Source organism: Halopiger goleimassiliensis (genome assembly GCF_000455345.1).
GTDB classification, from domain to species: Archaea; Halobacteriota; Halobacteria; order Halobacteriales; family Natrialbaceae; genus Halopiger_A; species Halopiger_A goleimassiliensis.
Window position 1 is genome coordinate 1839675 of the sequence record NZ_HG315690.1, and the last position, 54540, is coordinate 1894214.

60 protein-coding genes and 1 tRNA gene (2 of these 61 running past the window's edge) are annotated in these 54540 nt (G+C 65.7%); 27 read left to right on the forward strand and 34 right to left on the reverse strand.

Annotation, left to right across the window (positions count from 1 at the left end; genetic code table 11):
• Positions 1-1601, forward strand: the 3' portion of a protein-coding gene (locus TX79_RS08970) for a cbb3-type cytochrome c oxidase subunit I (RefSeq protein WP_154660491.1). It extends 256 nt beyond the left edge of the window; only the last 1601 of its 1857 coding nucleotides appear in the window; its start codon lies off the left edge, out of view; its stop codon occupies positions 1599-1601.
• A 24-nt stretch (positions 1602-1625) separates the two neighbouring features.
• On the opposite strand, the gene TX79_RS08975 is transcribed toward TX79_RS08970, so the two are convergent.
• From TX79_RS08975 to TX79_RS08980, 3 genes are all read right to left on the reverse strand, one after another.
• Positions 1626-2168, reverse strand: coding sequence for a DUF6789 family protein (locus TX79_RS08975; RefSeq protein WP_049927113.1), 543 nt, complete (start codon positions 2166-2168; stop codon positions 1626-1628).
• Between the two features lie 98 nt (positions 2169-2266).
• A complete protein-coding gene (locus tag TX79_RS19990; protein ID WP_268257981.1) occupies positions 2267-2389 on the reverse strand; it encodes a hypothetical protein in 123 nt (40 codons plus the stop codon).
• 4 nt (positions 2390-2393) lie between these two features.
• Entirely contained in the window at positions 2394-2813 is a 420-nt protein-coding gene (locus TX79_RS08980; RefSeq protein WP_049927114.1) for a DUF7541 family protein, read from the reverse strand.
• A 143-nt stretch (positions 2814-2956) separates the two neighbouring features.
• Between TX79_RS08980 and TX79_RS08985 the strand changes: the two genes are divergently transcribed.
• Together TX79_RS08985 and TX79_RS08990 are read left to right on the forward strand one after the other, a co-directional pair.
• Positions 2957-3850, forward strand: a complete 894-nt coding sequence (locus TX79_RS08985) for a cytochrome c oxidase subunit 3 (protein ID WP_049928335.1) — start codon at positions 2957-2959, stop codon at positions 3848-3850.
• A gap of 109 nt (positions 3851-3959) precedes the next feature.
• Entirely contained in the window at positions 3960-6521 is a 2562-nt protein-coding gene (locus TX79_RS08990; RefSeq protein ID WP_049927115.1) for a heavy metal translocating P-type ATPase, read from the forward strand.
• Between the two features lie 251 nt (positions 6522-6772).
• On the opposite strand, the gene TX79_RS08995 is transcribed toward TX79_RS08990, so the two are convergent.
• Positions 6773-6846, reverse strand: a tRNA-Lys gene (locus tag TX79_RS08995).
• A 170-nt stretch (positions 6847-7016) separates the two neighbouring features.
• On the opposite strand from TX79_RS08995, the gene TX79_RS09000 reads away from it, so the two are divergent.
• The gene (locus tag TX79_RS09000) at positions 7017-8465 is read left to right on the forward strand and encodes a DHH family phosphoesterase (protein ID WP_049927116.1); all 1449 of its coding nucleotides are present in this window, start codon (positions 7017-7019) and stop codon (positions 8463-8465) included.
• Between the two features lie 54 nt (positions 8466-8519).
• Here the strand turns inward: TX79_RS09000 and TX79_RS09005 are convergent, their stop codons facing one another.
• The 11 genes from TX79_RS09005 to TX79_RS09055 all read right to left on the reverse strand — a co-directional run bounded on the left by TX79_RS09005 (position 8520) and on the right by TX79_RS09055 (position 19285).
• Positions 8520-9176, reverse strand: a complete 657-nt coding sequence (locus tag TX79_RS09005; RefSeq protein WP_049927117.1) for a trimeric intracellular cation channel family protein — start codon at positions 9174-9176, stop codon at positions 8520-8522.
• A 157-nt stretch (positions 9177-9333) separates the two neighbouring features.
• The gene (locus tag TX79_RS09010; protein ID WP_049927118.1) at positions 9334-9627 is read right to left on the reverse strand and encodes a PRC-barrel domain-containing protein; all 294 of its coding nucleotides are present in this window, start codon (positions 9625-9627) and stop codon (positions 9334-9336) included.
• A gap of 107 nt (positions 9628-9734) precedes the next feature.
• Positions 9735-10877 (reverse strand): phosphotransacetylase family protein, encoded by a 1143-nt coding sequence (locus TX79_RS09015; protein ID WP_049927119.1) that lies wholly within the window; start codon positions 10875-10877, stop codon positions 9735-9737.
• The gene (locus TX79_RS09020) at positions 10874-12970 is read right to left on the reverse strand and encodes an acetate--CoA ligase family protein (RefSeq protein ID WP_049927120.1); all 2097 of its coding nucleotides are present in this window, start codon (positions 12968-12970) and stop codon (positions 10874-10876) included. The genes TX79_RS09015 and TX79_RS09020 overlap by 4 nt, the downstream gene beginning before the upstream one ends.
• Positions 12971-13066: 96 nt before the next feature.
• A complete protein-coding gene (locus TX79_RS09025; protein WP_049927121.1) occupies positions 13067-14080 on the reverse strand; it encodes a metal ABC transporter permease in 1014 nt (337 codons plus the stop codon).
• 31 nt (positions 14081-14111) lie between these two features.
• Positions 14112-14849: a metal ABC transporter ATP-binding protein gene (locus TX79_RS09030; protein ID WP_049927122.1), complete on the reverse strand. Its 738-nt coding sequence runs from the start codon at positions 14847-14849 to the stop codon at positions 14112-14114.
• Positions 14846-15946, reverse strand: a complete 1101-nt coding sequence (locus TX79_RS09035) for a metal ABC transporter substrate-binding protein (protein WP_049927123.1) — start codon at positions 15944-15946, stop codon at positions 14846-14848. The genes TX79_RS09030 and TX79_RS09035 overlap by 4 nt, the downstream gene beginning before the upstream one ends.
• A gap of 109 nt (positions 15947-16055) precedes the next feature.
• Positions 16056-16532 (reverse strand): YbaK/EbsC family protein, encoded by a 477-nt coding sequence (locus TX79_RS09040; protein ID WP_049927124.1) that lies wholly within the window; start codon positions 16530-16532, stop codon positions 16056-16058.
• Between the two features lie 34 nt (positions 16533-16566).
• Positions 16567-16989: a hypothetical protein gene (locus tag TX79_RS09045; RefSeq protein WP_049927125.1), complete on the reverse strand. Its 423-nt coding sequence runs from the start codon at positions 16987-16989 to the stop codon at positions 16567-16569.
• 49 nt (positions 16990-17038) lie between these two features.
• Complete coding sequence (locus TX79_RS09050) at positions 17039-18196, reverse strand: YihY/virulence factor BrkB family protein (protein ID WP_049927126.1); 1158 nt, start codon at positions 18194-18196, stop codon at positions 17039-17041.
• A gap of 90 nt (positions 18197-18286) precedes the next feature.
• Complete coding sequence (locus TX79_RS09055; RefSeq protein WP_049927128.1) at positions 18287-19285, reverse strand: carbohydrate kinase family protein; 999 nt, start codon at positions 19283-19285, stop codon at positions 18287-18289.
• Between the two features lie 119 nt (positions 19286-19404).
• Here TX79_RS09055 and TX79_RS09060 point away from each other — a divergent pair, with 119 nt between their 5' ends.
• A complete protein-coding gene (locus tag TX79_RS09060) occupies positions 19405-20529 on the forward strand; it encodes a hypothetical protein (protein WP_154660492.1) in 1125 nt (374 codons plus the stop codon).
• A gap of 18 nt (positions 20530-20547) precedes the next feature.
• Here the strand turns inward: TX79_RS09060 and TX79_RS09065 are convergent, their stop codons facing one another.
• On the reverse strand, positions 20548-22017 hold the full coding sequence (locus TX79_RS09065; protein WP_049927130.1) for an aldehyde dehydrogenase family protein: 1470 nt from the start codon (positions 22015-22017) through the stop codon (positions 20548-20550).
• A 185-nt stretch (positions 22018-22202) separates the two neighbouring features.
• Between TX79_RS09065 and dpsA the strand changes: the two genes are divergently transcribed.
• From dpsA to TX79_RS09085, 4 genes are all read left to right on the forward strand, one after another.
• A complete protein-coding gene (gene dpsA / locus TX79_RS09070) occupies positions 22203-22748 on the forward strand; it encodes a DNA starvation/stationary phase protection protein DpsA (protein WP_049927131.1) in 546 nt (181 codons plus the stop codon).
• Positions 22749-22924: 176 nt separating this feature from the next.
• Complete coding sequence (locus TX79_RS09075) at positions 22925-23143, forward strand: hypothetical protein (RefSeq protein ID WP_049927132.1); 219 nt, start codon at positions 22925-22927, stop codon at positions 23141-23143.
• A gap of 201 nt (positions 23144-23344) precedes the next feature.
• Positions 23345-23602: an antitoxin VapB family protein gene (locus TX79_RS09080; RefSeq protein WP_049927133.1), complete on the forward strand. Its 258-nt coding sequence runs from the start codon at positions 23345-23347 to the stop codon at positions 23600-23602.
• Positions 23599-23991 (forward strand): type II toxin-antitoxin system VapC family toxin, encoded by a 393-nt coding sequence (locus TX79_RS09085; protein WP_049927134.1) that lies wholly within the window; start codon positions 23599-23601, stop codon positions 23989-23991. The genes TX79_RS09080 and TX79_RS09085 overlap by 4 nt, the downstream gene beginning before the upstream one ends.
• A gap of 20 nt (positions 23992-24011) precedes the next feature.
• Here TX79_RS09085 and TX79_RS09090 read toward each other — a convergent pair whose 3' ends face one another.
• Together TX79_RS09090 and TX79_RS09095 are read right to left on the reverse strand one after the other, a co-directional pair.
• Positions 24012-24335 (reverse strand): chorismate mutase, encoded by a 324-nt coding sequence (locus TX79_RS09090; protein WP_049927135.1) that lies wholly within the window; start codon positions 24333-24335, stop codon positions 24012-24014.
• Positions 24332-25204, reverse strand: a complete 873-nt coding sequence (locus tag TX79_RS09095; protein ID WP_049927137.1) for a shikimate kinase — start codon at positions 25202-25204, stop codon at positions 24332-24334. The genes TX79_RS09090 and TX79_RS09095 overlap by 4 nt, the downstream gene beginning before the upstream one ends.
• Before the next feature lie 175 nt (positions 25205-25379).
• On the opposite strand from TX79_RS09095, the gene TX79_RS09100 reads away from it, so the two are divergent.
• On the forward strand, positions 25380-25871 hold the full coding sequence (locus TX79_RS09100) for a DUF5796 family protein (protein ID WP_049927138.1): 492 nt from the start codon (positions 25380-25382) through the stop codon (positions 25869-25871).
• Between the two features lie 2 nt (positions 25872-25873).
• Positions 25874-26119 (forward strand): DUF7508 domain-containing protein, encoded by a 246-nt coding sequence (locus TX79_RS09105; RefSeq protein ID WP_049927140.1) that lies wholly within the window; start codon positions 25874-25876, stop codon positions 26117-26119.
• 51 nt (positions 26120-26170) lie between these two features.
• On the opposite strand, the gene TX79_RS19995 is transcribed toward TX79_RS09105, so the two are convergent.
• Positions 26171-26305, reverse strand: coding sequence for a DUF7128 family protein (locus TX79_RS19995; protein WP_049927141.1), 135 nt, complete (start codon positions 26303-26305; stop codon positions 26171-26173).
• 101 nt (positions 26306-26406) lie between these two features.
• Positions 26407-27315, reverse strand: a complete 909-nt coding sequence (locus TX79_RS09115; protein ID WP_049927142.1) for a ribonucleotide-diphosphate reductase subunit beta — start codon at positions 27313-27315, stop codon at positions 26407-26409.
• 83 nt (positions 27316-27398) lie between these two features.
• Here TX79_RS09115 and TX79_RS09120 point away from each other — a divergent pair, with 83 nt between their 5' ends.
• Together TX79_RS09120 and TX79_RS09125 are read left to right on the forward strand one after the other, a co-directional pair.
• Entirely contained in the window at positions 27399-28034 is a 636-nt protein-coding gene (locus TX79_RS09120) for a helix-turn-helix domain-containing protein (RefSeq protein ID WP_049927143.1), read from the forward strand.
• Positions 28035-28104: 70 nt separating this feature from the next.
• Positions 28105-30294, forward strand: coding sequence for a CDC48 family AAA ATPase (locus tag TX79_RS09125; protein WP_049927144.1), 2190 nt, complete (start codon positions 28105-28107; stop codon positions 30292-30294).
• Positions 30295-30345: 51 nt separating this feature from the next.
• Here TX79_RS09125 and TX79_RS20135 read toward each other — a convergent pair whose 3' ends face one another.
• Together TX79_RS20135 and TX79_RS09135 are read right to left on the reverse strand one after the other, a co-directional pair.
• Complete coding sequence (locus TX79_RS20135; protein ID WP_449271620.1) at positions 30346-30753, reverse strand: hypothetical protein; 408 nt, start codon at positions 30751-30753, stop codon at positions 30346-30348.
• Between the two features lie 248 nt (positions 30754-31001).
• Entirely contained in the window at positions 31002-32144 is a 1143-nt protein-coding gene (locus TX79_RS09135) for a thiolase family protein (RefSeq protein ID WP_049927145.1), read from the reverse strand.
• Between the two features lie 198 nt (positions 32145-32342).
• Between TX79_RS09135 and TX79_RS09140 the strand changes: the two genes are divergently transcribed.
• From TX79_RS09140 to TX79_RS09170, 7 genes are all read left to right on the forward strand, one after another.
• The gene (locus TX79_RS09140) at positions 32343-32651 is read left to right on the forward strand and encodes a 50S ribosomal protein L21e (protein ID WP_049927146.1); all 309 of its coding nucleotides are present in this window, start codon (positions 32343-32345) and stop codon (positions 32649-32651) included.
• A 6-nt stretch (positions 32652-32657) separates the two neighbouring features.
• Complete coding sequence (locus tag TX79_RS09145; RefSeq protein WP_049927147.1) at positions 32658-33014, forward strand: RNA polymerase Rpb4 family protein; 357 nt, start codon at positions 32658-32660, stop codon at positions 33012-33014.
• A 131-nt stretch (positions 33015-33145) separates the two neighbouring features.
• On the forward strand, positions 33146-33742 hold the full coding sequence (locus tag TX79_RS09150; protein WP_049927148.1) for a DUF655 domain-containing protein: 597 nt from the start codon (positions 33146-33148) through the stop codon (positions 33740-33742).
• 75 nt (positions 33743-33817) lie between these two features.
• On the forward strand, positions 33818-34228 hold the full coding sequence (locus TX79_RS09155) for a GNAT family N-acetyltransferase (RefSeq protein WP_049927149.1): 411 nt from the start codon (positions 33818-33820) through the stop codon (positions 34226-34228).
• An 87-nt stretch (positions 34229-34315) separates the two neighbouring features.
• Positions 34316-34660, forward strand: a complete 345-nt coding sequence (locus TX79_RS09160; RefSeq protein WP_049928337.1) for a glutaredoxin family protein — start codon at positions 34316-34318, stop codon at positions 34658-34660.
• A 153-nt stretch (positions 34661-34813) separates the two neighbouring features.
• A complete protein-coding gene (locus TX79_RS09165) occupies positions 34814-35395 on the forward strand; it encodes a DUF7110 family protein (protein WP_049927150.1) in 582 nt (193 codons plus the stop codon).
• Between the two features lie 422 nt (positions 35396-35817).
• Positions 35818-36948, forward strand: a complete 1131-nt coding sequence (locus TX79_RS09170; RefSeq protein ID WP_195892480.1) for an ABC transporter substrate-binding protein — start codon at positions 35818-35820, stop codon at positions 36946-36948.
• 199 nt (positions 36949-37147) lie between these two features.
• On the opposite strand, the gene TX79_RS09175 is transcribed toward TX79_RS09170, so the two are convergent.
• The 4 genes from TX79_RS09175 to TX79_RS09190 are packed head-to-tail and all read right to left on the reverse strand — an operon-like array spanning position 37148 to position 42121.
• Positions 37148-37852 carry an ABC transporter ATP-binding protein gene (locus tag TX79_RS09175; RefSeq protein ID WP_049927152.1) on the reverse strand — a complete coding sequence of 235 codons (705 nt, stop codon included), beginning with the start codon at positions 37850-37852 and terminating at the stop codon, positions 37148-37150.
• A 3-nt stretch (positions 37853-37855) separates the two neighbouring features.
• Positions 37856-38938 (reverse strand): ABC transporter ATP-binding protein, encoded by a 1083-nt coding sequence (locus tag TX79_RS09180; protein WP_049927153.1) that lies wholly within the window; start codon positions 38936-38938, stop codon positions 37856-37858.
• Positions 38935-40650, reverse strand: a complete 1716-nt coding sequence (locus TX79_RS09185; protein ID WP_049927154.1) for an ABC transporter permease subunit — start codon at positions 40648-40650, stop codon at positions 38935-38937. The genes TX79_RS09180 and TX79_RS09185 overlap by 4 nt, the downstream gene beginning before the upstream one ends.
• A 4-nt stretch (positions 40651-40654) precedes the next feature.
• Entirely contained in the window at positions 40655-42121 is a 1467-nt protein-coding gene (locus tag TX79_RS09190; protein WP_230198560.1) for a branched-chain amino acid ABC transporter permease, read from the reverse strand.
• Positions 42122-42759: 638 nt separating this feature from the next.
• On the opposite strand from TX79_RS09190, the gene TX79_RS09195 reads away from it, so the two are divergent.
• From TX79_RS09195 to TX79_RS09215, 5 genes are all read left to right on the forward strand, one after another.
• On the forward strand, positions 42760-43920 hold the full coding sequence (locus tag TX79_RS09195) for a hypothetical protein (protein ID WP_230198561.1): 1161 nt from the start codon (positions 42760-42762) through the stop codon (positions 43918-43920).
• A gap of 104 nt (positions 43921-44024) precedes the next feature.
• Complete coding sequence (locus TX79_RS09200; protein WP_049927156.1) at positions 44025-44384, forward strand: winged helix-turn-helix domain-containing protein; 360 nt, start codon at positions 44025-44027, stop codon at positions 44382-44384.
• 1 nt (position 44385) lies between these two features.
• Positions 44386-44703, forward strand: coding sequence for a DUF7521 family protein (locus tag TX79_RS09205; RefSeq protein WP_049927157.1), 318 nt, complete (start codon positions 44386-44388; stop codon positions 44701-44703).
• A 237-nt stretch (positions 44704-44940) separates the two neighbouring features.
• Entirely contained in the window at positions 44941-45558 is a 618-nt protein-coding gene (locus TX79_RS19855) for a hypothetical protein (protein WP_230198563.1), read from the forward strand.
• Between the two features lie 25 nt (positions 45559-45583).
• The gene (locus TX79_RS09215; protein ID WP_049927159.1) at positions 45584-46315 is read left to right on the forward strand and encodes a GNAT family N-acetyltransferase; all 732 of its coding nucleotides are present in this window, start codon (positions 45584-45586) and stop codon (positions 46313-46315) included.
• Positions 46316-46333: 18 nt separating this feature from the next.
• Here TX79_RS09215 and TX79_RS09220 read toward each other — a convergent pair whose 3' ends face one another.
• Entirely contained in the window at positions 46334-47098 is a 765-nt protein-coding gene (locus TX79_RS09220; RefSeq protein ID WP_049928339.1) for a PHP domain-containing protein, read from the reverse strand.
• 108 nt (positions 47099-47206) lie between these two features.
• Between TX79_RS09220 and TX79_RS09225 the strand changes: the two genes are divergently transcribed.
• Positions 47207-47494 carry a DUF7565 family protein gene (locus tag TX79_RS09225; protein ID WP_049927160.1) on the forward strand — a complete coding sequence of 96 codons (288 nt, stop codon included), beginning with the start codon at positions 47207-47209 and terminating at the stop codon, positions 47492-47494.
• Positions 47495-47760: 266 nt separating this feature from the next.
• On the opposite strand, the gene TX79_RS09230 is transcribed toward TX79_RS09225, so the two are convergent.
• Positions 47761-48198: a transcription elongation factor Spt5 gene (locus TX79_RS09230; protein ID WP_049927161.1), complete on the reverse strand. Its 438-nt coding sequence runs from the start codon at positions 48196-48198 to the stop codon at positions 47761-47763.
• The gene (locus TX79_RS09235) at positions 48198-48383 is read right to left on the reverse strand and encodes a protein translocase SEC61 complex subunit gamma (RefSeq protein ID WP_049927162.1); all 186 of its coding nucleotides are present in this window, start codon (positions 48381-48383) and stop codon (positions 48198-48200) included. Before TX79_RS09235 ends, TX79_RS09230 begins: the two co-directional genes overlap by 1 nt.
• A 149-nt stretch (positions 48384-48532) precedes the next feature.
• On the opposite strand from TX79_RS09235, the gene TX79_RS09240 reads away from it, so the two are divergent.
• Positions 48533-48778 (forward strand): hypothetical protein, encoded by a 246-nt coding sequence (locus TX79_RS09240; protein WP_049927163.1) that lies wholly within the window; start codon positions 48533-48535, stop codon positions 48776-48778.
• A 101-nt stretch (positions 48779-48879) separates the two neighbouring features.
• On the opposite strand, the gene TX79_RS09245 is transcribed toward TX79_RS09240, so the two are convergent.
• The 5 genes from TX79_RS09245 to TX79_RS09265 form a co-directional block, all read right to left on the reverse strand.
• Positions 48880-49836, reverse strand: coding sequence for a TIGR03557 family F420-dependent LLM class oxidoreductase (locus TX79_RS09245; RefSeq protein ID WP_049927164.1), 957 nt, complete (start codon positions 49834-49836; stop codon positions 48880-48882).
• 86 nt (positions 49837-49922) lie between these two features.
• A complete protein-coding gene (locus TX79_RS09250; protein WP_049928340.1) occupies positions 49923-51035 on the reverse strand; it encodes a S1C family serine protease in 1113 nt (370 codons plus the stop codon).
• 179 nt (positions 51036-51214) lie between these two features.
• Positions 51215-52453 (reverse strand): mandelate racemase/muconate lactonizing enzyme family protein, encoded by a 1239-nt coding sequence (locus tag TX79_RS09255; RefSeq protein WP_049927165.1) that lies wholly within the window; start codon positions 52451-52453, stop codon positions 51215-51217.
• 98 nt (positions 52454-52551) lie between these two features.
• On the reverse strand, positions 52552-53619 hold the full coding sequence (locus tag TX79_RS09260; protein ID WP_049927166.1) for a glucose 1-dehydrogenase: 1068 nt from the start codon (positions 53617-53619) through the stop codon (positions 52552-52554).
• A gap of 403 nt (positions 53620-54022) precedes the next feature.
• Positions 54023-54540, reverse strand: partial view of a bifunctional 4-hydroxy-2-oxoglutarate aldolase/2-dehydro-3-deoxy-phosphogluconate aldolase gene (locus TX79_RS09265; protein ID WP_049927167.1) — the 3' portion only. The gene runs 136 nt beyond the window's last position; the window shows 518 of its 654 coding nt (coding positions 137-654); its start codon lies beyond the right edge, outside the window; it ends in the stop codon at positions 54023-54025.

Sequence of the window (54540 nt, forward strand, 5' to 3'; positions counted from 1 at the left end):
TGATGATCCGGACCGAACTGCTGGTCCCCGAGAGCGCCGTCTGGAACGTCGAGACGTACAACGCCGTGTTCACCACGCACGGGTTCACGATGCTGTTTTTCTTCGTGACCCCGGTGTTCACGGGCATCGCCAACTACGTGTTGCCGCTGTTGCTCGGTGCCGACGACCTCGCCTTTCCGCGGATCAACGCGATCGCGTTCTGGCTCCTTCCGCCCTCGCTCGTCATGGTCCGTGGCGGGCTGATCACGGACGTCATCGGGACGGTCGTCGGCGTGTTCCCCGTCGACGTGACCTTCTTCGAGGCGCTCGAGCCGGTTGCGATGGGGTGGACGATGTACACGCCGCTGTCGGTCGAGATGGCGAACCCGCAGATCAGCGTCGCCCTCCTCGGCCTGCACTTAAGCGGGATCGCGACGACGATGGCGGCGATCAACTTCATCGTCACGATCTTCACGGAACGCCCCGACGATCTGGGCTGGGATAAGTTGGACATCTTCTCGTGGAACATCCTGGTCACGAGCGGGTTGATCCTGCTGGCGTTCCCGCTGCTGGGCAGCACGCTCATCATGCTGTTGCTCGATCGTAACTTCGGAACGACCTTCTTCGCGATCGAGGGCGGCGGGCCGATGCTCTGGCAGCACCTGTTCTGGTTCTTCGGCCACCCCGAGGTCTACATCCTCGTACTGCCGGCGTTCGGGCTGATGAGCCTCATCCTGCCGAAGTTCTGCGGGCGGCGGCTGTTCGGCTTTCGGTTTATCGTCTACTCGACGATCGCGATCGGGATCCTCTCCTTTGGCGTCTGGGCCCACCACATGTTCGCGACCGGGATGGACCCCCGGCTGCGCGCCAGTTTCATGGCCGTCTCGCTGGCGATCGCGATTCCCAGCGCCATCAAGGAGTTCAACTGGATCGCGACGATGTGGAACGGCCGCCTTCGGCTCGACGCGCCACTGATCTGTATCATCGGCGGTATGAGTACGTTCGTCGTCGGCGGCATCACGGGCGTCTTCCTCGCGTCGGTGCCCGTCGACCTCGTGCTCCACGACACCCACTACGTCGTCGGCCACTTCCACCTGATCGTCGTCGGCATCATTCCGCTCGCGATGGTCGCCGCCAGCTACTACTGGTTCCCGCTGATCACCGGCCGGATGTACAACCGGCGACTCGCGCGGGTCCAGACGATTCTGCTGGTCGTCGGCACATTCGTCACGTTCATCCCGCTGTTGATACTCGGCTATCGGGGAATGCCCCGCCGGTACGGGATCTACCCCGCGGAGTTCATCACGCTCAACCAGGTCGCCTCGCTCGGGGCCTTTCTGCTGGGCGTGAGCGTCCTCCTCTGGGTCGTGAACGTGGTCCAGTCGGCCCGCGTCGGCCCGGTCGTCCGCGACGCCGACGTCTGGAACCTCAAGGAGACCGGCCAGTTCACCCGCGAGTGGCAGTGGTTCGAGGAGCGCCTCGAGGAGCGGCGGGCCGAGCCCGCGACCGGCGAATCGGGATCGGGGTCGGAGTCCACTCGAGCGACCGACGACGATGGAGCCGAGGAAGGGACCGACGAGCGCGACACCCTCGAGGACTCCGACGACATCGACGAGACGTGAGAACGGTGCCGGTCGGGGGTCCGCTCACACCGAGTGTTGCGGAACGTATGCGAGTCGCTCCATCACCTGCCCGAGTGCGTAGCCGTAGACCCAGTGCGCCAGAAGCGACAGCCCCAGAAAGAGCGCGCCGGCGTACTCGCCCGGCCAGAAGGCGATGATAAAGCCCGTCCACATGACCGTCGCGAACGTGACGCCGCGGGCGGCCCGGGGCTCCCTGGGCGGCAGAAACGCACCCGCGACGACGAACAGCAGCGGCAGGGCGATTGCCCCACCGACGACGAACACGACGACGCCCAGCAGGAGGTTCGGCTCGAGGCCGAGTACCCGGCCGAGTTCGGCAACGTCGACGAGCGCATCCGCCTCGAAGAGGTCGAAAAACGCCGGCGGCACGAAGAGGATCGGAACCATCGCGAGCAGGCCGACGGCCCCGCCGGCGAACGCCGAGAGCACGACCCGCAGGGTGATGTCGAGTTCGGCACCGAGGTCGTCCTGGTCCAGCGGCGCACCCGAGACCGCCTGCGCTTGCTCCGCGGTCGCGTCCGATCCCGTCTCGTCGCGCTCGCTCATCGTCGTTCGTCGGGCCGTACGACGAACCGGCTAATAACTGTCGGGCAGGCCGTCGCCGCTCGAGGTAACGCACCCCCGACGACGCCCGGCGATTCGTTTTAGTTCGGCGGCGTTGGTGGGCAGATATGGCCCGAAAGGAGTTGCTCGCCCTGCTGCTGGCTGCCGTCTCGATCGGCGTCTTTCTCATCGGCTTCGTCGTCGTCCTGGTCTGACCGACCCATCGGGTCAGTGCTCGAGGCTCCGCTCGCCGGTCCGGCCGCGACTCGAGACGACGGGTCCGCCGAATCCGGCGACGACCAACAGCGCGCCCGCTCCCAGGACCACGGCTGCCCGCACGGCGATACCGTCGGTTGCCGCGGCGTCGACGAGCGCGGCCGGCGTGACGGCGGGCGAGACGGCGATCCAGACCGCCGCGCTGGCGAGGGAGACGACTGCGCCGATGAGCCGCAGCGGTCGCCACGGCGTCGCCGCGTAGCCGGCCTCGTGGAGCATTCCCGCGAAACTCGCACCGACGGCGAGGACGCCGGCGACGGCGATCACCACCAGCCCGAACAGGATGCCGGCCTCGGCGGCGACGATCCCGAACGCGGCGACCAGGGGCCACGCGCTCGAGCGGCGCGGCTCGGGGTCGGACTCGGCGTCCATACCTCGGGCCTCCACGCGAAGGGGTAAGAAGCTGCTGTCGGCCGTCGGGATAGGCCGGACGAACCGGCGCGACTGAATCGACGCCCCACAGCGAGCGATTCGCCGGGGCGGTGTTTTTGTCCGAATACGTCGTCGACGGGAGTATGGGGTCCGCCGTCGACGGCGACTCGAGCGCGCAGGCCGCAGGCGAGGACGGGGACGGCGACGGAGACGGCCACTCGTCGCCCGCACCGCGGGACTGGCCGCGCGGGTTCGGTGAGGCAAGTTGGTGGCCGCTGGTCACTGCCGTCGGCATCGCCGGCCTGTACTTCGGCGGCGCGTTCGCGCTTCTCTCACGAGGGGAGGAGCCGCTCGTCGGGCAGTGGCTTCCGCCGCTCGTGCTCGTCGGCGGCGTCGTAATCTTCCTCGGCGGATTGTACGGCTGGACGTACCACGGCTTCGTCAGCGCGTACTGGGACCGGACAACGGGAGGCGCGGACGTGCGGGCCGGAATCGATCTGCGCTGGGGAATGGTGCTCTTCCTCGCGACCGACGTCATGACCTTCAGCGCGGGCTTCGTCTACTACTTCTTCGTCCGGACGGGCGAGTGGCCGCCCGGCGAACTCCCCGAGTTGCTCTCGTCGCTCGTCCTCGTCAACACCGCCGTCCTGATCGCGAGCAGCGTGACGTTGCACGTCGCACACGAGGGGATCCGTGACGGGCATCGACGGCGGTTTCTCGGCCTGCTCGGCGTGACGGTGCTGCTCGGGCTCGTCTTCGTCGGCGGCCAACTCCTCGAGTACTACGAACTCCTGGTCGTGGAGGGAACCGGCGTCACCGACGTCTTCGGGAGCGCGTTTTTCGCCCTGACGGGCCTGCACGGCCTTCACGTCGCGCTGGGCGTGGTGGTACTCGGGGTCGTGTTCGTCCGCGCGCTCGCGGGCCAGTTCGACGCCGACCGACACGTCGCCGTCTCGACGGCGTCGATGTACTGGCACTTCGTCGACCTCGTGTGGGTCGTCCTGGTCGTGATCCTGTACGTCGGGTCGGTGGCGTAGTGAGCCGACGACCGGAGCTACTGTGTAGCCAGTATCCGGAACGCGAGCCGGCTGTCGGGAGCCGGAGTTTCTATACCCCCCGCGTGGTAGGCGAGCCAACTCCCTCGCAATGACGGACTGTACGCTCTGTGGGTTACCCGTCGGAAACCGACCGATCCGCGACGACGCGGTCGAGGGGACGTTCTGCTGTCGTGGCTGTCTCGAGGTCCACCGCGCCGTCGAGCGCGAGAGCGACGGGAACGGAGCCGCGGACGGGACCGTGCCGCTCCCGGACGCGATCGAGGCGCTCGAGGACGACCGGTCGACGGACGACACCAGTGGCGACGAAGCGGGCGAAGCCGACCACCTCGAGACCGCCTTTTTCGCCCTCGAGGGGATGCACTGTACGACCTGCGAGCGATTTCTCGAGACGGTCGCGACCGAGACGGAGGGAATCCACGGCGCGCGGGCGAGCTACGCCACCGAGATGATCCGGCTGCGGTACGATCCTACAGCGATCGACAGAGACGACCTTCGGGCGGCGATCAGCGGCTTCGGCTACAGTGCGCGCGAACCCGGAGACGACGCGAACCACGCGGGACGTCGCTTCGATTTCGGCCAGTACCGGATGATCGTCGCCGTCCTGCTCGCGATGCCCGTCATGGCACCGTACCTGCTGTTCGTCTACCCGACCTACCTCGGGATCTACCCGGAGTCGTTCCTCTACGGCTCGACGATCCGGACGATGGTGTTCGTCCCGCTGGTCCTCTGGAGCAGCCTCATCGTGCTCGGACTCGGGTACCCGATCTTCCGTAGCGGCTACGTCAGCCTCGCCGTCGGACGACCGAACGTCGACGTACTCGTCTCGATCGCCGTACTCGCCGCCTCCGTCTACTCGCTTGCGGCCTTCGCGGTCGGCTCCCGGCACCTCTACTTCGACGTCGCGGTGATGGTCCTGGTCATCGTCACCGTCGGCAACCGCCTCGAGACGACCGTCAAGCGACGGGCGATCGACACCCACGCGGAGCTGGCCGCGCCCCGCGAGACGACCGTCCAGTTGGTTGCGGAGGACGGCTCGCTCGAGGAGGGTTCGCGCGAGGACTGCGACCCGGGGGATCGGATAGTGGTCAGCGCCGGCGATCGGATCCCCTTCGACGGGACGGTCCGCGAGGGGTCGGGAACGGTCGACGAGTCGTTCCTGACCGGCGAGTCGGTCCCGCGGCCGGCGACGGTCGGCGATCGAGTCGCCGGCGGCACCGTTCTGGCCGACGGCACGCTAACCGTCGAGATCGACGCGGACTCGAGTACCCAGGATCGGCTCGTCGAACTGCTGTGGGAGGTCCAGAGCACCGAGAGCGGTGCCCAGCGGCTCGTCAACGCCTTCGCAGTGGCGTTCGTGCCGCTGGTCGTCGCGCTCGCCGGAGCGGCCGCCGGATGCTGGCTGCTGGCCGGCGAGTCGGCGGGTGCGGCGCTGCTGATCGGCCTCTCCGTGCTGGTGGTCTCGTGTCCGTGCTCGCTGGGGATCGCGACGCCGCTGGCGCTTGCCACGGGACGCGAGCGCGCGGCCGAGCACGGCGCGGCCGTCGTCTCGGCGAACGTCTTAGAGCGGATCACTGACGCCGAAAACGTCGTCTTCGACAAGACCGGGACGCTGACCACCGGCGAGATGACCGTCGAAACCGTCGTCGCGGACGACCCGGAACGGGTGCTCGAGTACGCGGCGGCCGTCGAATCGCGGTCGAACCACCCGGTCGCGACGGCGATCGTCGACGCGGCACCGGCGGGCGGCGTCCAGGAGGGGGTCCGCGAGGTCGACGACCTCGAGCGCGAGGCGCGAGCCGTGTCGGCGACCGTCGACGGACGGCGAGTGCGGGTGGGACACCCGGAATCGTTCGGTGCCCCCACGGAATCGACGGACGACTCCGCGAGCGACGCTCGAGCGTGGTCGTTCCCCGACCGCCATGCGGCGGCCGTCGACTCCGCACGGGAGCGGGGGTGTCGGCCGATCGCCGTCGGCTGGGACGGTGCCGTCCGTGGCGTCGTCGCGATCCGAGACCGGCCGCGGGAAAACTGGGAGCGCGTCGTCGCCGAGGTGGCGGCCGCGGACGACACGCGGCGGGTGGTCGTCCTCACCGGCGACGACGAACGTGCGACCGGCTGGTTGCAAGCGCATCCCGACGTCGACGACGTCTTCGCCGGCGTGCGCCCCGAATCGAAGGCGGCCATCGTCCGCCGACTCCGCGAGGACGGCCCGACGACGGTGATCGGTGACGGCACCAACGACGCGCCGGCGCTGGCCCGGGCCGACATGGGCATCGCCCTCGAGAGCGGCACCGACCTCGCGATGAACGCGGCCGACGTCGTCGTTCGGGACGACGACCTCGAGTCGATCCCCGCGGTGTTCGAGGTGTCGCGGACGACGCGCCGGCGGATTCGGCAGAACCTCGCGTGGGCGGCCGGCTACAATCTCGTGGCGATTCCGCTGGCGATGGCCGGTGCGATCAACCCGCTCATCGCCGCCGCGATGATGGGCGCGAGCAGTCTCGTCGTGGTACTCAACTCGGGACGGGGATCCGTTCGCGGTGGCCTCGGGGCGGCGAGCGACCGGACGCGGCGATGGGGGCCGACGGGGACCGGCGACGCTCGAGACGCTCAGCCCGCCGACCGAACGAGAGACGAGACGACCGGGTAGCTCCGCGGAGCGGTTCCTGGGGTTGCGAGTCGACCACTCGAGTCGTTGCGGGACGGCGGCCGCCTCCCGTTCGAATCCCTCTAATCGCTTTGCTCGTCACGAAACCGTTCGTCGGAAAAGCGGGCCGGGCGCGATTTGAACCACGCCGAGACGTACCTGCTCGTTCGCTCCGCTCACTGCGCGGGCTGCGACTCGTCTACTTCAAATCGCTGTAGCCGCATTGCTCGTCACGGCATTGGTCGGACCAAAAGCGGGCCGGGCGCGATTTGAACACGCGACCGTCTGATTAAGAGTCAGACGCTCTGCCGGACTGAGCTACCGGCCCTGTGCCTCCGACTTTTCGTCGGTCGGTAAAATACGTTTCCCCTCGACGGCGCTGTGACAGCGACGGTCACACCCCGCGTTTCCCCCGTCCAACGCGGCGCTGGCCCTGACAGTACCACGACGTAACAATCTTCGGGAGGGTTAAGTGTGGTCGGTCCGACCACACACCCAATGAGTACGGGGGTTACGATCTCGTCGATTTCTGACTATGCTATCTTGGGCTGCGGGAGCGTCGGCTACGCGGTCGCCGAGGAACTCGTCGAGCAGGGCAAGGACGTGCTGATCATCGACCGCGACGAGAGCCGCGTCGAGTCCCTGCGCGATCAGGACCTGGACGCTCGAACTGCCGACATCCGCGAAGCCGAGGCCGCCGAACTCGTCGCCGACCGCAACGTCGTCCTCATCCTCGCCTCTGACGTCGAATCCAACAAGCGAGCCCTCGAGCACATCCGCGACCGGAACGGCGACCAGTTCGTCGTCGCCCGCGCGAGCGACCCCGTCTCGGGCGACGAACTCGAGGAACTGGGTGCAGACGTAGTCATCAACCCCTCGTCGGTGATCGCCGACTCCGCCCTGCGGGCGCTCGAGTCGGGCGAACTCGAGTACAACGCGGGCAAACTCGCCGAGTTGCTCGAGGAGACGACATCGCGGCTGGCGATCGTCACCCAGGACAGTCCGGATCCGGACTCGATCGCGTCGGCAGCGGCGATGCAGGCGATCGCCGACCACCTCGACGTCGAATCGGACATCGTCTACCTGGGCGACGTCGGCCACCAGGAGAACCGCGCGTTCGTCAACCTGCTGGGGATCGACCTCGTGCAGTGGGACGAGATCGAGGATTACGACGTGTACGACACGGTCGCGCTGGTCGATCACGCGACCTCACCGGAGATGGACCTCCCGGTCGACGTGGTGATCGACCACCACGAACCGGACGGGGAGTACGACCCCGAGTTCGTCGACATCCGGCCGAACATGTCCTCGACGTCGACGATCATGACGAAGTACATCCAGGAGTTCGACATGAACGTCTCCGAGGAGGTCGCCACGGCCCTGCTGTACGGCATCCGCGCGGAGACCCTGGATTTCAAACGCGACACGACCCCCGCCGATCTCACCGCCGCGGCGTACCTCTACCCGTTCGCCAACCACGACACCTTGGAGCAGGTGGAGTCGCCGTCGATGTCCCCCGAGACGCTGGACGTCCTCGCGGAGGCCATCGCCAACCGCGACGTCCAGGGGAGCCACCTCGTCTCCAACGCCGGCTTCGTCCGCGACCGCGAGGCGCTGACCCAGGCCGCGAGCCACCTCCTCAATCTCGAGGGCGTCACCACCACCGCCGTCTTCGGCATCGCCGACGAAACCATCTTCCTCGCCGGGCGCTCGAAGGACATCCGCATCAACATCGGCAAAGTGTTAGACGACGCCTACGGCGAGATGGGCGAGACCGCCGGCCACTCCACCCAGGCCAGCGCGGAGATTCCGCTCGGCATCTTCACCGGCATCGAAATCTCGGAGGACAACCGGGACACGCTGCTCGAGTTGACCGAGGAGGCGGTCAAACGGACGCTGTTCGACGCGATGGGCGTCGACGGCACGGAAGGCTCGAACGGCTCCTGATCGGGCTACTCCCGTCGGCGATGCCAACGTTCTGGGGTCCCCGGCTCCAACGTTCTATTTACTGACGTACTGCTCGTCTCGGACTGTCGGAAGCTGCCAGTCGTAGGTCACCGCTACCAATCGCGTCCCGACGGTCACGATCGCACAGAGGGCGGCGGCGACGCTACCAGTCGTCCCGACAGCGGTAGCCGCCCAGTACGCGGTGCCACCCAGTACCGCACAGCTGGCGTAGAAATCGGTAAACAGGATAAACGGGGCTCGGTCCAGCAGGATATCGGCGAACGCCCCGCCGCCGACTGCGTTGATCGTCGCGATGGCGACGACGCCGAACGCCGAGACGGTCGCCTCCGTCGCGACGATCGCACCCGTCGTCGCGAAGGCGGCGAGGCCGATCGCGTCCGCGACGAGCGTGACCGGGTGGGTGTCCACGGACGAAACGAACGTGGAGAGCCCGATCGCCAGGCCGACGCCGAACAGACCCAGCCCGATCTCGAGGGACGACTGCAGCGCGAGCGGCACGCGCGTCACGAGGAGATCCCGCGTCGCGCCGCCGGCGAAGGCCATCGCCAGCCCGACGACCGCCACGCCGAAGACGTCGAACTCCTCGCGGATCGCCTTCGTCGATCCGACGAGCGCGAACGCGACCAGCCCGATCGTGTTCATCGCGGCAAAGGGGTCGCCAAACAACACACCGAGAAGTCCCGAACCCATTGCGGCCGCCTACGCGCGGCCCCGTCTTGAGGGCTCCGTCACGGGACTGCCGGCACGTACGGTCCTGCTGGTCCCGGGGGACCGGAACGACGCGAGGAGAAGTCCTGATGCGATCGATGCGCCGAACGGATCGCGACGATCGACTCGAGAAAGGAGGTTACGCGATGACTTCGTCCTCTTCCTCGTCGGGATCACGCACGCGCTCGACGACGTCGTTGACGAGGATGACGTCGCCGACGGCCCGTACCCAGCGGTAGGGGACGATGACGCCGCGCTCGCTGCGTGCTTCCTCGCGGAACAGTTCGCCGTTGAGATTGCCGAGCGCGAGACCGGTGACGGCTTCGCCGTTGAGATTGAGCTGGAGGTCCTCGACTTCGCCGACGAAGACGCCGCTGTTCGAGTACACCTCGCGACCGACGAGAGAGGTTATTTCTTGCGGAGTATCGTCCATATCCGTCCCCATGCGCGGGTCACTCTTAATTCTTGGTCAGACGTGACAGTCGTGGCACGCTATGGCTCGCCCGCTCGCTCGAGGGGATACCCGCGTTCGCTCGCAGGTTAGCCGTCGAGAACCGCGTCGACGGCGGCGTGGTCCGTCAAGAGCGTCCGCATCCGATCGACCGTCTCGGCGTCCCGCGTCCGGCCGCTACGGACGACGTCTTCTGCGCGCTCGACGGTCGTCAGCGTGTCCGTCTGAACCGCGAGGATCGGCAGTTCGGCCTCGGCCGCCTTCCCGAGGATGGTGCCCGACGGGCGGTGGCCGCCGGTGAGGATCAGACACCGCACGCCCGGGGCCTCGAGCGCGGCGGTGTGGACGTCGGCCCGGTCGCCACCCGTGATGACGGCGGCGTCTTTCGTCCGGCGGAAGTGCCTGAGCGCGCTGTCGGCGCTCATGGCCCCGACGGTGAACCGTTCGACGTAGGCGTCGGTGCCCTCCTCGACGAGGACCTCGGCGGCGAGTTCCTCGGCCAGTTCGGCGACCGTGACGCCCGAGAGGTCCCGCTCGCTCGGCAACACGCCGACGACCTCCACGCCGCGGCTCTCGAGCGCGGGGACGACGTCGGTCTCGAGCTGGTCGTAGGCGGCGTCGGGGACGTCGTTGAAGACGACGCCGACGAGTCGGTCGCCGAACGTCCGGGCGGCGGCGAGCACGTCGTCGACGTCGCCCGGAACCTCGTAGGGGGCGACCAGCAGCACTCGCGCGTCCAGCAACTCGGCCAGGTCGGCGTCGGTGAGGTCGACGATACCCCCGACGTCGTACTCGCCGGCCCCTTCGACGAACATTCGGTCCCGGTCGGCGGCGAGCGTCTCGAACGCCTCGCCGACGCGGTCGCGAAGCTCGTCGGGGTCCTCCCGGCCGCGGATCGCCTGCTCGACGAACGTCGGCGAGTAGACGATCGGCTCGAGGTCGTGCAGCTCCGCCTCGAGGTCCAGCAGTTCGCGGGCGAGCAACGGGTCCTCGTCCAGGGTCTTGCCGACGTTGCTCTCGAGGCGGGTCCCCTTCGGTTTCATGTAGCCGACGCTGTCGCCGTTCTCGTGGGCGAGTTGCGCCAGCGCCAGCGTGATGCCCGTCTTGCCGGTGCTCTCCTCGAGCGAGGCGACGAGGAGCGTGTCGGCGTCGGTCGGGGTGCGGTCGCTCGCTGTCGTGGTGGTCTCTGTGTCGTTTCCCTCGGCGTTCGAGTCGGTATCGGTGTCGGTCATAGTTCCTCCGTGTCCACGGTGAGTCTGAGGTCGATCGCCTGTACGCCATCGGGCCCGGCGACGAGCGGGTTGACGTCGAGTTCGAGGATCGACGGGAAGTCCGTCACCAGCTGTGAGAGCCGTTGGATCGTCTCGACGACGCTCTCGACGTCCGCCGGCTCGCGACCCCGAGCGCCCCGCAACAGCGGCGCGGCCTGGATCTCGTCGATCATGTCGCGGGCCTCCCCCTCGCCGATCGGGGCCACGCGAACCGACGTGTCCTCGAGGATTTCGACGAAGATCCCGCCCAGTCCAAATAGCAGGAGGGGGCCGAACTGGGGATCGCGGTTCATCCCGACGATGGTTTCGGTGCCGGCCTCGAGGTCGACCTGCTCCTGGATCTGGACGCCGACGATGGTCGCGTCGGGCTGGTAGTTGCGGGCACGGGCGACGAGGTCCTCGTAGGCGTCCCCGACCTCCTGGTCCGGAACGCCCACCTTCACGCCCCCGATGTCGGACTTGTGGGAGATGTCGGGACTGACGATCTTCATCACCACGTCGCCCTCGATCGACCGGGCGACCTCCCGCGCCCGGGCCGGGTCGTCGACGATCTCGCCGTCGGGCGTCGGGATGCCGTAGGCCTCCAGCAGGGCCATCGACTCGACGCCGAGGCGGTTGTCCTCGCGCTTCCCGGCTCGAGCGAGGATTTCACGGGCGCGATCCCGGTCGACGTCGAACGTCTCGGGCTCGTCGATCGACCGCTGGCGGACGTCGCGGTAGCGGGCCAGTGCGTCGAGTCCGGCGACGGCCCGCGAGGGATCGAAGTAGTTCGGGATGCCGAACTCCCGCAACACCTCCTCGGCGGCGCGCGCTCGAGCCCCGCCCATCAGGCAGGTGACGACCGGTTTCTCGTACTCGTCGCGCTTCTCGATGACGACCTCCGCGAGGCGGTCGTACTCGAGGACCGCCGTGGGCGCGCTGACGACGACGGCGCTGCCGACGTTCGGATCGTCGAGCGCGATCTCGATGGCCTCGGCGAACCGGGCGACGTCCGCGTCGCCGATGGCGTCGATCGGGTTGTAGACGTTGGCCTCGTCGGGCATCGCCTCGGAGAGCCGGTCGATCGTCTCGTCCGTGAAGTCGGCCATCTCGAGCGTCGAGTCGCCGATGGCGTCCGTCGTCAACACGCCGGGACCGCCAGCGTTCGTGACGACGGCCACGCCGTCCGAGTCGGGTTCGGGCAGTCCCGACAGCGCCCGCGCGTAGTCGAACAGTTCCTGCACCGAGTTGGCGCGGATGACGCCGGCCTGCTCGAGGCCGGCCTCGTAGGCGCGCTCGCTGCCGGCGATCGCACCGGTGTGCGAGGAGGCGGCCTGTGCACCTGCGTCCGTGCGGCCGGACTTCACGAGGACGATCGGCGTCTCCTTGGCCACCTCGCGGGCCGCCTCGACGAACTCGTCGCCCTCGTCGATCCCCTCGAGGTAGCCGATGACGACGTCGGTGTCGGGGTCATCGCCCCACTCGCGCACGAAGTCGGTCTCGTCGAGGACGGCCTTGTTCCCGAGCGAGACGACGTCGCGGAAGCCGATCCCCTGCTCGTTGGCCCAGTCGAGGACGGCCGTAATGAACGCGCCCGACTGGCTCATGAAGGAGATCGATCCCTCCAGGGCGTTCTCGGGGCCGAACGTCGCGTTCATGCCGACCGGCGTCGACATCACGCCGAGGCTGTTCGGCCCGACGACGTTCAGGTCGTACTTCGCGGCGATCTCGCGCAGTCGACGCTCGCGTTTCGCGCCCTCCCCGCCGGTTTCGGAGAAACCGGCCGTGATGACGACCACGTTCTCGGTCCCGGCTTCGCCGAGTGCCTCGACGGTCTCGAGGACGACCGGCGGCGGCACCACGACCACCGCCAGATCGATCGGCGGTGCGCGTTCGACGTCGGGATAACACTCGAGCCCCAGTACCTCGTCGCGGTCCGGGTTGATCGGCACGATGGTCCCCGAGAAATCCGCCTGCAGGTTCTCGAGGATCGCCCGGCCGACGGCACCCTCGCGGTCGGTCGCGCCGACAACGGCGACGGACTCGGGGGCGAAGAGATCGGATAACCGTCCCATCGCTCGAATATTGGGCGACGGACACGTTAAACGTGTGGCGTGGTCCCGCTGCGTGGGAGCGGTCGCCTCCCGACCCTAGCGGTGGCGGCAGTGCGATCAGTGCGTCGAGATCGCCGCCGTCGACCGACTCGAGGCGGCGATCGTCAGCAGGTAACAGGCGATGGCGACGACGACGATCGAGCCACCGGGCGGGAGGCCGCCGGCGATCGAGACCGCGAAGCCCCCCAGAATGGCCACCTCGCCGAACAGGATCGAACAGAACAGCGTCTCGCGGAAGCTGTGGGCGATCTGGGTCGCGGCCGCGACCGGGACGACGAGCATCGCGGCGACCAAGATTACGCCCAGGATCTGCATCGCGCCGACGACGACGACGGCGGTCATGACGATCAACAGCGTGTTGTACCACGTGACGTTGAGCCGGGCGACCCGGGCGGCCTGCTCGTCGAACGTGATGAACAGCAGTTGCTTGTACGTCGCGACGACGACGGCGACGACGACGATCGAGAGTACTGCCATCAGGCGCGCCCCAGCGGGCGTAACCACGGAGGCGTTGCCGTAGAGGTAGTTCTCGAGGTCGATGCCGGTCATGCCGCGGCCGTAGCTGATGATGAGGGTTCCGACGGCGAAGCTTCCGGTGAGCATGATCGCGATGGGGACGTCGCCGTAGGTGTCCGTCCGCTCGGCGAGCCACTGGACGCCGAGCGCGCCGAGGATGCCGACGACCAGCGCCGCGAGCAGCAAGGAGACGCCCAGATCCGTCGTCGCGCTGAACAGCAGGCCGATGGCGACGCCGGCGAACGCGGTGTGGGCGAGCGTCTCGCCGATCAACGCCATCTCGCGATGGACGAGGTACGTCCCCACGAGCGGGGCGACGATCCCGATCAGTACCCCGGTCGCGAGCGAGCGCCACATGAACGGGTGTCTGAAGACGCTCGTCCCGAGGACGTGATCCAGCAGTCGACCGACGATGCGGTACTGTTCGTACAATGCCCCGGCGACGGGATAGGCCTGCAGGTAATCGAGGGCGAGAAAGGCGACCATGGCGGTCGCGAGCAGCCCCGTCGCGACGATCCCGCCGAGTTCCAGCCGATGTCTCGTCTCGCGGTGCATATCTCGTCTGTCAGTGTCTCGGTGTCACGTCTCAGTGGTGATGGTGGACGACCTGTCCCGTCGCCCCGTAGGCATCGGTCAGCGCGTCGCTCTCGACGAACGACTCCGTGTCACCGTGGTGGTACAGCTCCGTGTTGATACAGGCGATCCGGTCCGCCCGGTCCGTCACGACGCCGATGTCGTGCTCGATGAGGATGATCGTGATCCCGTCGTCGTTGAGCGACTCGAGCAGCTGGTAGAAGGCGTCCCGCGACTCGGCGTCGACGCCGACCGTCGGCTCGTCGAGTGCGAGCAGGTCCGCTTCGGAGGCCAGCGCCCGGGCGATGTAGGCCCGCTGGCGCTGACCGCCCGAGAGCTGGTTGACCTGCCGGTCCGCGAGGTCCGCAATGCCGACCGTCTCGAGGGCGTCGGCGACGATTTCGCGGTCTTCCTCACGGACGCGGCCGTGGCCGACGTGGGCGAACCGACCCATGGTGACGGCCTCGCGGACGGTGACCGGCATCGTCCCGCCGCGGCTGGTCGCCTGCTGGGAGACGTAGCCGATCCGCTCGCCGTCGTCGAACTCGTCGACGGGCTCGTCGAAGAGTTCGATCCGGCCGCTGTCGGGCTCGAGCAGACCCAGCATCAGCTGCAAGAGCGTCGTCTTTCCCGAGCCGTTGGGACCGATCAGCCCCAGGAAGTCGCCAGCGTGGACGGTCAGCGAGACGTCGCGGACCGCGGGCTGGTCGCCGTAGGCGAACGTGACGTGATCGAGGTCGACGACGATCACTGTGCGTCTAGTGCTTCTCTGAACGCGGGGACGTTTATCTCTTCCATTTGTTCGCGGTACCCCCAGCCCTCGTCGGCCCAGGAGGCGAGCGTTCCCGAGACCGTCGAGAGTGCCATCGCGTCGGTCGCGTCGCTGCCCTCGAGGATCGTCTCGACCGCGTCGGGATACTCGCCTTCGGGTGCGTCGAAGGCGTCGTAGAGGATCGTGTCGATCCCCGCCTCGTCGATGAGTTCGATGGTCTCGGAGATGTCCGCGTGGTCGGGCTCTTCCTGCGGCGAGACGCCGATCGGCGTGTGGATCTCGAACCCGTAGCGCTCCTCGAGGTAGGTAAAGGAGTCGTGGCCGGCGAGCACGACCGTGTCGTGGTTCGCCTCAGCGACCAGTTGCTCGAACTGTTCGTCGATCTCCTCGAGGACGGCCCCGTACTCCTCCGCGTTGGCCCGGAACGTCTCCTCCTCGTCGGGGTGGGCCTCCGCGAGGCCGTCGGCGACGTTTTCGACGATCTCCTCGGCGATGACCGGGTCGAGCCAGGCGTGGGGATCGACCGACGCCCGGTCGTGGTCACCGTCGTCGTGCTCGTCGTGGCCTTCCTCTTCGTGGTCGTGGTCGTGACCGTCGTCGTGGTCGTGGTCCTCCTCGTGATCGTCGTGTTCCTCGTCTCCGTGGTCGTCGTGTTCTTCGTCCCCGTGGTCGTGATCGTGGCCCTCGTGGTCCCACTCGAGCAATCGGTCGTCGAGCCCTTCGAAGCAGTCGACGACGATCACGTCGTCGTAGTCCTCCTCGAGGGTCGTCGCGATGTCCTGTGCCCAGGCGAACTCGGGCGTGTCGAGATAGAGGAAGAGGCCGGCGTCGGCGACGTTTCGAGCCAGGTCCCCCGGCGGGTTCCAACCGTGGCCCGACTCTCCGGTTCCCACCGGATTCTCGAAGGCCATCACGTCGCCGCCAACCTGCTCGGCCCAGTCGTACAGCGCGAAGAGCGCGGCGTACCCCGTTTCGTACTCCCGATCGGCAGCGCCGACGTCGTCGAGACAACCGGCGAGCGTGCCCGCCGCGAGGAGGCCAGCGCCCCCCAGCAGCGAACGTCGCGTGTGGTTCATATCCGGGAGTACGTGCGGCCGCCTATAAGAGTTATTATTCTAAACGAGGTTGTTAATAACTCGAGCCAGGTATCGGGCGGGTGGCTAGTAACTTCGCCGCCGAATAGGGTCACTCGGTGACGGCGGCCGGTTCCGCGTCGGCGTGCTGGCGCAGGACCGTGGGATCGATCGGGAACACGGCCTCCGGCGTGCCGGCGGCAGCCCAGACGGTGTCGAACGCGAGCAGCGCCTCGTCGAGGACGACTGGCACGGCCCTGTCGTGACAGAACGGCGGGACGCCGCCGATCGACCAGCCGAGTTCCTCCCGGATGCGGTCGGGATCGGCCATCGACACCGCGCTCTCGGGGGCGTCGAAGGCGTCCCCGAGCGCGCCCTCGTCGACGCGGTTCGCGCCGCTGGTCACGGAGACCACCAGCGAGCCGTCGACGTCGAACGCCAGCGAACTGGCGATCTGAGCGACGTCACAGCCGACGGCAGCCGCGGCGTCCTCGGCGGTCTTCGTTCCCTCGGGAAACTCCTCGACGTCCGGGTCGAACCCGTACTCCTCGCGTGCTCGCTCGCGAAACGTCTCGGCGCGTGGATGCATCGCTCCCCCGTTGCCCGTCCGCCCTGAAAAACGTTCACTCGAGCGAGACGGTCACCCGAACGCCGTCGCGACGTCGGTACGCCGCGGTTGCCGCCGATCCCGAGTCCCTGACGACCTCGAAGGCGTCGAAGCGGACGACGAGCCGTCCCGGATCGATCGTCGCCCGGAGCAGCGGGCCGCGACTCGTCACGACGACGTACGGCGGCCCAGCGACCGGATTCGCTTCGAGTTCGTGTCCCGTCGCGTCGACCACGTCAGCGAGCACCGATGGCATCGTCTCGAGGACGCCACGACGCTCGAGCGTCTCAGCCAGCGCGTCGGCGATCGCTCCGCCGTCGGTCGGACGGGATCCGGTCCAGTCGGCGGCGACCGCGTCCGCACAGTCGTCGATCGTGGCGACGAGATCCGCGTGGTCCGTCTGCACTCGTCGTCTGGCCGCGCGTACGGGATGCGACACGGGCGTCCAGAGGAGCGCGCTCCACTACAACCTCACGGCTCGCTCGACGTCACTCCCGCTCGATCGCGCCGATCCGGAGTTGCTGGACGTGCGCGAGCAGTCCCCTGGCTCTCCGCCGCCAGTCCGACGGCTCGCGGCGCTCGAGTTCGCGTCGGAGTCGTTCGTTCTCCGTCTCGAGGTCCCGCGCCCGCGCCTCGAGGTCGTCGACCCGGTCCTCGAGCCGGTAGCGGCGGCGTCGCTGCGCCCGCAGGTCGTTTCGCAGCAGGTCGCGTTCGCGCTCGAGTCGCTCCACCTGCGCGCCGAGGTGGTCGCGTTCGCGCTGTCCGTCGTCGACGAACGGCTCGCGGTCGCTCTCGGGGATCGAATCGTGGGTCGTGGGCTCCGTATCGGTGTCTTCCGCTCGTTGCTCTTCGTCGGCCGTGTCGAGGTAGCCGATACCGACGGCGTTGACGACCCCGCCCACGAGCAGGATGAGCCCGCCGAAGTAGAGCCACGTCAGCAGCAGGATGATGCCGCCGACCGCCCCCGCGGACTCGGAGTCGGCCGCGAAGCCGACGTAGACCCGGAACAGCGACTGCAGGGCCATCCAGCCGAGGGCCGCGAAGAGGACGCCGGGAAGGACCTGCCGAGGAGCGACGTCGACGTCCGGGAAGTAGTAGTACATCGGGAAGAACGCCGCCGTGAGCACGACCACGAGCAACAGCGACTGGAGCGTTCCCTTGAGCGGAAATTCGGGGAGGAAGGCGAACAGGATGCCGGCCGCGGCCGCTGCGAACAGCGCGCCGCCGAGCGCCCCGAAGACGATCAGCGCGTCGACCAGCCCGTCGACGAACGATCCCTCGTCGCTCGGACCGAATATCTCGGAGAACGCCGTATCCAGTCCCCGAAAGATCTTCAGCGACCCCCAGATCAGGACCACGACCCCGACCAGCGTGGACCCGGCCGTCGCCGGCGAGTCCTCGATCGACTCTTCCACCAGCAACTGGCCGCTCTCCGGGAGGAACCCCTCCGTGGTCTCGGTCACCTGCGCGGCGAACCCCTCGTCGCCGACGACCGTCACCAGGAAGAAGACCAGCACGAGCAGCGGCAACAGCGAGATGAACGCCTGGTAGGCGATCCCCGCCGCCATGAAGGGAACGTTCTTCTCCTGGATGCCGTCGACGACGGCCTTTCCGAACGCCAGTCCACCGCGGAGGTCCGGAGACATACGCCAAGGCGCGGACCGGATCGGCAAAGGAAGTCGGCTTGCAACGCCCGCCCGCTCGTCGAGCGCCACGCACGGAAACCAACAGCCAACTCAGTCGTCCTCGAGCAGCGACGCGACCTCCTCGCGGGAGGGCAACGCGGCCATCGCTCCGGTTTCGGTCGTCGCCGTCGCCGCGACCGCGTTCGCGAACGCCAGCGTCGAGTCGATCGACCGACCCTCCCGCAGTGCGCTGATCGACCCCGCGACGAACGCGTCACCTGCACCCGTCGTATCCACGGCGTCGACCGCAAATCCCGAGTGTTCGGCGAGGGCTACGTCCGCACCCCCGTCGTGCCACGGCGCTCGAGCGGCGGTCGCAACCACGGCCCCCTCGTCGCCGCGCGTGACGAGCGCCGTGTGGGGCCCGCTCTCGTCCGCGGCGTCGGCGAGTACCGATCGGGCGACGTCCCGCGGCGTCTCGCCCGCGAATCCGAGCGCCTCGAGTTCCGCGACCGTCGCCTTGCAGACGTCGACGTGTGCGAGCGCGTCGCGACAGATCCGCGCGAAAGTCTCGTCGTCCGGCCACAACTCGGCTCTGGCGTTCGGGTCGAACGACACCGTACAGCCAGCCGCCGTCGCCCGCTCGAGCAGGTCCAGCGTCGCCTCCCGCGAGCGGCCGGTCGCGAGCGTCACGCCCCCCGCGTGGACCCACTCGAGAGCTTCGAGCGTCTCGTCGTCGATCCGACCGGGCTCGAGACGCGTGTCGGCGGTCCCGTCGCGGTAGAACGTGAACGCGCGGTCGCCCGCCGCGTCGTGGGTGACGAACGCGAGCGTCGTCTTCGCCGCCGGATCGCGCTCCACGAAGGCGTCGGGAATCCCGTAGTCGGCGAGCACGCCCTCGAGGTAGCGCCCGAAGGGATCGTCGCCGACGCGGGTCCAGAACAGCGGCGGCGCGCCGAGCGTCGCGAGTCCGACGGCGACGTTCGCCGGCGCGCCGCCCGCTCGTCGTTCGAAGCCCGCGACGTCCTCGAGTGGTCCCGGTCGTTCGGGGATGAAGTCGATCAGCGTCTCGCCCGCGACGAGGACGTCCCGTGACGGATCGCGGTCCATACGACGCTGTACGGTACCGACCCGTGTAGCAGGTTCGGTACCGATCGACGAACGCGATTTTCTCCCCCTGGACCGGTTCGAAAAGATATATCGCGTTGCCGAACCGACGACCGAGGGAGATGGATACACCCTCCAGACGCCGGTTGCTCGCGACTGCCGGCCTCGGCCTCGGGGTCGGTGTGGCCGGCTGTCTATCGAACGGCCAGACGACGAAGGAACCACCTGGCACCGAGGATGTGGCCCCGCTCGAACGGTGGGTGCCGGCGACGGAGGACGAGGCGTTCTACGTCCAGTATACGGATCTCGAGGCCGTCCGCGCCCACGAGGACGAACTCGCTTCGAACGCGTTCGAAGCGGTGTCGTCGGTCCCGTTCGAGCCGGCCAAAAGCGCCGTCGAGGATGTCGCTGGCGAGTCGACGTCCGCGTATGCGCTCGAGTACCGGTCCGAGCGGCTCGAGTACGCCGTCGTCGGCGGCGCGTTCGATCCGGCCGACGTCGACGGTGGCTCCGAACGCGGCGAGTTCGACGATCTCGTGACGACCGAACTCGAGGATTCTCCGTTCGAGGTCGCCGTCTCGACCGACGCGGTCGTCGCCGCCAACGCGGACGCTGGCAGCCTCGACGACGTGCTCGCGACGTGTGTCGCCGAGGGTGAGCGACGCGTCGCCTCCGACGACGCCTACGAGACGCTACTCGAGCACCTCGCCGGCGAAGCGGTCGTCATCGCCGCAGTGGACGGTACAGAGTCGAGCGTCGTTCGCGGGGCCGGGCAGGCCTGGACGTTCGACGGATCGGAAACGACGTTCACGCTGACCGCCGTCACCGACGACGAGGAATCGATCGAGCCGAATCTGCTCGCGGAAGACGTCGAAGACGTCACGGGTGTCGCCGATCCATCCGTCGAGACGGAGAACGAGGTGACGATGGCCGGGACGACCGTTCCGACGAACGAGTTCGAGTACGTCGACCTGCTCGCAGGAGGGATCCCGAACGATACCGAACCGGACCCGATGGCCTCAGTCGACTTCCTGGTCTCGGAAACGTCGGTCCAGATCGCCCTCCTCTCACTCAGCGCCGCGGAAGCCCTCGAGATCCGGGTCGACGGCGAGACCGTCGAAACGCTGACCGCCGCAGGGCAGTCCGCCGAACTCGAGTTCGAGGAGGGCGACTCCGCGACGATCGTCTTGGCAGCAGTAACCGAGGAGGCCGAACTGATCGTGATGGAAGAAGACGTCGAGTTCTGATCCGGTTCCAGCGCGGCCCTAGAGGATGATGCTCTTCGTGCGCATCATCTCGTGGATCGAGGCGTCGAGCCCTTCGCGGCCGATGCCCGAATCCTTGTTGCCGCCGAAGGGGACGTCGCCGAGTCCGTGGCTCGGCGCGCCGTTGATGCGGACCGCGCCGGCTTCGACGCGCTCGGCGACCCGCATCGCGCGCTTGTAGTCGCTGGTGAAGACGGCGGCGTCGAGCGCCAGGTCCGAGCCGTTGGCGATCTCGAGGGCCTCTTCCTCGTCCTCGAAGGTCGTCACGGCGGCGACGGGACCGAACTGCTCCTCGTCGATGATGCGGGCGTCGTGGGGGACGTTCGCCAGTAGCGTCGGCTCGAAGAACTGGTCGGCGAGGTCGTCGGGGACGCCCTCGGGGGCGTACCGCTCGCCGCCGCGAACCAGGGTGGCTCCCTTCTCGACGGCGTCGTCGACGAGTTCCTGGACCCACTCGGCCTGGTCTTCGCTGATGAGCGGGCCGACGGTGGTGTCTTCTTCGAAGAGGTCGCCGGGCTGCCAGGCGTCCATCTGCCCCTCGATCAGCTCCACGACGTCGTCGTGGACCGACTCGTGGGCGAGCACCCGGGAAACGGCCGAACAGCGCTGGCCGGCGTACTTGAACGAACCCTTGGCGCAGTTGCCCGCGACGTCGGTGAGGTCGGCGTCGTCGAAGACGATCGCCGGCGCGTTGCCGCCCAGTTCCATGTGCAGGTTGACCATCCCGCTCTCGCGGGCGACGTGTTTACCCGCGCCCGAAGAGCCGGTCATCGCGATGGCGTTGACCCGATCGTCGCCCGCGAGAACGTCACCGATCTCGCTGGCTTCGCCGGGGACGAAGTTGAACGCGCCGTCCGGGATCCCGTCGACCTCGCTGATGACGTCCGCGAGGATCGCCGCCGAGACCGGGGTCTTGCTCGCGGGTTTCAGCAGGACGCTGTTGCCGGCGGCGAGTGCAGGGGCAACCTGTAACGCCGTCGTGGCCAGAGGGTAGTTGTACGGCGTGATACACAGTACCGCACCGATCGGCTCGTGTTTGACGATGGCCTGCCAGCCCTCGTGGCCCTCGGTCGAGCCCTCGCGGAACTCGCCCTTGCTGACGATGTTGCGCGCTTCCTCGGCCGCACGGTCGAACCGCGTCGCGGCCTGTTCGACCTCGCCCCGGGCCGAGGAGATCGGTTTGCCTGCCTCACGGACGATGACCTCCGCGAGTTCCTCCGCGCGGTCGCGCAGGCCCTCGGCGATGGTCTCACACCACTCCGCACGCTCGACCACGGAGGTCTCGCGGAGTTCGGGCTTGATCTCGTGGGCCGCCTCGAGTGCCGATCGAGCGTCCTCGGGATCCGCGGCTGCGACGCGGGCGAACTGGCCGCCGGCGGCCAGATCCGAGACCTCGAGTTCCGCCTCGGGTTGGTGCCACGTGCCGTCGATGAAGATTCCCTCTCGCCGCTGTGCGACTCTGGTAGCCATACGTGTCCCTTCGCGCCCCACATTGAAAATGTTTACTCAGGTCCGGAAAAATGAACGAGGGGGTAGGGCCGCGTTCCAGTAACAAAACCGGAGTAGGAATATAGAAACATATCTTTCCGAACTGGAAACGAAATTTTCTGTATGAGTAGCATTTAAGTGGTTTGCGACCGTACGATAGGGTACAGATGAGCACCCAGAAGACCGTCCGTCAGTCCGCCGACGTCGTCGAGGAGAACGAACTCCGTCTCGAGCAGGAGAAGGCCGAACAGATCGTCGACGCACTCAACACGGAACTGGCGAACGCGTACGTGCTGTACCACCAGCTCAAGAAGCACCACTGGGTCGTCGAGGGTGCCGAGTTCCTGCCGCTGCACGAGTTCCTCGAGGAGGCCTACGAACACGTCGAGGAGGGTGCGGACGTCATCGCCGAGCGCGCCCAGGCGCTGGGCGGTGTCCCGGTCTCGGGACCGCGCAACCTCGAGGAGCGTGCCACCGTCGAGTTCGAAGGCGAGGACGTCTACGACGTCCGCACGATGTTCGAGAACGACCTCGAGATGTACGGCGACATCATCGAGTCGATGCGGGATAGCATCGAACTCGCCGAGAACCTCGGCGACCACGCGACGGCCGAAATCCTCCGTGAGATCCTCGTCGAACTCGAGGAGGACGGCCACCACTTCGAACACTACCTCGAGGACGACACGCTGGTACTCGAGGAAGCGACGAAGTAACGCTGCGGACGGCGATCGATCTCGTTTTTCGACGCGAGCGGATTCGGTTCCCCTGAGGGGACTGGCTCCCGGCGTTCTCGAGCGAACTTCGTGAATCCGGAATCGGGTGCTCGTAGACCCCGATGGTCGGATTCGCGTTCGGGACTTATTTACGGCGTCGAACACGTTTTCGTGTCATGTCTCGAGACGGTCCGGGATTCCTCGAAGACCTCGTGTTGCTGTGGCTGACCCTCGTCGTGTGGATCGGCCTTTCCGAGTTCGCGGTCACGACGCTGAACGTCGACGGCGTCGTCGCAACGGTCGTGGCGCTCGGCATCGGGACCGTCGTCGCGTTCGTCGGATTGTACGGCTACTACCGCCTCTTCCTCGACGAGAAGCCGCTTCAGTCCGCGTGAGAAGATGCGGGAGCGAGCAGATGGAGCGAGAGGAGTACGCCGTGGCGCTTTCGTTACCGATTCTCGCGCTGCTCGACCTTGTTTAGGTCTCTAATTCACGTTACGCTGTTTTGTGTACTTTACTGGTTTTTCTCAGCTTTTTACCGAGTGAACGGGTTCATACCAGTATTTTTAAGCGTGCATGTAGTACTGTGTACTACGATGGCGACGAAAACGATTTCACTCGATGAAGAAGCTTATGAGCGGCTGAAAGCCCGAAAAAAAGAGGGGGAAAGCTTCAGTGAAACCGTCAAGCGTCTTGCCGGGGAACGGTCGTGGAACGAGGTCACGGGAATTCTCTCCGAGGACGAGGCGAGAGACCTCGAGGCCGCGATCGAGGAGGGACGGACGAAGTCCGGTGAGCGGGGTGACCGCCTCACAGCAGAGTTAGACGAAGCCGTAGACGAGACATCGGAATGATTCAGGACACATCGTTCATTATTGACCTATTACGTGGCGATGAAGACGCAAAACGTCTCCTCGATATCGTTGAAAAAGAAGCACGACCGGAAAAAGTGTCCTCCGTAACGGTTTTGGAGCTCTACGAGGGCGTTGCTCGGTCTCAAACACCGGATACGAAGCGAGAGCGAATTCTCGAGATATTAGAAACAAAGCACGTCGTGAGCGCCGACCACACCGTAATGCGAAAAGCCGGAAAGCTCTCTGGTGCGCTGATCAATGACGGCGAACGGATTGAGCGGGAAGACTGTGTTATCGCTGCGACTGCGCTTCTCAACGACGAACCGGTTGTCACGAGAAACACCAAACACTTCGAACGTATCGGCGGCCTCGAAGTACGGTCTTACTGAGGTCGTGATCGCGTGAGGCGCTACCTATTTTCACGCTGCTCGACCTTGTTCAGTTCGATCAACAGCCGGAAGATCGCCTTCACGAGGTTCGCGTCGACGTCGAACTGCTCGGCGTTCTCGCCGGCCCGGTCCATGACCTGCTGTTCCTGCTTCTCGTCCGTCGTCGGCAGGCCCCGTTCCTCCTTGACCTGCGCGATCGTATCCGCGACGTAGGTTCGCTGGGCGATCAGTTCGACGATCTCGCGGTCGATCGTCTCGATCTCCTCGCGCAGTTCGTCGAGGCTCATCTCCTCCGGCGTTCTGTTCTCCGGCGTCCCGCCGTCCGTGGCTGTGTCGTCAGTCATGTCGTTTGTGTCCCGTCCGTCCGCGTTTGCAGTAACCGTGTCGTTCCCTCGCGCTCTTCCCAGCGGTCCCGTACCCCCTCGAGCGTCTCCTGGTCGCCGACGGCGACGTAGCTGGGACCGGTCCCGGACAGCGAGACGCCCTCGACGTCGGGCAGGGCCTCGAGCAGCGGCCCGGTCGGGAACCCGAGCGCACCACAGAACGCGAAGCCGTTGACGGTCATCGCTTCGCCGTAGCGCCCGTCGAGCGCGAGTTCCTCGATCAGGGTGGCCATCGGGGCCAGCCGTTCGCAGGCCGCGACGTCGGCGTCGGCGCTGAACGACTGCTCCGGCGGCGTGTAGACCAGCGCGTGCCAGTCCGGTTCGTCGCGAGCGAGCAACGCGTCGGCCGTGTTGTCGGTGACGGTGACGCCGCCGAGCATGCTCGCGCTGGCGTCGTCGAACGCTCCCGTCACGGTGACGCCGGCGTCGCGGGCCGCGCGCACGCCGAGCCGACAGGCGTCGATCCGATCGACCGCGTCCCGGACCTCGAGCGCGTCGAGCGTCGCGAGCACGGTTGCGTTCGCGGCGGCGCTGGAACTCTTGAGCCCGGAGGCCATCGGCACCTCGCTGTCGGTTCGAATCCGCGCACCGACGTCGGCCCCCTCGAGGCCGGCCGTCTCGGCGTACTCGTCGATCGTCACCGCCACGCAGCGCTCGACGAGCGACGTGTCCGCGTCGGGTTGGCCCGCGACCTCGCCGACGATCTCGCCGTCGTTGGTCAGTTCGACGGTGGCCGTCGTCTCGAGGTCGATGGCGAACGCCGATCCGACGCCGGTCGCGAGCGCGTTGAGAACCGTGCCGGCTGCTGGGGCGACGGCGCGGCCGTCCATACGAACTCAGACTCAGACGCCGTATTTACGGCTGACGGTATCCCGAAGTTCGGCCGCAAGGGCAACCCAGTGGGTACCGTTCGTCTCGAGCGTCGGCCGACCAGGTAGCATCGCTGAAGCGAGTGATGGCTCCCGGAACGTGTCGCTTTTCCCCGGTCCGATCGAACGATCGGGCATGAGCGCACGCAGCAACGTCGCCCCGAGTACGATCGGGGTCGATCTCGTCGAGGGCGGCGTCGTCGTCGAGTACCTCGACGGGCGAGAGGTGTTCTACCACGGACCTCCCGAACCCGTCGAAGGCGCGATCACGACGCCACCCGGCAAGAACGTCCACGTCCTCGTGACCGATCCCGACGGCGTCGAGGGCGTCATGACCTACGTCAACGACCGGGACACCCACGACGACATCCTCGAGACGACCGGCGTCGGCCGGGTCCTGCTCGACGCCGACGACGAGGAGGTGCTGTTCCCGGGCGTGACCGTCACGACGGAGGCTCACTCGATCCGGGTCGAGGCAGACCTCGAGGTCGTCGACGGCCGCGTGTTCGTCTTCGCCGAGGACGACCTGAGCGAACACGCCTACGAACTGGTCGGTTCCGACTACGACGGCGACGACGGAGCAGACGGTCGGGACGACACCGAGACGGAGGATGACCCACGCCCCTGACGATGCCCCTGCAGAAACCCTGGCGCGACCTGGATCGCGACGCCGTCGCCGGCGCGCCGGATCGCCCGGGCGTCTACGAACTCGGCGACGGCGACGGGACCGTCCTGGCCGTCGATCACGGCGTGCTCCGGGACGAACTCAAGACGGCACTGGCCTACGGCGACGGTAGCCGCGTGCGCTGGACCGAGACCCACACGCTCGAGGCGGCACGCGAACGCGCCGCCGAGCACCGCGAGCGACTCGAGTAACGCACCGGTCGACCCGCGAACGGTCCGCTCGGGACGTCGGTCTCTTCCGACCTACTGGATGTAATCCGGCTCGGAGTCGTCGCATCGCTTCTCGTGTTCGGCCGCGTCGGCCTTCTCGTCGAACAATAGCCCGCAGGTCTCACACTCCCACCAGGTCTCGTCGTCGCGCTCGGTCTGGACGACCATATGGAGGCGTTCACCACGGGCGGCAAAAGGCGTTTCTCCGGCGACAGTGCCGTCTCTTCCTCGAGTCGGCGGTGCGGGGTCGATCGCGTCGTCGTGGATCCCTACGTCTCGAGTTCCGTCAGTTGCTCGACGTCGGGAATGGCCTCGCTCGCGGAGGTGATCTGTTGCATCCGCTGTTGGTGTTTGGTGTAGGCGTACTCCGACAGCTCCGAAGGGGAGGGGCCGGGGCCGCTCTCGGTGCTCGCGCCGCCGTCGCCCGTCAGGCTCTGCTGGACCAGCGGCACCAGTTCGTCGACCGTCTCCTGCAGGAGATCCGGATCGATCTCGTCGTTCATCACGAGGTCCTTGAGCTTCGCCATCCCGAAGCCGACGTGGCGTCCCTCGTCGCTGCGGACCAGTTTCAGCCCCTCGACCAGCCCCGGGAGGTCCGGCAGGTCCGGTTCGTTCTCGCCGTAGGCCAGCGTGAGCCCGTAGTAGCCCGTCTGGGCGAGGATCCCTTCGATCGTCAGGTGGTAATGACAGTGGGCCTTCGCGCGGTTTTCGGGGGTATCCTCCTCGAGCAGGCGCGCCATCGCACGCTCGTTTCGCTCGAACAGTTCGTCGTATGGCTCGTTGAACCACTGCTCGTCGGTCGGCGACGATAGCTCCTGTCCGCGGCGCTTCTCCTCCGTGTGGATCACCTCCCGCCAGTAGCGGTCGAAGAAGTCGGTGTGTTTCGACTCCTCGTACAGCTGGGTAGTGATGAACAGCTGATCCTCGATGTCCTCCAGCACCACCGCGAGTGGCGCAAGGTCCTCGGTGACCGACTCCTCGCCAGCGCCGAACAGCGCCAGGGACTGTTTGAGGCTCTCGAAGGCCGGGTCGGGGAGTTCCGCAGCGCCATCCCGGTCGGCTTCGAGGTCGATCTCGTGGGGGTCCCAGTGTTTCTCCACGGCGTTGCGGTAGTAGTTGTACGGACGGATCGAGGTCTCGAGTTGCATCTCGGGCGGGGATCGTTCGTCGGTCGCCATCGTACCCCATCATACACCGGGTTTTTACATGAATTTGTATCTCGTACAGTAGGGTGTTTAAGTCAGGGCGCGGAAAGAGGCGTATGGGTCTCATCGCCGAGTTTCGGCTGACCTCCTGTGAGTTACCGCTAGTGGACGCGGTCGCGTCGGTCCCCGAGGTCACGGTCTACGTCGAACGCATCCTCGTCGTCGACCCCGACCGGCCCGTGATGGTGTGTCGGGTCGTCGACGACCCCCAGGACGCGATTCGCGAAGGACTGATCGACGATCCGACGGTGGCCGGCGTCACCGTACTCGAGGAACTCGACGGGGGTACGCTGTACCGGGTCGAACTTCGCGATCCGCCGGTCCCGATCTACCGGAAGTACGTCGAACTGGGGACGACGCCGCTCGGTGGCATCGTCACCGTCGACGGCTGGTGGGGCCGGGCGCGCTTCCCGGACCGGGAGGCGCTCGCCGAGTACCGGACCTTCTGTACCGACCGGGGCGTCGGCTTCCAGCTCGAGCAGCTCACGAGGGAGTCGAGCGCCGACGATCCGCCGTTCGGACTCACGCCGGAGCAGTACGAGGCGCTCCTCGCGGCACACGAAGTCGGTTACTTCGCCGTCCCCAGGCAAGCCTCGACCGAGGAGGTCGGCCGTAGACTGGGCATCTCCGGCCCGTCCGCGTCCGAACGGATTCGCCGCGGCGTCGATCGGTTGCTCGAGGCTGCCCTGTAGGCCGGCCTCGAGCGAGGGGACGCGAGCCGATGGGACAATTCTCAAGGTACCCGCCACGAAAGGAACGGGCATGAGTGACTCGGACACCGACGGCATCACGCTCTCGGTTCGGGCCGCCGAGAAGCGTGACGCGGGCCGGGGCGTCGCGCGGGTTCCGGAACAGGTACGTCGCCGACTCGGCGTGTTGAGCGGCGACACCGTCGTCATCCAGGGATCCGAGCGGACGGTCGCGAAACTGTGGCCCGCGGATCCGTCGATCCCCGACAACGTCATCCAGATCGACGCCGACACGCGTGCAAACGCCGGCGTCCACGTCGGCGACTCCGTCACGGTCCGACCGAAAGACACCTCCACGATCCAGGACGCCGAGCGCGTGACGCTGGCCGCACCGCCGTCGATCGCCAACGGCAAAGAGCGGATCGGTACGCGCGAGGCGACCAAGAAGCTCCGCAACCGGCCGGTTCGCGTCGGCGAGCAGATCCGCATCGAGGGGGTCGGCGGCGAGCCGTTCCAGGTCGTCGATACCGATCCGCGGGGCGACGTCAGGATCACGAGTTCGACCACGATCCGGGTCGTCGACACCGACTCGACCGACGACGATCCGGTTCTCGAGGCCGAGCAACGCGAAGGGAGCGACGCAGGCGAGGACGGCGAGTACGAGGTCGAGCGGACGGCTGGGTCCGGCGTCACCTACGAGGACATCGGCGGCCTCGACGAGGAACTCGAACTCGTCCGGGAGATGATCGAACTCCCGCTGTCGGAGCCCGAACTGTTCCAGCGGCTGGGCGTCGAACCCCCCTCGGGCGTGTTGCTGTACGGGCCGCCGGGGACCGGCAAGACGCTGATCGCTCGCGCCGTGGCCAACGAGGTCGACGCCAACTTCGAGACGGTCTCCGGCCCGGAGATCATGTCGAAGTACAAGGGCGAGTCCGAGGAACGGCTCCGTGAGGTCTTCGATCGAGCGGAGGCGAACGCACCGACGATCATCTTCTTCGACGAGATCGACTCGATCGCCGGCCAGCGCGACGAGGACGGCGACGCCGAGAACCGGATCGTCGGCCAGTTGCTGACGCTGATGGACGGCCTCGACGCCCGCGAGGAGGTCATCGTCATCGGCGCGACGAACCGCGTCGACTCGATCGATCCCGCCTTGCGCCGCGGCGGGCGCTTCGACCGCGAGATCCAGATCGGCGTCCCCGACGAGCAGGGTCGCCGGGAGATCCTCGAGGTCCACACCCGAAGCATGCCCCTGGCCGAAGACGTCAGCGTGGAGGCCATCGCGCGGCGTACCCACGGCTTCGTCGGGGCGGACCTCGACGCGGTCGCCAGCGAGGCCGCGATGGCCGCCATCCGCGACCGGCCGACCGACGCCGACGAGCAGGCCGAGTGGAACAGCGATCCGACCGTTCACAAACGGCACTTCGACGAGGCGCTGGCGTCGGTCGAACCGTCGGCGATGCGCGAGTACGTCGCCGAATCGCCCTCGACCGACTTCACCGACGTCGGCGGCCTCGAGGAGGCCAAGCAGGTACTCCGGGAGTCGGTCGAGTGGCCGCTGACCTACGACAGGCTGTTCGAGGCGACCAACACCGATCCGCCCTCCGGCGTCCTCCTCTACGGCCCGCCGGGGACCGGCAAGACCCTCATGGCCCGCGCGCTCGCCGGCGAGACGGACGTCAACTTCGTCCGCGTCGACGGCCCGGAGATCGTCGACCGCTACGTCGGGGAGTCGGAGAAGGCGATCCGGGAGGTGTTCGAACGCGCCCGCCAGGCCGCCCCGTCGATCGTCTTCTTCGACGAGATCGACGCCATCACGTCGGCCCGCGGCGAGAGCCACGAGGTCACCGAACGCGTCGTCTCGCAACTGCTGACCGAACTCGACGGAATGCGCGAGAACCCCAATCTCGTCGTGCTCGCCGCCACCAATCGCAAGGACCAGATCGATCCCGCCCTGCTCCGCCCCGGGCGACTCGACACCCACGTCCTCGTGGGCGAACCCGACCGCGAGGCCCGCGAGAAGATCCTCGAGGTCCACACCCGCGGCAAACCCCTCGCCGACGACGTCGACGTCGCCGAACTGGCGGCCGAACTCGAGGGCTACACCGGCGCGGACCTCGAGGCGCTGGTTCGGGACGCCTCGATGAAGGCCATCCGGGAGGTCGCGACCGAGCACGACCCCGACGAAGCCAACGAGAAGGCCGACGAAGTCGTCATCGAGCGTCGCCACCTCGAGGCCGCCCGCGAGGAGGTCGACGTCTGAGCGGACGCACACGTACGGAACGAGACCGGGATACAGAGAAGGGGAACGGTCTCAGCAGAAGTAGACCCAGAACTCGTGTCCCTCGGGGCAGTTGACGACGCTGTACTCTCCGAAGAGCGCGCGCGACGTTCGTACCTTCGGCTCGAGGTCCCCATCGGGAATCGTCACCTCGGAACGCAGAGTACAGTGTGGACATTCGACCGCTTCGATTCGTTGTCGGCCGTTCGCGGTGGGTGGTGCAATCATGGTGTTGCTGGTCGTTTCTCCGGCGTAGCACGACGTCGACGGCTCCGTTCGGTGGTTGCAGTCGGTGCTCCCGGTGCTGCGGAACGAGACGCCCCGAGGGGCCGTCGACCGGTCGGTCGTAACTCCGTCGAACGGCACCGCGTCGGGTAGCAGCGACGAGCGGTCCGTCGGGGGCCGTCGTTCAGTAGTCTGTTCTACGTTACCAAGGGACATCTATCTACCGCGTCAAAATGGACGTACCGACCGGGGATCGACTCGACCGGACGGCTTTCGCCTCGAGACGGCGCGCCGACCGGCTCAGGGTCGTTCGAACGCGATCGTCGCACCCTGGCTCGACCACCGTTTGTCTCGGCCGCTCACTCCGTGAGCGCCCTCGCAAAATCTGTCCGGCGAGAGCTTTGCTCTCGCTGACCTTCGCTCACTTCGTTCGCGAAGAGACCAAAACGCCTAGCGACCGCCGCTCAGTGGAGCTCGAACTCGATCGCCGCACCCTGACCGAAGCCGACGCACTCCGTGGCGATGCCGCGGTCGACGCCCTCGCGGTTCATCTCGTGGATCAGGGTGACCGGGAGGCGTGCGCCCGAGGCACCCAGCGGGTGGCCGATGGCGATCGCGCCGCCGTTGACGTTCAGCCGGTCCATCGGGATGCCCAGTTCCTGCGCGGAGTAGATCGTCTGGCTGGCGAAGGCCTCGTTGATCTCGAAGAGACCGTAGTCGTCGATGTCGCGACCCGCGCGCTCGAGCAGTCCCTCCGTGGCGGGGACGGGACCGACGCCCATGATCGTCGGATCGACGCCGGCGACGTAGCTGGTGCCGACCTCGGCCATGATCTCGAGGCCCTGCTCCTCGGCGAACGCCTTGCTCGTGATGAGCAGTCCGGCCGCGCCGTCGGCAATCTGGGAGGCGTTACCGGGCGTGACCGTGCCGTCCTCCTTGAAGACGGTGGGGAGGTCGGCGAGTTTCTCGGTCGTCGTGCCAGGGCGCAGTCCTTCGTCCTCGTCGTGGACGCCCTCGTCGGTCTCGAGGGGCACGATTTCGTCGTCGAACCGGCCCTCCTCGGTCGCTTCGACGGCGCGTTGCTGGCTGCGCGCGCCGAACTCGTCCTGCTGTTCGCGGGAGATGTCGAACTCCTCGGCGACCTTCTCGGCCGTCACCCCCATCTGGAGGTTCTCCATGCCGTAGACCTCGTCGAGTTTGGGGTACATCGAGCCGCTGTCGGCCGCGCCCATCTTGACGCGGCTCATGCTCTCGACGCCGCCGGCGAAGACGACCTCCTGTCGGCCGGCCCGGATCGCGTCCGTCGCCTGGATGATCGCCTGTGCCGAGGAGGCACACTGTCGATCGACCGTCGTCGCCGGGACGTTCTCGCCGAGATCGGAGAACAGCGCGATCTGTCGGGCGATGTTGTTGCGCTGTTCCTCGCGCTGCTGGGCACAGCCCCAGACGAGGTCGTCGACCTGCTCGCTGTCGATGCCGGTCTCCGCGAGCATCTCGTTCACGAGGGGAATCGAGAGGTCCTCGCTGCGGATGTCCGCCAGCGCACCGTCTTCTTTGCCCTGTGCCGTCCGAACCGCACTCACGATCACTGGTGTCGTGTCTCCCATAATTGATTAACATCGTTAATGGCACTTATAACCACACGCTTCCGGTCGGCACGGGACGGGATTGGCCACGCGTCACCGCTGGAGCGGCCCGGTGTGTCGAATCCCTGCCGACGGACGCCATCCACGGGACCGACGGCCCGACGTGCGCCCGAATACGTGTGTTTTATAACCGTCACCGGCCAACCGCGTCGTACGACTATGCCGAACTCCAATGGCCCTCGTCAGGGAACCCGGAACAAACTCGCGAACGATCCTCGAGACAGCGGTACGTCCCCGCCACAGCGCGCGATTCAGGAGTACGAGACCGGCGAGAAGGTCCACCTCAAGATCGACCCGAGCGTCCACAAGGGCCGGTTCCACCCGCGCTTCGACGGACAGACGGGTGAGGTCGTCGGCAAACAGGGCAACGCGTTCAAGGTCCGGATCACCGACGGCGGGAAGGAGAAGACGCTGATCGTCGGTGCCGCCCACATGCGCGCCCAGAACCGCTCGGAAGACCGCGTCTGAGCCACGATGACGATCTTCAAGGAGATCGTCGACGAGGAGTATCTCACCGTCTCGGAAACGAAGGAACTCCTCGCCGACATCGAGGCCGAACGCGCGCTGGACGAGGATCGTGAGCTGCGCTACGAACTCGCGCGGGCGATCGAGCACGTCAACCGCTTCGCCGTCTTGGAGCCCGAGGAGGCCCAACAGCTCGTCGACGAACTGCAGGAGTTAGAGAAGGTCGACGAGCCCACGGCGTACAAGATCGCCAACCTCCTGCCGCGCAACCGGGACGAACTGCGATCGGTGTACGCACAGCAGCGCTATTCGCTGTCCGGGGACGAACTCGACGAGATTCTCGACGTCGTCGCGAAGTACGCGTAACGCGACGTCTCCTGTTCGTTACGAATCGCTCGAGGGGCGTCCACTCCCGACGTTCGTTCGGTGGCAACGCTCGCTCACCGGGATGATAGCGAGCCGACTCTTTAAGTACGCCGTCCCCGTATCCACAGCCAATGAGCGAAGCGGACAGCGACGGGACGGACGTGCGTCGCGCGGTCGTGTTGGATTACCTCGCCCACGGACTGTCGGACGACGCCCGGCCCCAGTACGAGAAGTCGCCCGCGGGCTACGCCCTCGACGTCGAGGACTTCTCGCTGTACGAAGTCGCGTTCGACGAGGACGAACGGCTCACCATCGGCAGCGATGTCGTCGTCGAACCCGCCACAGAACGCGAGGTCGTCCTCGAGGCCCGCGAAGTCGAGTACGAGGACCTCTCGTCCGGAGCCCAGTCCGAGCTCGAGTACGTCGTGGCCGACCTCGTCGAGGAACAGGAAGCGCGGTTCGTCGACTTCTACAACGAGGCCCAGCCGATCACGCTGCGGCTCCACCAGCTGAACCTGCTGCCGGGCATCGGGAAGAAACTCCGCAATAGCATCCTCGACGAGCGCAAGCGAAAACCGTTCGAGAGCTTCGAGGAACTCTCCGAGCGCGTCTCGGGGCTCCACGACCCCGACGAGATCCTGGTCGAACGGATCCTCGAGGAACTGCGCGACGACGACCTGAAGTACCAGACCTTCGTCGGCCGCGAGGAGGAGACCGACGGCCAGTAGGCTGACGGATTCGATCCTGCGACGGACCCACACACCTGGCCAACGGCTATTGTCGTCCGATCGGTATCGAGTCGCATGGACGTTCGACGACTCGAGGACGAGCAGGAGCGCCGTGCCGCCGTGCCGATCCTCCGACAACTCTGGACCGACGCGGATCCGGCGGCGGTACTCGAGTGGACCGGCGCGGACGACTACCACTGCTGCGGCGGATTCGTCGACGGCGACCTCGTCGGGGTCGCTGGGGTCCTCCAGGGTGAGTTCCTCCACCACACCCGCCACGCCTGGCTCTACGACCTCGTGATCGACGACCCGCGTCGCGGGGAGGGGTACGGGACCGAACTCCTCGAGTTCGTCGAACGGTGGGCGGCCGAGCGCGACTGCGAGTACGTCGCGCTCGCCTCGCCGCAGGCCAGGGGCGACGTGCACGACTACTACGAGTCCCGCGGCTACGAGCGGTGGGGGTACGTCATCGAGACCGAACTGTGAGGGTGCCGGGTTCCCGTCGGGCCGGTCGAGTCGGCCGCGAGTCCGAACGACGCAAGGTCTATCCCTCCCGACCGGCATATGACGGATATGGACTTCCCACCGAACGAAGGACTCGAGCAGGAGGAGGTCGACGAACGCGTCGACGAGGCTATCGCGAACAACGACGTCGTCCTCTTCATGAAGGGGACCGAACTCATGCCCCAGTGTGGCTACTCCCGCCGGGCGCTGGGCCTGATCGACCAGTACCGCGACGAGTACGAGACGGTCGACGTCCTCGAGTCGCTCGACGAGTACCGCACAGCCCTGGAGCGACACAGCGGCTGGGAGACCATCCCCCAGACGTTCGTCGACGGCGAGTTCGTCGGCGGGTCGGACGTCCTCGCCGAACTCGAGGAGCGGGACGAACTGGCCGAGACGCTCGACGCAGTCTGACGGTTTCGCGATCTCCGTCTCTTCCGGAACCGGTTTTTCGATCGCCGGGGCTAAATTTATCCGGACGTATCGGTAACGTAGTTAATAGCAGATCATATAAGTCACGCGCCCGTATTCGGCAGTAGCGACTCTCGCCGCAATCATCCCCCCACTATGTCAACAGAGGAATCCAGACACGTATATCGGTTGCACTCGACGCTCGAACTGCCCCTCGAAGACCTGCGCGACCACCTCGAGGAGGCGAAGTTCCCGGACGGCATCGAGGACGTGGAGATCACGCGGCGAAACAACACGCTCATTCTCAAGGCCGTCGCCGAGGACCAGTCGGTGAGCAAGTACACGCCGACCGCGCAGTTGAAGGCCAGCGTCACCGAAAACCGGGTCTACGAGGAAGAGCCCGACGAGCGGCGCAACTCCTTCCGCTGGGACGAGGAAGAGGAAGAGGAGATCGAGTCCGAACTCGTCGAGTTCGCGGCGTTCAAGGGCGACCGCGAGACCGTCCTGCAGAACTCGCTGTTGCAGTACGAGATGTTCCTCGTCCTCTGTGAGATCGCCGAAGCCGCCGAGAAGGGGACCTTGACTGCCATCTCGGAACGCGACGGCGAACTCGAGGCTACCCGGATCGTCGAGGGGGAACAGCGGCCCGCCGATATCGAGGTCGTCGAAGGACCGCGCGATCACGGTTCCGGCGAGACGGGCGTCAACTGGCGGGACAACAAGTTCATCAGCGACTGAGAGTAGAAGGAGGTTTCGACTCGAACAGTGTTTCGCCGTCGATAGCCCGCAACGTAGCTCTCGCGTTCCTTTCGTACCCCTCGTTACGAATCGTTCGTCCGTGGCCACGGATTTTACTCGGGGATGAGTGATTTCATTGGTCCGGGGGATAGCGTTTTCAGGATGCAGCGCTACTGCTGCAGGGGTACCAACGTTCTGTTTCACTCGGTTAAAACATCACGAATATCGCATAAATAGTTCATTTTGTCAGTAACTGTCCGCCACCCCGGGAATCCTTTTTGTGGTATTGTGTGATGGTACCACCCATCATGGTTGGAGAGTACACTGCAACGAGACGCCAGTACATGAAGATAGCGGGGACAATCGGCGGGATCGGAATCGCGAGTGTTCAGGGAGCGGCGCGACGCCAAGGTGGAATTCCGATGGGATCGATTCTTCCGATCACAGGCGAATTAGAGGCCTACGGAGCTGGAATGGAAGCGGGCGTGAATCTGGCGGTCGAACACGTCAACGACGCCGGCGGACCACTCGGTGCGCCGATCGAGATGAACAACCGCGACAGTGAAACGCGCCCCGAGGCGGGGATCGATCGCTACGCGGGCCTGATCGCCCAACAGAACATCGTCGGCTTCGTCGGGGCAGCCTCGAGCGGGGTCTCGGCACCCATTGCCGAGGTCGTCGGCGACGACCGGGTGATGATGGTTAGTCCGGCGAGTACGAGCCCGATCTTTGCGGACTTGGGGTGGGTGAACGGCCTGAAGTTCTTCGGCCGAACGGCACCCAACGACGCCCAACAAGGGGTCGTCATGGCCCGGACCCTGGACGATTATCTGGAGGCCGACACCGCCGGATTCCTCTACATCGACAACCCGTACGGAGAAGGTCTCGCCTCGATCGCCGAGGAGAACTTCGAGGGCGAAACCGTCTCCTCCGTCGGATACGATCCAGAGGCAACCGACTTCACCTCCACGCTGGATGCGCTGTTCGATCCGGATCCCGATGCGATCGGCTTCATTGGGTATCCTGGCGAGGGTGAGACGATCATGATCCAGTGGGACGAGGGCGGCTACGGGGGTGAGTGGGTCCTCAGCGAAGGGCTGAACGACCCCGGGTTCATCGGGAGCCTCTCGGACATACTCGAAGGGTTCTACCTGACGACGCCCGATCCGGAGGAGACCATCGGTGCCGAAACGTTCGAAGCGGAGTTCCCGCTGGAGGAGGTTACGCTGTTCGCCCCACACTCCTACGACGCGCTCTTTCTCCAGGCCCTGGCGATGCAGGCCGGAGGAGAACCGACCGGAGAGGCGATCGCGGGGAACATCCTCGAGGTTGCCAACGAACCGGGCGAGGAGGTGACCGTCGGCGAGTTCGACCGAGCGGTCGAACTCCTCGAAGACGGCGAAGAGATACAGTACATCGGTGCCTCGAGCCCGATCGAAATGACGGAGAACGTGGAGAATCTGAACCAGTTCGCGATCCTGCAGATCACTGACGGCGATACCGAGTCGCTCGAGACGATCCCGACCGAGGAGTTCGAGGGTCTGATCGAGTAACTCGTCAGTGTCGTCGATCGGTGGGGGTGGATTGCGATCACGAAGGGGAGTGGCACCTCGACTCGGGTTCACCCTCCGTCCGTCGTAGTACCGGGTGCCGATCGAGTGCCGGCTGGCAATTTCGCTGCTTTCGCCAAGCGAACTCCCTGCGACAGGTCACTGGCGTCACTCCCGAAAGAAACCGCGTAGGCTACTGCCGTCACCCACCGAGGTAGAGCTCCTCGACCTGCTCGTTCTCGAGCAGTTCGTCGCCCGTTCCTTCGAACTGGTTCCGGCCCATCTCGAGGACGTAGCCACGATCGGAGACCTGGAGCGCTTTCCGAGCGTTCTGCTCGACGAACAGCACTGCCGTCCCGTCGTCCCTGATTTCGACGATCTTCTCGAACACGTCGTCGACGAGTTCGGGTGCCAGCCCGGCGCTTGGCTCGTCGATGAACAGCAGGTCGGGATCGACCATCAGACCACGCCCCATCGCGAGCATTTGACGTTGTCCGCCGCTCAGCGTGCCGGCAACCTGGTTTTTGCGCTCCTCGAGGACCGGGAAGCGATCGTAGACGTCGTGCAGCGCCGCCTCGGGAACGTCGTCGAGGATGTACGCCCCCATCCTGAGGTTTTCGTAGACGGTCAAACTGGGGAAGATGTTGTCGACCTGAGGGACGTAGCAGATCCCTTTCCGGGTAACGCGGTGCGGTTCCAGGTTCGTGATGTCCTCACCGTTGAACACGACCGTCCCGTCCCAGCACTCGATCATGCCGAACAGCGCCTTGAGGAGGGTAGACTTCCCAGCACCGTTGGGGCCGATCAGCGTCACCAGTTCGTCCGCGTAGACGTCGACGTCCACGCCATGAATGATCTTCGCGTCCTCGTAACCGGTTTCGACGTCTCGAGCTTCGAGTATCGCCATCGGTTATCCTCCAAGGTAGGCGTCGATGACGCGCTCGTCCGTTCGGACGATCTCCGGCGGTCCTTCGACGAGCACGCTCCCCTGGTCCATCACGATCACCCTGTCGCTGATTCGCATGATGACGTCCATGTCGTGTTCGACGATACAGAACGTGTACCCTTCGTTCCGGAGGGCCTGGATTCGTTCGAGGAGGGTCTCCTGGAGCGTGGGATTGACGCCAGCGACGGGTTCGTCGAGCAGGATCAGGTCCGGGTCCGTCATGAGCACACGTCCGAGTTCGAGCAGCTTTCGCTGACCGCCGCTCAGGTTCCCCGCGTACTCGTCGGCCAAGTGGTCGAGCTGGAGCAATTCGAGTAGCTCTCCCGCTCGCTCCTGGATCTGGATCTCTTCCTCGCCCACGGCTCTCGGCCGGAACCACGCGTTGAGCAGTGACTCGCCACGCTGGCCGTGCGGGCCGAGCAGCATGTTCTCCATGACTGTCATCCCCTGTAGTTCGCGGGTGATCTGAAACGTCCGGGAGATACCCGCCCGGGACACCTGGAACGGGCGGTTGGGACGGTAGTCGAGGTAGTTACGCCGAATCCACTCTTGACCGTAGTACGCGCCAGCCCCGAGAACGCCGCCCGCAGCGGTTCCGGCGGCGGTCGCACCCGCGAGCTCCGGGGAACTCGCCCCCACCGTCGCAGCCGCGCCGAACGTCAGCGCCCCACCGGTCGCGCCGACTGCGCCTACCCAGATGCGATTTTCCGCACTGCTCGGGCGCATGATCTCACGCAGATCCCGCCCCTCAAACAGGATCTCACCGCCGTCCGGATCGAAGAATCCGCTGATCAGGTTGAACGTGGTGGTCTTTCCGGCACCGTTGGGTCCGATCAGGCCGGTGATCCGTCCTCGCTCGAGGTCGAACGACGCCCCGTCGACGGCCACGACCCCGTCGAAGACCTTCCGGAGGTCGCGGACTTCAAGGATGACGTCACGCTCGGTGTCGGGTTCGTCGCGGGCATCCGTCCGTTCGACGTCGATTTCGGCAGACTCGGCATCGACGCGATCGGCAGTCACGTTTTCTTCCGCGTTCGACTCGTTCATTCGCCCTCCACCTCCGAGAGGAACCGCTCTTCGCCCCACAGGCCCGACGGACGGTAGTAGAGGATTCCGATCAACAGGAGGCCGATGATCGCGTTTCGAAGGATGGTAATCCGGTCAGCCACACCGGGCGGGAACATATCCGCGAACTCGATGGTGAACCGGACGAAGATCCAGTACATCGCCGCCCCGAGGATGACGCCCTTGTTGTTTGCCTTCCCGCCGAGGATCACCATGAGGAAGACGATGAACGTGATGATAGGCTGAAACATCTCGTAGTTCAGTGATCGGAGAAAGATGGCGTAGTAGCCACCGGCGAGGCCGGCGACAGCACTGCCGAGTATCATGCTCTGGACCTTGTAGGAGAACGTGTTCTTTCCGAGCGCGAGTGCGACGTCCTCGTCCTCGCGGATCGACTTGAGTACGCGGCCGAATGGGGACCTCGCGGTCGCCTCCATGAGAACGTAGACCACGGCGACCGTCGCGACGACGGCGACGAGGAAGAATCGGCTGTAATCGAGATCGTAGCTGACGGGACCGAAGTTGACGAGCCAGAGCAGGTTCTGCACCGTCGTCGATCGCATCCCCGAGAGGGAGCTACCGGGCAACGAGACGACGAAGTACCTGATGGCAAGCAGCCAGACCGTCGCGATCCCGACGACGCCGAGGAACGATCCCTCCAACGGCAGCGTCTCCCACCGTCTGTAGCCGAGATAGAGGCCGCTGAGCAACGCCGCGATCAGGCCGAGAGTCAGTACGGTCGCGGTGGCTGTCACCGCGTCACCGTGGCCCTCCCCGAACTGGCGAGCGGGCACGAGCGTCGCGAGGAAGGCTAGCGCGATTGCCAGCCCAACGAGCCACTCTCGAGCTGTGTACTCCTCGTAGTGTTCGCGAGCCTCGAGTCCCGCGACGACCCAGGTAGCGATCGACGCCGTTCCGAGCAGACCGAACAACGTCCACGTATGATAGCCAGCTATCGAACCGACGGCACCGGCCGTGCCCAACGCGAACGCGGCCGAAAAGAGCGGCCAGTAGTCTCGCGGCCGTGCGAGCGCGAGGTGACCTCGTTCGAGACCGGAATCGGTCCGCGATCGACGTGAACGGGCCGCGGCGACGTAGCCCACGCCGAGTGTGACGGCTGCGAGCAGACCCTGTAGCGAGCGTTCGCCGAGCGTCGAGCGGGCGTCGAGTATCGACAGCTTTGCCACGAAGAACAGGAGTACGGACCAGACGACGAACACGATCCCACCGAAGACGATCGCCGCGGTGAGGCCCTCCCCTGGTAGTGGAAAGAGATGTCGCAGCGGTTGGTCGAACCCGCGCAGCGAGTCGGGACCGTTCGCCAGCCACCCCTCGGTCTGGACGACGCGGACGAGAATGACCGAGACGCCGAGGAGGGCGATAGCGAGGTAGTCGGCGCGCAGCCTGATTGCGGGAAGCGCAACCAGTAGGCCGAGCAGCGCGGCTGCAAGCGTACCGGCGAGCAAGCCGACACTCCAGGGCATGTTTAGCCCGAACGCGAAGGTCTGAATCGGATACTCCTCGGGCGGCGGTAGCACGAACAGCGCCGTCACGTAGGCCCCGACCAGAAAGAACGCGACGTGACCGAAGTCGAGCAGGCCGGCGTAACCGAACTTGATGTTCAATCCGAGCGCGAGCAGGGCGAAGATCGCCACGAACGTGCTGATGTGGATCAGGAGGCCGGATGCTGACATGGTATCACCGTCCGATGATCCCCTCCGGTTTGACGAGCAACACCAGCAAGAGCACGAGGAACGCCATTGACGTACGGTGGACTCCGCTAAAGCCGAACGTCCAGATGCCGACCTCCATCGCGATACCGACCGTGTACGCACCGACGATCGCACCGTAGACCGACGCCAGTCCGCCTAAGATGACGGCCGCGAACATCGGCAACAGCAGGAAAAAGCCCATGCTGGGGACGATGTTGTGAAACAACATTCCAACGGTGACGCCGGCAACGGCGGCGTACGCGCCTGCGATGATCCACGTCGTCATCATGACGCGACCGGTGTCGATTCCGGTCGCCTTCGCGAGATCGAGGTTGTCCGAGGCCGCCCGCATGGCGGTTCCGAGTTTCGTCTCCTTCAGTAGCGCGTGCAGCGCGATCATAAGCGCTCCTGCTAGTGCGATCACCGAGAGCCGCATCACGGACGTCCGAATCCGGGTCGCGTAGAAGAATTCATCCGGGCTCCCACCCGGCCGGGCGAGCAGCGCTGCGAGGACGAGCAGGACGAGGACGCCCGTTAGCGATCCCACTAGCTTCGGGCCGATCGTCTGTGCCGACTCGTGTTCGCCGAGTCCCGATCGCCGCCATCGGTAGGCTGCGTAGCTCGCGAACGCGGTGATGCCGACGAGGACGACGAACGCGGGCCACCCGTACTCCAGGGACGCGACGATCGGATCCCCCATCACCTCCGCCGTGTCGGTCACCCGGAACGTGACGCCCCCGTCGCTGACGTAGAAGTCGAAGTACTTCGCCGCCGCGACGTTGATCTCCTGACCGAAGATCGAGCGAACCCGGGGGTACTCGTACCGCCTGACGGACCCGCCGTACGCCGCGTGTGCCGTGTACCGGAGGAAAAACGCCAGTCCCATTGCGGCGATCAGCATCACCGCCAGCGAGGCGTCCGCTTCCCTGAACCGTCTGAAGACGTATTTATCGAAAAGCGGTGCGATTGTGGCGAGCAGTACCGCCGACAGGACGAACGCAGGCAGCATGCTCGGTACGCCGGTGGCAACGTAGGCCCCGAGTAGGAGCGCAACGCAGACGTGGACGACGACGGCGACCCACGGATGGACGTCGATCGGCCACCACGCCCCTTTGAACGATTGCCAGCCGCCGAGCAGGTAGATGACGCCAAGGGTCCCTACCGCGGTGAGGCCGAACAGGATCACCGCGCCAAGGAGCACCACTCCCTGATCACCGCCGCTAACGTAGGTCATCACCGGCATTGTCCCCGGCAAATTCACGAGGAGCGCGAAGTAGGCACCCAACATCAATAGCTCGCCGTGGGCGAAGTTGGGTACGTCTGCGATGATGTAGACGAGCGAAAGTCCGATCGCCCCCAGCGCGATGAAACTCCCTGTGACGAGTCCGTTCAGGATGGCGTGACTCAACCCAGTGTCGACCATCCCAATCCCCACGTTCGGTGTCTCGGCCACGTGCTTTCGGCCAGGGATTCGCGAATAGTGATCTGTGTTACCATACCACCCACCATGGAAACACCCACTATCCCAATTAGTTAATAGCTATCGGAACCTCCCCCGCAGAATTACAAAATTACGGTTGATATTCGATAGTAACTGTATTTTTCCGGCCCCTATGGTAAGTCGAATAATCGACTATACATGATTTTGGTTGGCAGTTTCTGTTGCTCGAGATATCGGTCACAGTATCCGATTACGGCAGGTCGGCTGCTCCGATGGACTACTGATTAACGGCGGGTCGAGAACCACAATGGGAAGAAGATCAGGCTTCCGCAGATTCCGAAGGTCTAGACGGCCATCCGCGGCCACTTGATGAGTTGTATTTTGACCGGCGAGTGCGGGAGCCAGCGTCCGATACCCAAGTACCAGCGGCGATGTTGCTTCAGGTACTCGCTCATCGTGTGGGCGCTGAGGATGCTGGTTGTTCGCCTTGTCCATCATAAATCCATCGTCGAACTGCGCGCTATCGCGGTCGACGAGTTGGATTGATGAGTTGAGGGTTCTCCTGTCCGGATGTGAAGATGCCATCCAAAGACGAGCCCTCCCAATCGTCCCGTCGTTCCTTCCTCCGAGCGGGCCTAGCGACCGCGTCGATGGCGCTGACGACCAGCACATCGGGATGTCTCTCCGGGCTCCCGCCACTCGGCACTAAGCCGTCCTACGCGCGAGTCGACGTCCCCGATGCGACCCCTCCGAACTACCGGCGATGGCTCCCAGCGCAGGGGACATCTCACGACGACTGGGTCATCACCTACGTAGCGCCTGGCCCCTTCGAAGGACCGGTTCCCGAGGAGTTTGTCGCCCGTCGCGGCGCCCTGCGGACTGAACTGGATTACTTCGGAATCGGATACGAGAACTACGATAACCTCGTGGTGACGAACCTCGCCACCGTGATCGAAGCGGAGTTCTCCACCGCCGCCGTCAAATCGACGCTTGCGGAAACCGGCTACGAACCGGATGGGACGTACCGCGAATACGACCTGTACGCTCGGTCGGACGTTCCACGGCGTGCGGCGGTGAGTGACAACGCGATCGTCTGGACGAGCCGCCAAGTCCACGACGAACCGGATCTCGAAGCCACGATCGACGCTGGACACGGCCACGTCGAGCGCTATCACGAGGCGAACGACGCGTTCGCGGCCATCACCGAGGCTGTCGGTGCGAGCCGGATGCTTTACGTCGGCGGCGACCACCCGGGACTCAGACCGGCGCTGGCCGAAATCGGTGCCGACGCGTTTCGGACCGACGACGACGCCGCGTATCATCTCCTGACCGAGCGGTATCCGCCCGACATCGAGCCGTCCGTGGACCGAATTCAATTAGCCTTGGAGGATGAGCCCTACGAGCTGACCACGGAAGTGGAGACGGCTGACGTCGGCGTCGACGGCAGGTTCGCGACCGTCGAAGCGCGTGTTCCGTTCGCGCCGAACCGCGGGCGGGACGCGCTCAACGATCCGCCGCAGGTCACCTGGGGCGCGTCGTTCGATGCCGAGGCTCAGTCGGTGACCCTTCACCACGAGGCGGGCGAGGAGATCGACGCGGACTGGCTGTGGTATGACGTCGACTTCGACGACGATTACAATGAGATTGAGAAGGAGCCCCTCTGGCCCGGCCGGGACAGCGTGGGACCGGGAGACAAGGCGGAGGTCGATCTGAGCGACAGCCCTGACGCGACCGGTATCAGCGTTCTATACGGTACTGACGGTGTCGGATCGAGGAATCTGTTTACCTATTTGCTGGGGAGTGACGAATGAGCCGAACCGCGCGTCCCCGTCCGCCTGGACGCCATGGCCCGACAGGCGAGCCGCCGCACCGTCCGGGGACTCGATCGATTGAGCGCAAATTATTTTTCACTGGTATGACAGACAAGTCTGTGAACGAGGATCTCGACCTGACTGACATCACGGCGCTGTTGGACGACGATTACGTCCTGTCGATCATCGTCGCGACGAGCGTGGAACCGCTTTCGGCGAAGGAACTCGGCGAACGGTGCGATCTATCGGTCACGTCGATCTATCGGCGCGTCGATCGGCTGCGCCGCTTCGATCTCCTCAAGGAGCGGACCAGGCCCCGCTGCGACGGCCATCACGAGACGGTGTATGTTTCCGCACTTGACCGGTTCGAGCTGACGATCGACGAAGGTGAGCTGGACTGGACGGTTGATCGGACCAGCGACGATGTCGCCGACGAACTCTCGCAGATGTGGGGTGACCTCTGAGATGGTCGGATTCACCTCGGCCATCGGCCTCGCCGCCGGCGCCGCGGCGACCGGGTCGGCCGCCGTCGGACTCTACATCGGCGTCCACGCCTACCGCGGCCTCCGACGCAACGACGACCGTTCGATGAAGTACCTTTCGGCCGGGATGATCATCCTTTTCGTCGTAACCTACGTCACCGCTCTGGTCGGCCAAGGTCTCATCACCTTTCGGATCGTCCCGGTCCGCTACCAGAATATGTTTCGTCTGATGGTACGGCTCTTCCAACTGACCGGGCTTGTCACCATCGCGTACTCGCTACGCGTCGCCGCCCGGAACTGAACGGTCGTCCGTCATACCTCCCGAAAGATACGTGACGCGCCTATTGAGACTCCTGCATGAGCGACTGGGGTAGTACTTTCGTTCGCAATTACAAACAGTGGGATGCGGGGATGACGAAACCTCGCCATCCGCCGAGTTGGAAGTTAGGCCTCCGGTGTTTCGTTCCCGTTGCGACGGGGACCGAACAGGTGGTTACCTCAACGTCGGACCGCCTCGATCGCGAATCCGAATATTCCGATGGGAATTCCTCACAAAGTGGAAGGAACAACAGTTGTTGTAAATACGACTTCTTTATTCAGTCTTCAACGTGATTTTCTCCTGCTGATTTTCCCCATCACACATGAGTTATCTCATCCGGTGACTTTCGCATTTCTCTCCGATTTCTGGTACTGGTCTGACGAGGTTCGACCAGTACCAGAAATCGGAGTGAAACGGAGAAACAGTGGGGTGGAAAATCCGAACGATGACAGGCGAATCGGCGACGAACCATCACGCGGTTTCGTGAATAAAGAAATCGCATTCACAACAACTGATAATGCCCTCTACAGCCTCAAAACCCGTAGTCTCGATGAGGACACAGATGACTCTGCTCTCGATGCTACCACAAGTGAGGCAGAGACAAAAGACACCCAAGAGGTTCTCAACTACGAGCAGGCTATCGACGAGGGTATTGAAACACTTGACAGCGGCGGTGAGATTTCTGTCGACCTCCTTCACGATCTTCACAAAACGCTGCTCACGGACGTTCCAGAGGACCGGATCGAGACTGACACGATTGGTGCATACAAGACCGTTCCAAACCATCTGGGAAAGTTCTACGCAGAACGGTGCTTACGGTATGCGGCCAACGATTAAGTGGTGTGGGATGATATCTCACCCCATGGAGTTCAGCGACAGCCTCGAGTTCGGCCACGACGATCGCAAAGCGATCTACGAGTACGTCGAACGCCACGGCGCGGTCGATCCGGAGGCGGTCCGCGAGCGCGTCGGGATCGATCCTGGCGGATTCCGCCACCACGTCGCGATCCTGAAACGCGACGGTCGTCTCGAGGAGGTCGACGAGAAACTCCGGGTGACCATCGAGGCCGGCACCGAGGAGGAGTACGTCTCCGAGGACCTCGAGTTCCACATCCGGCCCGCGAGACAGGAAGACCTCGCCGGCGTCGTCGGTGCGATCCGGCAGGTCGCCGAGGAACGCACGTACATCGAAGCCGAGAGCGTCGCCGACGAGATCGACCACCAGGATGCGTTGCTCCGGCACAACGACATCGAGTCGCGGATGTTCTTCGTCGCGACGGTCGAGGGGGAAGTGGTCGGCTGGGTCCACCTCTACGCCCCCGAGATCGAGAAGCTGAGCCACACGGCCGAACTCACGGTCGGAGTCCTCGAGGAGTATCGCGGCCACGGGATCGGCTCACACCTCCTCTCCCGTGGGCTCGAGTGGGCCGGGTCGAACGGCTACGAGAAGGTCTACCAGAGCGTTCCCTCCACCAACGAGGAGGCGATCGCGTTCCTCGAGGGGCACGGCTGGGAGACCGAAGCCGTCCGCGAGAACCACTACAAACTCGACGGCGACTACGTCGACGAGGTGATGATGGCCGTCGATCTCTAAGCGCCACGCGCCGGCCGATCAGTAGACGGCGGCGTCCTCGAACCGCCCGTCGTAAGCGATGTGGTGGGGGTGCGTGGGTTCGAGTCCCTGCAGGAAGAATCGGTCGGTCTTCTCCCAGGTGTTCTCGTACACGAGGTGGCCGAGTTCGCGGGCCGTCGTCCGAACGCGCTCGAGGCCGTTGTCGTAGACGATCCGGCGGGCGACGCCGTCCTCGAGCGCGTCTCGCAGGTCTGCCTCGGTCTCGATCGGCACGTCGAAGGCCGTGTGACAGACGCCGACGGAACGGGGGAGATGCGCGTACGAGGACGTAAACGGTGGATAATCGAGCGACTCGGCGATCGATCGGGCCTCGCGATTGTCCCACGGGAGGTGTTTCGGGTTGAAGATCTCGACGGCGTCGATCGTCTCCCGGTATCGGTGGAGGTCCGACTCCGCGAGGCTCATCGTGGCGAACTCCGGATGTGGCGCGAGGACGGTCGCTCCCTGCCGTTCGAACTCCGCCATCGCAGCCTCGAGGGTGATGAAATCCGGCACCGGCTCCTCGAGTCCGATCGCGAGGACGTGTTTCCGGTCGTGCCAGGGACCGGTAAACACCTCGCGGGCCGGGACGACGAGCAACTCGTCGCTCGAATACGTCTCGGCCTCCTGCTGGATCTCGGGGTAGCGCGTGAAGTGTGGTGCGTAGACGATCGCGTCGAGTCCGGCACGTTTCGCCCGCTCGACGACCTGGTCGTCGAGCACCTTCACGTGGCAGTCGACGCGAGACCGCGCTCGTTCGGTCACGGCCACCTCTTTGCCGAGCGGAGAGTTAGTGATTCTGATTTGCCCCGTTCCCTGTACCTTCGCCGACGACGAAAAACCCATTATGCCCGCCCGACGATGTGTGGACGAATGGCCTGGGAATGCGGAATCGACGGCTGTGGAGTCGTCTTCGAGGACGTCGAGTCGGCCGTCGTGCATCAGGCGACCGAGCACGAACGCCGGGAGTGTAAGGTCTGTGGGACTGTCGTTCCCGACGGCTATCTCGCGATCCGCCACGCCTTTACCGAACACAGTCGCGCCGAGTACGTCCGCGCGTACGGGGCCGACTCCGAGGACGTCCGCGAACGCGAGGAACTCTTAGAGGAGATCGAATCGGAAGCGGACATGGAACGGATCGCGACCGAACTGAAACGGTAACGCACGAGGCCGTCTCGGAGCGACCGGCAGGAACAGCGTCGGCAGTCGTCGATTCGTGTACTCGAGTTACGCCCCCGCAGTGGGGACCCGTCAGTAGAAATTCGGCCCCTCGTTAGTAGCACTCGAGCGACGCAACTCGTTCCCGATCGGCGAAATCGTTCGTGGAAGTGATCGATCCGCTCGCAGGTGCAACCGCTTGTAGAACGGAACTACCGTCCGTTCCGATATTCAGCGTGGCGACGCCCCGCTGATCGCGTACTGATCGCCTATCGTTCGTCGCTGTCGAGCACGCGGATCTGATCCCCACGGACCGTCACTGGAATCGGGACCGTCGCCTCGTACAGTTCGACCGTCACCTGGTCCTTGCCCTCGTCGATGCGCTGGACCTGGGCCTTCTCGCCCTTGAACGGCCCGGCGATGAGTTCGACGATGTCGCCCTCGGCGATCCCCTCGACGTCCGGCTTGGGCGAGAGGAAGTGCTCGACCTCCGAGATGTCCGACTCGCCGGGGACGATGCTCCGCGCGTGCGGGATGTCCTCGAGGACGCGCTCAAGGACGGCGTTGCCGTCGGCCTCGACCATCACGTAGGAGGTCAGCGAGTCGGGCGCGAGCGCGGCGTGGACTTCCTCCTCCTCGCGGTTGATGATCATATCAGCGACGGTCTGTTCCTGGCTCGCGGTGGTCTTGACGGCGTAGATGCCCATTAGAATGCACCACCGGCGTCACCGGTCAGCAAGAGCATGATCCCGCCGATGAGGAAACCGATGAAGCCGACGAGCAGGATACCTGCACCGGCAATTTTCGACACCTGAACGAATTCCTCGGTCGTGGGCGTCGTCGCCATCTTCAACACCCGAACGTACGAGGTGAGGTCGTACGGAACGTCCATATCTACCCGTTCACACTGCGTGGCCTTTTATCTGTCTTTCGTGTCGCCGGGGAAGTCCGGCAACCGAGGAATGTCCGCCCGCAGGACGCGGACGACGTTGCACTCGACGGCCCGGTGACCAAACGGCTCCCGGCCCAACCACGCACGTCATGGCCGAAGACAACGTCGACCGAGCCCGTGAACAGGAGGCCGAACGCGAAGCGGAGATCGAAGAGGAACTCGAGCGCGTCGGTCGCGACCGCGACGAGGTATCCGACGGCAACAGTGACCTCGGCACGCAGAACGCCCCGCGGGAGGAGGTCGAAGACCTCGAGGACTTGGACGAGGCGGAAGGGGTCGACGACGTCGCGGTCGAGGAGGAAGAAGAAGCGGCGGACGAATCGACCGAGGACTGACGTCCGGGTCCACCCCGAAGCCGCAGGGTCCGTCCCGCAGCCGCAGGTCGTCGGAACCGCCGTCCAGACGACCGCCGATTTCTCCGCCGCCGGATCGATCGTCACTCGATCGCCGGCAGCACCTCGTTCTCGTAGAACTCGACGAACTCGGCCTGGTTCGACCCGATCTGGTGGACGACAACGTGGTCGAAGCCGGCGTCGACGTACTCCCGGATCGTCTCGACGTGTTCGTCGGGGTCCGGACCGCAGGTGATGAGCTCCGCGATATCGTCCTCGGAGACCGACTGCGAGGCCTGTTCGAAGTGTGCGGGGGTGGGAAGCTCCCACAGCAGTTCCCCCGGAATTCCCTCGTGACGCCAGCGTTCGTGGGCGTGCTCGATCGCCGTTCGTTCGTCCTCGTGGTAACAGACGGCGACTTCGCCGTAGGTGGGGTCGCCCTCGCCGCCGGCGCTCTCGAACGTCTCGACCAGGTCCGCGTCGGGTTCGACCGCGATGAGGCCGTCCCCGTGTTCGCCCGCCATCCGGGCCGCCTTCGGCCCGTCGGCGGCGATCCGGATCGGCGGCGGATCGTCGGGGATGGTGTACAGCCGGGCGTTCTCGACGGTGAAATATTCGCCGCGGTAGCTCGTCGTCTCGCCCTCCCAGAGGGTGCGGACGATCTCGAGGGCCTCCTCGAGCATCTCGAGGCGGACGGCGTGTTCGGGCCACCGCTGTCCGGTGACGTGTTCGTTCAGGTTCTCGCCGGTCCCGACGCCGAGGAAGAACCGATCGGGAAGCTGGACGCCGGCGGTCGCGGCCGCCTGCGCGACGATCGCAGGATGGATGCGGGTCGTCGGGCAGGTGACGCCGGTACCCAGCGGCAGGTCGTCGGTCGCCTCCGCGATGGCACCGATCACGTTCCAGACCATCGGGCTCTCGCCCTGACTCGAGAGCCACGGGTGGTAGTGATCGGAGATCATCGCGAAGTCGAACGCCGACTCGTCGGCGAGTCGGGCGTACTCGACGAGGTCGTTCGGTCCGTGCAGTTCGCAGATGAGCTTGTGGCCGATATCTGTCATGGGTGTGCGTACGTCGATCGTCGGTCGACGTCGATCGGAGTGGGGCGGGTTCGATCGCGGCCCGTCGGTACCGGTTCGACGGCGCGCTACGGAAGGTCGACGGGCGGGCGCTCCTCGAGCGTCAGCACAACGGTCTCACGCTCACCCTCGCGGACGACCTCGACCTCGATCTCGTCGCCGGGCGAGGTCTCGAGCGCGAGGTACGAGGAGAGCCGATCCTGGTTCGGGATCGGTTCGCCGTCGATCGCGACCACCACGTCGCCACCGACAGGGACCGGCGCACCGTCGACGGCCACCAGGTCGGTGGCCGGCTCGAGGACGCCGTCGGCAGGTCCGTTCGGCGTAACCCGGACGATCATGACGCCGCGTGGCTCCTCGAGGTCGTTCGCCTCGGCGAGTACGGGACCAACCGGCTCTACGCCGACGCCCATGAACGCATGCTGGTACGTTCCCTCCTCGATCAGCGAAGGGATCACCCGCTCGGCCAACGCGGCCGAGATGGCGAAGCCGATCCCTCGACCGGCACCGGCGAAGACGACGCCGAGGACGTCGCCCTCGAGGTTCACGAGCGGGCCGCCGCTGTTACCGGGATCGACGGGGGCGTCCGTCTGGATCGCCGCCGGTATCGAGAAGCCGGTGGGACTCGGGAGCGACCGGCCGACGCCGCTGACGATTCCCCGGGAGACCGAGGCGTCGAACCCGAGCGGGTTGCCAAGCGCCAGCACTTCCTGCCCGATGGCGGCTTGCTCGTCCGCGAACGCCAGTCCGTCCACCGGGTCGGGGAAGTCCTCGACCTCGAGGACGGCGAGGTCGCTGTACGTGTCCGTCCCGACGACGGTTGCGGTGCGCCACTGTTCGTCGCTGAACTGGAGTTCGACCTCGGAAGCCCCTTGGACGACGTGATCGTTCGTCACGACGTAGTCGTCCACCACGAACCCCGAGCCGAGACCGCCGGGCGTCTCCTCGTCGACGCCAGCGACCGTAACGAGGACGACGTCGTCGATCGTTTCCTCGTAGACGGCCGTATACTGTCCTCCCTCGGAGTCGGTCCTATCGTCGCTGTCGGAGTCGGTCAGGTCGTCTCCATCGTCCGCTCGTCCGATGCTCGACCCGGTGCCGACGAACCCGAGCGCCGCCGTGCCAGCGCCGACGCTCCGAAGTAGCCGCCTGCGACTGAGCGATGTCCGATTCGGCGTCACGCGGAATGACACCCCGACGAACGTCATAAAATCAACACCAGCACCGCCAACCCCTCGACCCCCGGGAAATGCGCCCGACCGTTGCTGGCCGGCCCTTCGCGACGCACGCCGGTGGAAATCGGGTCGAAACGGCGACCGTCGATCGGGGTCCCGCATTTCACGTATCGACGACTCGAGCCCTAGGCCTCGTCGAAGAGTTCCTCCCCCTCGACCATGTGTTCGGCGACGGCGTCCATGTCGAGGGTGACGCCCAGCCCCGGCTCTTCGGGGATCTCGATGTAGCCGTCCTCGATGACGTCTTCCTCGACGAGGTCCTCCCACCACCCGAGTTCGTAGGAGTGGTACTCGACGGCCAACGCGTTCGAGACCGCCGCGCCGACGTGGGCGCTGGCGACCGTCGCGACCGGCGACGCGACGTTGTGCATAGCGACGGGAACGTAGTAGAGGTCCGCGAGGTCGGCGATCTTGGCCGTCTCGCGCATCCCACCCACTTTGGGCATGTCGGGGGCGATGATGTCGATCGCTTGCTCTTCGATCAGGCGTCGCTGGCCGTGGTTTCGGTAGACGTTCTCGCCGACGGTGATCGGCGTCGTGGTCGATTGGGTGACCTCCCGCTGGACGTCGTGGTTCTCCGGCGGCACCGGGTCCTCGAGCCACCAGACGTCGTACTCCTCGAGGCGGTCGGCCAGCCGCTTGGCCGACCCGCCGGAAAAGGACCAGTGACAGTCGAAGGCGACGTCGGCCCGATGGCCGACGCGTTCGGTGATCGCCTCGACGATCGAGGCCTTGTGTTCGATCTCGACGTCGCGCAGGTGGCGGTTCGCGCGGTCCTTCTCGTGGCCCGAGGGGACGTCGAGGTCGAATTTGAGGGCGTCGAAGCCCAGTTCCTCGACGACGCGCTCGGCCTCGTCGGCACAGGCGACGGGGTCGGCCTCCTCCTCCGTGTGACAGTCGCAGTAGACCCGCATCTCGTCGCGGTACTTCCCGCCCAGCAACTGGTAGGCGGGCACGTCGAGGATCTTCCCCGCCAGATCGTGCAGGGCGACCTCGATGCCCGAGATGGCGGTGACGGTGACGCCGCCGATCGATCCCTCGCCGGACATCTTCTGGACGAGGTGCTCGGTGAGCCGATCGATGTCCAGCGGGTTCTCGCCCTGCAGGAACGGCGTCATGCGCTCGATGAGTTCGGGCGCGCCGGCCCCCCAGTAGGCCTCGCCGGTACCGACGATGCCGGCGTCGGTGTAGATCCGGACGAGCGTCCAGGGGAAGTTCCCGTCGACCATCGTCGTCTGGACGTCGGTGATCTCGACGTCGCGACCGCCGCCGCGCTCCCGGGTGACGTTCATCGTCTCCGCCGAGAGGTCCCGCATCGTGTACTCGGCGTTCGGGTCGTGTAGCTGCGTGTAGTCGACACCCATGTGTAAAAATAATTACTTCAAAGATAGTAATAGTTTGCATCTTCCGGCTGCACTAGAGGACCGAGCGACGACCGACGGACGACCATCGAACGGCCGGTTCAGATGGTGTCGAACTCGACGGCCGTCTTGATAACCTCGTCGCCCGAGTCGAACGCCGCCTCGAACGACTCGAGGCCGTAGACGCCCGTCACGAGGTCCTCGAGGAAGGAGTCGGGCAACTGCGCGAGCGTGTCGGTCGCGGCTTCGAAGTGACCGCGATTGGAGTTGACGGTCCCCAGCAGGGCCTTGTTGTGGAGGACCAGTTCCCGGTGAAGGCGGCCGCCGTCGACCTCGAACTCCCAGGGTTCGGGGACGCCCAGCAACACCCCGACGCCGTTGGGCGCGAGCGCGTCGACCGTCTCGAAGGCGTGTTTCGCGTAGCCGGTGGCCTCGTAGACGAGGTCGACTCCCTCGTGGACCTCGGGAATCTCCGAAACCGGCGTCTCCCGGGAGTCGACGTAGGTCGACCCCAGTTCCTCGATGAGGTCGATCGAGGGATCGGGGCGGTCGCGCCGACCGAGACAGTAGGTGCGGTCGACATCGTGGACCTTCTCGAACATGGCAAGCGTCAGCAGACCGAGCGAGCCGTTGCCCAGCACGAGTGCCGACTCGAGGTCCCAGTCGAACGCCGACCGGGAGGCGACGGCGTGTTCTATGGCCTTCTCGGTGATGCTGATCGGTTCGACGAGGAAACCGAGGTGGGCGAGGTCCTCGGGGATGGGAACGAGGTACTCCGCGGGGCTCGTGAAGTACTCCGCCATGAAGCCGTGAGCGCCGACGATGCCGCGTTCGAGGTACGCGCCGCTGGGGGCCATATCCGGTTCGCCGCGCTCGAAGTACTCGTTCGGTCCCTCCGGCGGCCTGCGGACGGTCGGGACGACGATTTGCCCGTCCTCCAGGTCGGTACCGTTCGGGTCGTCGACGACGCCGACGGCCTCGTGCCCGAGAACGAGACGGTCCGCACCGTCCGGAAGGTCCCCGTGGTGGCCGGCGATGACCTCGTGGTCGGTCCCGTCGACGCCCACCCGGAGCGTCCGGACGAGGGCCTCGCCGGGGCCGGGTTCGGGGCGCGGGAGATCGATCAGCGAGGGGTCGCCGGACCCCGGTTCGACAGCGATCGCTTTCATACCCGTACCCAGCACTCCGGCGAATAAATGATTTACCCATCCTGTAGTAAATGTTTGAACGTCGCTTCGGGACCGGCAGTACGTTTCCCTCGAGCGGACGGTCCCGTTGTTCCCTCCCTCGTGGACCGCCGAGTCAGGCACTCTCGAAGGTTCTCGAGCGGGGGCTGTTCTCAGGGACGTGCTCGGCCGCTGAGATCACCGTTCCAAATTCGGACAGTTCGGCTCGAGTCGACCACGTCGTAACCCTGTCAGCGGAAGAGAGCACGGTCCACGGGACGATCTTGAACGGCGATACGCGAGCACCAGTAACCTTCGGCTGCCCCACGACCTGATCCGGAGAACGCGACCGGCTATCGCTCCGGTTCCGAACCCGACCGGATCGGGTCCCGAAGCCGAGACCCTACTAGCGGTCTCGGGCCGTCTCGACCGCATCGACGAACGACGCGGCGGTTTCGCGGACGCGGTCCATGTCGCCGTCCGCGATGGCCTCGTAGTCGATCAGGGCGCTCCCGGCCCCGACGGCGACGGCACCTGCTTCGAGGTAATCGCCGGCGTTGTTCGCCGTGATACCGCCCGTCGGGATCACGTCGACGTCGCCGAGGGGACCCCGAATTGCGCCGATGTGATCGGGGCCGACGGTCGTCGCCGGGAACAGTTTCAGCGCGTCCGCGCCGGCCTCCAGCGCCGTGATCGCCTCGGTGGGCGTCATCACGCCCGGCATAGCGAGTACGCCGTGGCGATTACACGTGCTGACGACGTCGGGGTCGATCCCCGGCGAGACGACGAACGTCGCGCCGGCGTCGATCACCGATTGCGCAGTCGGCGCGTCGAGAACCGTTCCGGCACCGACGACCGCCTCGTCGTCCGCCAGTTCGCGGTCGATGGCGGCGATCTTCGGCCGCGTGTGTGCGTCGTCGGCCG

Bases quoted from the DNA above. Each gene is read 5' to 3' on its own strand.
- TX79_RS08975 (WP_049927113.1), bottom strand. From the start codon at position 2,168: ATGAGCGAGCGCGACGAGACGGGATCGGACGCGACCGCGGAGCAAGCG.
- TX79_RS19990 (WP_268257981.1), bottom strand. From the start codon at position 2,389: ATGGGTCGGTCAGACCAGGACGACGACGAAGCCGATGAGAAAGACGCC.
- TX79_RS08980 (WP_049927114.1), bottom strand. From the start codon at position 2,813: ATGGACGCCGAGTCCGACCCCGAGCCGCGCCGCTCGAGCGCGTGGCCC.
- TX79_RS08985 (WP_049928335.1), top strand. From the start codon at position 2,957: ATGGGGTCCGCCGTCGACGGCGACTCGAGCGCGCAGGCCGCAGGCGAG.
- TX79_RS08990 (WP_049927115.1), top strand. From the start codon at position 3,960: ATGACGGACTGTACGCTCTGTGGGTTACCCGTCGGAAACCGACCGATC.
- TX79_RS09000 (WP_049927116.1), top strand. From the start codon at position 7,017: ATGAGTACGGGGGTTACGATCTCGTCGATTTCTGACTATGCTATCTTG.
- TX79_RS09005 (WP_049927117.1), bottom strand. From the start codon at position 9,176: ATGGGTTCGGGACTTCTCGGTGTGTTGTTTGGCGACCCCTTTGCCGCG.
- TX79_RS09010 (WP_049927118.1), bottom strand. From the start codon at position 9,627: ATGGACGATACTCCGCAAGAAATAACCTCTCTCGTCGGTCGCGAGGTG.
- TX79_RS09015 (WP_049927119.1), bottom strand. From the start codon at position 10,877: ATGACCGACACCGATACCGACTCGAACGCCGAGGGAAACGACACAGAG.
- TX79_RS09020 (WP_049927120.1), bottom strand. From the start codon at position 12,970: ATGGGACGGTTATCCGATCTCTTCGCCCCCGAGTCCGTCGCCGTTGTC.
- TX79_RS09025 (WP_049927121.1), bottom strand. From the start codon at position 14,080: ATGCACCGCGAGACGAGACATCGGCTGGAACTCGGCGGGATCGTCGCG.
- TX79_RS09035 (WP_049927123.1), bottom strand. From the start codon at position 15,946: ATGAACCACACGCGACGTTCGCTGCTGGGGGGCGCTGGCCTCCTCGCG.
- TX79_RS09040 (WP_049927124.1), bottom strand. From the start codon at position 16,532: ATGCATCCACGCGCCGAGACGTTTCGCGAGCGAGCACGCGAGGAGTAC.
- TX79_RS09050 (WP_049927126.1), bottom strand. From the start codon at position 18,196: ATGTCTCCGGACCTCCGCGGTGGACTGGCGTTCGGAAAGGCCGTCGTC.
- TX79_RS09055 (WP_049927128.1), bottom strand. From the start codon at position 19,285: ATGGACCGCGATCCGTCACGGGACGTCCTCGTCGCGGGCGAGACGCTG.
- TX79_RS09060 (WP_154660492.1), top strand. From the start codon at position 19,405: ATGGATACACCCTCCAGACGCCGGTTGCTCGCGACTGCCGGCCTCGGC.
- TX79_RS09065 (WP_049927130.1), bottom strand. From the start codon at position 22,017: ATGGCTACCAGAGTCGCACAGCGGCGAGAGGGAATCTTCATCGACGGC.
- dpsA (WP_049927131.1), top strand. From the start codon at position 22,203: ATGAGCACCCAGAAGACCGTCCGTCAGTCCGCCGACGTCGTCGAGGAG.
- TX79_RS09075 (WP_049927132.1), top strand. From the start codon at position 22,925: ATGTCTCGAGACGGTCCGGGATTCCTCGAAGACCTCGTGTTGCTGTGG.
- TX79_RS09080 (WP_049927133.1), top strand. From the start codon at position 23,345: ATGGCGACGAAAACGATTTCACTCGATGAAGAAGCTTATGAGCGGCTG.
- TX79_RS09085 (WP_049927134.1), top strand. From the start codon at position 23,599: ATGATTCAGGACACATCGTTCATTATTGACCTATTACGTGGCGATGAA.
- TX79_RS09090 (WP_049927135.1), bottom strand. From the start codon at position 24,335: ATGACTGACGACACAGCCACGGACGGCGGGACGCCGGAGAACAGAACG.
- TX79_RS09095 (WP_049927137.1), bottom strand. From the start codon at position 25,204: ATGGACGGCCGCGCCGTCGCCCCAGCAGCCGGCACGGTTCTCAACGCG.
- TX79_RS09100 (WP_049927138.1), top strand. From the start codon at position 25,380: ATGAGCGCACGCAGCAACGTCGCCCCGAGTACGATCGGGGTCGATCTC.
- TX79_RS09105 (WP_049927140.1), top strand. From the start codon at position 25,874: ATGCCCCTGCAGAAACCCTGGCGCGACCTGGATCGCGACGCCGTCGCC.
- TX79_RS19995 (WP_049927141.1), bottom strand. From the start codon at position 26,305: ATGGTCGTCCAGACCGAGCGCGACGACGAGACCTGGTGGGAGTGTGAG.
- TX79_RS09115 (WP_049927142.1), bottom strand. From the start codon at position 27,315: ATGGCGACCGACGAACGATCCCCGCCCGAGATGCAACTCGAGACCTCG.
- TX79_RS09120 (WP_049927143.1), top strand. From the start codon at position 27,399: ATGGGTCTCATCGCCGAGTTTCGGCTGACCTCCTGTGAGTTACCGCTA.
- TX79_RS09125 (WP_049927144.1), top strand. From the start codon at position 28,105: ATGAGTGACTCGGACACCGACGGCATCACGCTCTCGGTTCGGGCCGCC.
- TX79_RS20135 (WP_449271620.1), bottom strand. From the start codon at position 30,753: ATGTCCCTTGGTAACGTAGAACAGACTACTGAACGACGGCCCCCGACG.
- TX79_RS09135 (WP_049927145.1), bottom strand. From the start codon at position 32,144: ATGGGAGACACGACACCAGTGATCGTGAGTGCGGTTCGGACGGCACAG.
- TX79_RS09140 (WP_049927146.1), top strand. From the start codon at position 32,343: ATGCCGAACTCCAATGGCCCTCGTCAGGGAACCCGGAACAAACTCGCG.
- TX79_RS09145 (WP_049927147.1), top strand. From the start codon at position 32,658: ATGACGATCTTCAAGGAGATCGTCGACGAGGAGTATCTCACCGTCTCG.
- TX79_RS09150 (WP_049927148.1), top strand. From the start codon at position 33,146: ATGAGCGAAGCGGACAGCGACGGGACGGACGTGCGTCGCGCGGTCGTG.
- TX79_RS09155 (WP_049927149.1), top strand. From the start codon at position 33,818: ATGGACGTTCGACGACTCGAGGACGAGCAGGAGCGCCGTGCCGCCGTG.
- TX79_RS09160 (WP_049928337.1), top strand. From the start codon at position 34,316: ATGGACTTCCCACCGAACGAAGGACTCGAGCAGGAGGAGGTCGACGAA.
- TX79_RS09165 (WP_049927150.1), top strand. From the start codon at position 34,814: ATGTCAACAGAGGAATCCAGACACGTATATCGGTTGCACTCGACGCTC.
- TX79_RS09170 (WP_195892480.1), top strand. From the start codon at position 35,818: ATGGGATCGATTCTTCCGATCACAGGCGAATTAGAGGCCTACGGAGCT.
- TX79_RS09175 (WP_049927152.1), bottom strand. From the start codon at position 37,852: ATGGCGATACTCGAAGCTCGAGACGTCGAAACCGGTTACGAGGACGCG.
- TX79_RS09180 (WP_049927153.1), bottom strand. From the start codon at position 38,938: ATGAACGAGTCGAACGCGGAAGAAAACGTGACTGCCGATCGCGTCGAT.
- TX79_RS09185 (WP_049927154.1), bottom strand. From the start codon at position 40,650: ATGTCAGCATCCGGCCTCCTGATCCACATCAGCACGTTCGTGGCGATC.
- TX79_RS09195 (WP_230198561.1), top strand. From the start codon at position 42,760: ATGGCGCTGACGACCAGCACATCGGGATGTCTCTCCGGGCTCCCGCCA.
- TX79_RS09200 (WP_049927156.1), top strand. From the start codon at position 44,025: ATGACAGACAAGTCTGTGAACGAGGATCTCGACCTGACTGACATCACG.
- TX79_RS09205 (WP_049927157.1), top strand. From the start codon at position 44,386: ATGGTCGGATTCACCTCGGCCATCGGCCTCGCCGCCGGCGCCGCGGCG.
- TX79_RS19855 (WP_230198563.1), top strand. From the start codon at position 44,941: ATGGGAATTCCTCACAAAGTGGAAGGAACAACAGTTGTTGTAAATACG.
- TX79_RS09215 (WP_049927159.1), top strand. From the start codon at position 45,584: ATGGAGTTCAGCGACAGCCTCGAGTTCGGCCACGACGATCGCAAAGCG.
- TX79_RS09225 (WP_049927160.1), top strand. From the start codon at position 47,207: ATGGCCTGGGAATGCGGAATCGACGGCTGTGGAGTCGTCTTCGAGGAC.
- TX79_RS09230 (WP_049927161.1), bottom strand. From the start codon at position 48,198: ATGGGCATCTACGCCGTCAAGACCACCGCGAGCCAGGAACAGACCGTC.
- TX79_RS09235 (WP_049927162.1), bottom strand. From the start codon at position 48,383: ATGGACGTTCCGTACGACCTCACCTCGTACGTTCGGGTGTTGAAGATG.
- TX79_RS09240 (WP_049927163.1), top strand. From the start codon at position 48,533: ATGGCCGAAGACAACGTCGACCGAGCCCGTGAACAGGAGGCCGAACGC.
- TX79_RS09245 (WP_049927164.1), bottom strand. From the start codon at position 49,836: ATGACAGATATCGGCCACAAGCTCATCTGCGAACTGCACGGACCGAAC.
- TX79_RS09255 (WP_049927165.1), bottom strand. From the start codon at position 52,453: ATGGGTGTCGACTACACGCAGCTACACGACCCGAACGCCGAGTACACG.
- TX79_RS09260 (WP_049927166.1), bottom strand. From the start codon at position 53,619: ATGAAAGCGATCGCTGTCGAACCGGGGTCCGGCGACCCCTCGCTGATC.